Source organism: Clostridium sp. DFI.1.208, from assembly GCF_024463855.1.
In the GTDB taxonomy this organism is placed as follows: Bacteria; Bacillota_I; Bacilli_A; order Erysipelotrichales; family Erysipelotrichaceae; genus Clostridium_AQ.
Map to the genome: position 1 here is coordinate 1 of NZ_JANGCA010000026.1, position 57,671 is coordinate 57,671.

Annotated in this window: 53 protein-coding genes, 2 CRISPR repeat arrays and 1 riboswitch (1 of these 56 running past the window's edge); of the genes, 32 read left to right on the plus strand and 21 right to left on the minus strand. The window is 41.6% G+C overall.

Going from position 1 to position 57,671, the window contains the following annotated elements:
- From NE665_RS13835 to NE665_RS13845, 3 genes are all read left to right on the plus strand, one after another.
- Positions 1–89, plus strand: an 89-nt coding sequence (locus NE665_RS13835) for a DUF4368 domain-containing protein (RefSeq protein WP_256302557.1), incomplete at its 5' end; no start/stop codon positions are given.
- Between the two features lie 52 nt (positions 90–141).
- Positions 142–792 carry an XRE family transcriptional regulator gene (locus NE665_RS13840; RefSeq protein WP_178760076.1) on the plus strand — a complete coding sequence of 217 codons (651 nt, stop codon included), beginning with the start codon at positions 142–144 and terminating at the stop codon, positions 790–792.
- A 316-nt stretch (positions 793–1,108) separates the two neighbouring features.
- A complete protein-coding gene (locus tag NE665_RS13845) occupies positions 1,109–2,473 on the plus strand; it encodes an MATE family efflux transporter (RefSeq protein WP_117444035.1) in 1,365 nt (454 codons plus the stop codon).
- A 198-nt stretch (positions 2,474–2,671) separates the two neighbouring features.
- Here NE665_RS13845 and NE665_RS13850 read toward each other — a convergent pair whose 3' ends face one another.
- Entirely contained in the window at positions 2,672–4,570 is a 1,899-nt protein-coding gene (locus NE665_RS13850; protein WP_233104794.1) for a PRD domain-containing protein, read from the minus strand.
- A 231-nt stretch (positions 4,571–4,801) separates the two neighbouring features.
- On the opposite strand from NE665_RS13850, the gene NE665_RS13855 reads away from it, so the two are divergent.
- From NE665_RS13855 to NE665_RS13880, 6 genes are all read left to right on the plus strand, one after another.
- On the plus strand, positions 4,802–5,221 hold the full coding sequence (locus tag NE665_RS13855; RefSeq protein ID WP_117444026.1) for a PTS sugar transporter subunit IIA: 420 nt from the start codon (positions 4,802–4,804) through the stop codon (positions 5,219–5,221).
- A 5-nt stretch (positions 5,222–5,226) separates the two neighbouring features.
- Positions 5,227–5,721, plus strand: coding sequence for a PTS sugar transporter subunit IIB (locus NE665_RS13860; protein ID WP_117444034.1), 495 nt, complete (start codon positions 5,227–5,229; stop codon positions 5,719–5,721).
- Between the two features lie 108 nt (positions 5,722–5,829).
- Positions 5,830–6,603, plus strand: coding sequence for a PTS sugar transporter subunit IIC (locus tag NE665_RS13865; RefSeq protein ID WP_117444025.1), 774 nt, complete (start codon positions 5,830–5,832; stop codon positions 6,601–6,603).
- A 1-nt stretch (position 6,604) separates the two neighbouring features.
- Positions 6,605–7,450 carry a PTS system mannose/fructose/sorbose family transporter subunit IID gene (locus tag NE665_RS13870; protein ID WP_008816388.1) on the plus strand — a complete coding sequence of 282 codons (846 nt, stop codon included), beginning with the start codon at positions 6,605–6,607 and terminating at the stop codon, positions 7,448–7,450.
- A 12-nt stretch (positions 7,451–7,462) separates the two neighbouring features.
- Positions 7,463–8,281: a sorbitol-6-phosphate dehydrogenase subunit gene (locus NE665_RS13875; RefSeq protein ID WP_117444024.1), complete on the plus strand. Its 819-nt coding sequence runs from the start codon at positions 7,463–7,465 to the stop codon at positions 8,279–8,281.
- Positions 8,282–8,480: 199 nt separating this feature from the next.
- A complete protein-coding gene (locus NE665_RS13880) occupies positions 8,481–9,569 on the plus strand; it encodes a mannitol dehydrogenase (protein WP_117444023.1) in 1,089 nt (362 codons plus the stop codon).
- 205 nt (positions 9,570–9,774) lie between these two features.
- Here NE665_RS13880 and NE665_RS13885 read toward each other — a convergent pair whose 3' ends face one another.
- Positions 9,775–10,668, minus strand: coding sequence for a PD-(D/E)XK nuclease family transposase (locus NE665_RS13885; protein ID WP_117444022.1), 894 nt, complete (start codon positions 10,666–10,668; stop codon positions 9,775–9,777).
- Positions 10,669–11,024: 356 nt separating this feature from the next.
- A riboswitch (FMN riboswitch) is annotated at positions 11,025–11,146 on the plus strand.
- 70 nt (positions 11,147–11,216) lie between these two features.
- Here NE665_RS13885 and NE665_RS13890 point away from each other — a divergent pair.
- The 8 genes from NE665_RS13890 to NE665_RS13925 all read left to right on the plus strand — a co-directional run bounded on the left by NE665_RS13890 (position 11,217) and on the right by NE665_RS13925 (position 19,226).
- Complete coding sequence (locus NE665_RS13890) at positions 11,217–11,825, plus strand: ECF transporter S component (protein WP_117444021.1); 609 nt, start codon at positions 11,217–11,219, stop codon at positions 11,823–11,825.
- Positions 11,826–11,838: 13 nt separating this feature from the next.
- Positions 11,839–12,294 (plus strand): pyridoxamine 5'-phosphate oxidase family protein, encoded by a 456-nt coding sequence (locus NE665_RS13895; RefSeq protein WP_117444020.1) that lies wholly within the window; start codon positions 11,839–11,841, stop codon positions 12,292–12,294.
- 187 nt (positions 12,295–12,481) lie between these two features.
- Positions 12,482–13,372, plus strand: a complete 891-nt coding sequence (gene hslO / locus NE665_RS13900; protein WP_117444019.1) for an Hsp33 family molecular chaperone HslO — start codon at positions 12,482–12,484, stop codon at positions 13,370–13,372.
- A complete protein-coding gene (gene dusB, locus NE665_RS13905) occupies positions 13,362–14,378 on the plus strand; it encodes a tRNA dihydrouridine synthase DusB (protein ID WP_117444018.1) in 1,017 nt (338 codons plus the stop codon). Before hslO ends, dusB begins: the two co-directional genes overlap by 11 nt.
- 355 nt (positions 14,379–14,733) lie before the next feature.
- Positions 14,734–16,428, plus strand: a complete 1,695-nt coding sequence (locus tag NE665_RS13910; RefSeq protein ID WP_117444017.1) for a M3 family oligoendopeptidase — start codon at positions 14,734–14,736, stop codon at positions 16,426–16,428.
- Between the two features lie 478 nt (positions 16,429–16,906).
- Complete coding sequence (lysS, locus tag NE665_RS13915) at positions 16,907–18,391, plus strand: lysine--tRNA ligase (protein WP_117444033.1); 1,485 nt, start codon at positions 16,907–16,909, stop codon at positions 18,389–18,391.
- A gap of 71 nt (positions 18,392–18,462) precedes the next feature.
- On the plus strand, positions 18,463–18,798 hold the full coding sequence (locus NE665_RS13920; RefSeq protein ID WP_233104792.1) for a SatD family protein: 336 nt from the start codon (positions 18,463–18,465) through the stop codon (positions 18,796–18,798).
- Positions 18,795–19,226, plus strand: coding sequence for a hypothetical protein (locus tag NE665_RS13925; RefSeq protein ID WP_233104791.1), 432 nt, complete (start codon positions 18,795–18,797; stop codon positions 19,224–19,226). The genes NE665_RS13920 and NE665_RS13925 overlap by 4 nt, the downstream gene beginning before the upstream one ends.
- Positions 19,227–19,960: 734 nt before the next feature.
- Positions 19,961–20,599: a CRISPR direct-repeat array (repeat unit 33 nt; unit sequence ATTTAGATACGCTAGCCTCAGACGAGGCTAGAC).
- Between the two features lie 255 nt (positions 20,600–20,854).
- On the opposite strand, the gene NE665_RS13930 is transcribed toward NE665_RS13925, so the two are convergent.
- The 6 genes from NE665_RS13930 to NE665_RS13955 all read right to left on the minus strand — a co-directional run bounded on the left by NE665_RS13930 (position 20,855) and on the right by NE665_RS13955 (position 25,088).
- Positions 20,855–21,328 (minus strand): GNAT family N-acetyltransferase, encoded by a 474-nt coding sequence (locus NE665_RS13930; RefSeq protein WP_021422709.1) that lies wholly within the window; start codon positions 21,326–21,328, stop codon positions 20,855–20,857.
- A gap of 228 nt (positions 21,329–21,556) precedes the next feature.
- On the minus strand, positions 21,557–22,141 hold the full coding sequence (locus NE665_RS13935) for a hypothetical protein (protein ID WP_071143779.1): 585 nt from the start codon (positions 22,139–22,141) through the stop codon (positions 21,557–21,559).
- Between the two features lie 42 nt (positions 22,142–22,183).
- Positions 22,184–22,696, minus strand: a complete 513-nt coding sequence (locus NE665_RS13940; RefSeq protein WP_071143778.1) for a hypothetical protein — start codon at positions 22,694–22,696, stop codon at positions 22,184–22,186.
- A 25-nt stretch (positions 22,697–22,721) separates the two neighbouring features.
- Positions 22,722–23,465: a hypothetical protein gene (locus NE665_RS13945; protein WP_071143777.1), complete on the minus strand. Its 744-nt coding sequence runs from the start codon at positions 23,463–23,465 to the stop codon at positions 22,722–22,724.
- An 83-nt stretch (positions 23,466–23,548) separates the two neighbouring features.
- The gene (locus tag NE665_RS13950) at positions 23,549–24,160 is read right to left on the minus strand and encodes a hypothetical protein (RefSeq protein ID WP_173722015.1); all 612 of its coding nucleotides are present in this window, start codon (positions 24,158–24,160) and stop codon (positions 23,549–23,551) included.
- Between the two features lie 256 nt (positions 24,161–24,416).
- The gene (locus NE665_RS13955) at positions 24,417–25,088 is read right to left on the minus strand and encodes a helix-turn-helix transcriptional regulator (protein ID WP_021422697.1); all 672 of its coding nucleotides are present in this window, start codon (positions 25,086–25,088) and stop codon (positions 24,417–24,419) included.
- Between the two features lie 485 nt (positions 25,089–25,573).
- Between NE665_RS13955 and NE665_RS13960 the strand changes: the two genes are divergently transcribed.
- The 3 genes from NE665_RS13960 (at position 25,574) to NE665_RS13970 (ending at position 28,110) form a co-directional block, all read left to right on the plus strand.
- Positions 25,574–26,635, plus strand: coding sequence for a replication initiation factor domain-containing protein (locus NE665_RS13960; protein ID WP_301950722.1), 1,062 nt, complete (start codon positions 25,574–25,576; stop codon positions 26,633–26,635).
- Positions 26,635–26,838: an excisionase gene (locus tag NE665_RS13965; RefSeq protein ID WP_002607397.1), complete on the plus strand. Its 204-nt coding sequence runs from the start codon at positions 26,635–26,637 to the stop codon at positions 26,836–26,838. The genes NE665_RS13960 and NE665_RS13965 overlap by 1 nt, the downstream gene beginning before the upstream one ends.
- Positions 26,839–26,916: 78 nt before the next feature.
- The gene (locus tag NE665_RS13970; protein ID WP_009243728.1) at positions 26,917–28,110 is read left to right on the plus strand and encodes a site-specific integrase; all 1,194 of its coding nucleotides are present in this window, start codon (positions 26,917–26,919) and stop codon (positions 28,108–28,110) included.
- Positions 28,111–28,298: 188 nt separating this feature from the next.
- Positions 28,299–28,669: direct repeats of the CRISPR family, unit length 33 nt; unit sequence ATTTAGATACGCTAGCCTCAGACGAGGCTAGAC.
- Between the two features lie 165 nt (positions 28,670–28,834).
- Here the strand turns inward: NE665_RS13970 and cas2 are convergent.
- The 7 genes from cas2 to cas3 form a co-directional block, all read right to left on the minus strand.
- Positions 28,835–29,128 (minus strand): CRISPR-associated endonuclease Cas2, encoded by a 294-nt coding sequence (gene cas2 / locus NE665_RS13975; protein ID WP_002606249.1) that lies wholly within the window; start codon positions 29,126–29,128, stop codon positions 28,835–28,837.
- Between the two features lie 6 nt (positions 29,129–29,134).
- Positions 29,135–30,166: a type I-C CRISPR-associated endonuclease Cas1c gene (cas1c, locus tag NE665_RS13980; RefSeq protein WP_117444016.1), complete on the minus strand. Its 1,032-nt coding sequence runs from the start codon at positions 30,164–30,166 to the stop codon at positions 29,135–29,137.
- Positions 30,163–30,828: a CRISPR-associated protein Cas4 gene (gene cas4 / locus NE665_RS13985; protein ID WP_233104764.1), complete on the minus strand. Its 666-nt coding sequence runs from the start codon at positions 30,826–30,828 to the stop codon at positions 30,163–30,165. The genes cas1c and cas4 overlap by 4 nt, the downstream gene beginning before the upstream one ends.
- Complete coding sequence (gene cas7c, locus NE665_RS13990) at positions 30,818–31,663, minus strand: type I-C CRISPR-associated protein Cas7/Csd2 (RefSeq protein WP_065530108.1); 846 nt, start codon at positions 31,661–31,663, stop codon at positions 30,818–30,820. The genes cas4 and cas7c overlap by 11 nt, the downstream gene beginning before the upstream one ends.
- Entirely contained in the window at positions 31,660–33,540 is a 1,881-nt protein-coding gene (cas8c, locus tag NE665_RS13995; RefSeq protein WP_117444014.1) for a type I-C CRISPR-associated protein Cas8c/Csd1, read from the minus strand. Before cas8c ends, cas7c begins: the two co-directional genes overlap by 4 nt.
- Positions 33,524–34,264 (minus strand): type I-C CRISPR-associated protein Cas5c, encoded by a 741-nt coding sequence (gene cas5c, locus NE665_RS14000; RefSeq protein WP_117444013.1) that lies wholly within the window; start codon positions 34,262–34,264, stop codon positions 33,524–33,526. Before cas5c ends, cas8c begins: the two co-directional genes overlap by 17 nt.
- A gap of 762 nt (positions 34,265–35,026) precedes the next feature.
- A complete protein-coding gene (gene cas3 / locus NE665_RS14005) occupies positions 35,027–37,393 on the minus strand; it encodes a CRISPR-associated helicase Cas3' (RefSeq protein ID WP_117444012.1) in 2,367 nt (788 codons plus the stop codon).
- 136 nt (positions 37,394–37,529) lie between these two features.
- Between cas3 and NE665_RS14010 the strand changes: the two genes are divergently transcribed.
- Entirely contained in the window at positions 37,530–39,410 is a 1,881-nt protein-coding gene (locus NE665_RS14010) for a DUF2075 domain-containing protein (protein ID WP_117444011.1), read from the plus strand.
- A 37-nt stretch (positions 39,411–39,447) separates the two neighbouring features.
- Here NE665_RS14010 and NE665_RS14015 read toward each other — a convergent pair whose 3' ends face one another.
- Positions 39,448–40,464: a P1 family peptidase gene (locus tag NE665_RS14015; RefSeq protein WP_117444010.1), complete on the minus strand. Its 1,017-nt coding sequence runs from the start codon at positions 40,462–40,464 to the stop codon at positions 39,448–39,450.
- Positions 40,465–40,630: 166 nt separating this feature from the next.
- Between NE665_RS14015 and NE665_RS14020 the strand changes: the two genes are divergently transcribed.
- The 8 genes from NE665_RS14020 (at position 40,631) to alsE (ending at position 49,876) form a co-directional block, all read left to right on the plus strand.
- Positions 40,631–42,025: an MATE family efflux transporter gene (locus NE665_RS14020; RefSeq protein ID WP_117444009.1), complete on the plus strand. Its 1,395-nt coding sequence runs from the start codon at positions 40,631–40,633 to the stop codon at positions 42,023–42,025.
- 773 nt (positions 42,026–42,798) lie between these two features.
- Positions 42,799–44,232, plus strand: coding sequence for a DEAD/DEAH box helicase (locus NE665_RS14025; protein WP_117444008.1), 1,434 nt, complete (start codon positions 42,799–42,801; stop codon positions 44,230–44,232).
- Positions 44,233–44,330: 98 nt separating this feature from the next.
- Positions 44,331–44,843 (plus strand): ferritin, encoded by a 513-nt coding sequence (locus tag NE665_RS14030; RefSeq protein WP_117444007.1) that lies wholly within the window; start codon positions 44,331–44,333, stop codon positions 44,841–44,843.
- A gap of 205 nt (positions 44,844–45,048) precedes the next feature.
- On the plus strand, positions 45,049–45,681 hold the full coding sequence (locus NE665_RS14035; protein ID WP_117444006.1) for a MerR family transcriptional regulator: 633 nt from the start codon (positions 45,049–45,051) through the stop codon (positions 45,679–45,681).
- Positions 45,659–46,327, plus strand: coding sequence for an ABC transporter ATP-binding protein (locus tag NE665_RS14040; RefSeq protein ID WP_117444005.1), 669 nt, complete (start codon positions 45,659–45,661; stop codon positions 46,325–46,327). Before NE665_RS14035 ends, NE665_RS14040 begins: the two co-directional genes overlap by 23 nt.
- Positions 46,324–47,346: a hypothetical protein gene (locus NE665_RS14045; protein ID WP_117444004.1), complete on the plus strand. Its 1,023-nt coding sequence runs from the start codon at positions 46,324–46,326 to the stop codon at positions 47,344–47,346. The genes NE665_RS14040 and NE665_RS14045 overlap by 4 nt, the downstream gene beginning before the upstream one ends.
- Positions 47,347–48,104: 758 nt before the next feature.
- Positions 48,105–49,097 carry a LacI family DNA-binding transcriptional regulator gene (locus NE665_RS14050; protein WP_117444003.1) on the plus strand — a complete coding sequence of 331 codons (993 nt, stop codon included), beginning with the start codon at positions 48,105–48,107 and terminating at the stop codon, positions 49,095–49,097.
- A gap of 65 nt (positions 49,098–49,162) precedes the next feature.
- Positions 49,163–49,876, plus strand: a complete 714-nt coding sequence (alsE, locus tag NE665_RS14055; protein WP_117444002.1) for a D-allulose 6-phosphate 3-epimerase — start codon at positions 49,163–49,165, stop codon at positions 49,874–49,876.
- A 286-nt stretch (positions 49,877–50,162) separates the two neighbouring features.
- Here alsE and NE665_RS14060 read toward each other — a convergent pair whose 3' ends face one another.
- From NE665_RS14060 to NE665_RS14075, 4 genes are all read right to left on the minus strand, one after another.
- Positions 50,163–50,840, minus strand: coding sequence for a DUF2461 domain-containing protein (locus NE665_RS14060; protein WP_117444001.1), 678 nt, complete (start codon positions 50,838–50,840; stop codon positions 50,163–50,165).
- Between the two features lies 1 nt (position 50,841).
- A complete protein-coding gene (locus NE665_RS14065) occupies positions 50,842–51,696 on the minus strand; it encodes an RNA polymerase sigma factor (protein WP_117444000.1) in 855 nt (284 codons plus the stop codon).
- Positions 51,697–52,089: 393 nt separating this feature from the next.
- Positions 52,090–52,776 (minus strand): YitT family protein, encoded by a 687-nt coding sequence (locus NE665_RS14070; protein ID WP_117444032.1) that lies wholly within the window; start codon positions 52,774–52,776, stop codon positions 52,090–52,092.
- Positions 52,745–53,461 carry a pentose-5-phosphate 3-epimerase gene (locus NE665_RS14075; protein ID WP_117443999.1) on the minus strand — a complete coding sequence of 239 codons (717 nt, stop codon included), beginning with the start codon at positions 53,459–53,461 and terminating at the stop codon, positions 52,745–52,747. The genes NE665_RS14070 and NE665_RS14075 overlap by 32 nt, the downstream gene beginning before the upstream one ends.
- A 228-nt stretch (positions 53,462–53,689) precedes the next feature.
- On the opposite strand from NE665_RS14075, the gene NE665_RS14080 reads away from it, so the two are divergent.
- Positions 53,690–54,181 carry a PTS glucose transporter subunit IIA gene (locus NE665_RS14080; RefSeq protein ID WP_117443998.1) on the plus strand — a complete coding sequence of 164 codons (492 nt, stop codon included), beginning with the start codon at positions 53,690–53,692 and terminating at the stop codon, positions 54,179–54,181.
- A 246-nt stretch (positions 54,182–54,427) separates the two neighbouring features.
- Here NE665_RS14080 and NE665_RS14085 read toward each other — a convergent pair whose 3' ends face one another.
- Positions 54,428–55,963, minus strand: coding sequence for a transcription antiterminator (locus NE665_RS14085; protein WP_117443997.1), 1,536 nt, complete (start codon positions 55,961–55,963; stop codon positions 54,428–54,430).
- A 112-nt stretch (positions 55,964–56,075) separates the two neighbouring features.
- Between NE665_RS14085 and NE665_RS14090 the strand changes: the two genes are divergently transcribed.
- Both NE665_RS14090 and NE665_RS14095 read left to right on the plus strand, forming a co-directional pair.
- Positions 56,076–57,437, plus strand: coding sequence for a Sapep family Mn(2+)-dependent dipeptidase (locus NE665_RS14090; protein ID WP_117443996.1), 1,362 nt, complete (start codon positions 56,076–56,078; stop codon positions 57,435–57,437).
- Positions 57,438–57,540: 103 nt separating this feature from the next.
- A protein-coding gene (locus tag NE665_RS14095) for a PTS transporter subunit EIIC (RefSeq protein ID WP_117443995.1) crosses the window boundary here: on the plus strand, positions 57,541–57,671 show its start. It continues 1,483 nt past the right edge of the window; the window shows 131 of its 1,614 coding nt (coding positions 1–131); its start codon is at positions 57,541–57,543; its stop codon lies off the right edge, out of view.

Here is a 57,671-nt window from a genome sequence, read left to right on the forward strand (position 1 = left end):
TCCTTATTCACGAAGCAACAACGAATGAGGAGAACGAAAGAATACAGGAAATAGAGATATACTACCGATTTATTGGAAAAGTAGACTGATAAAGAGGGTTCATATCTTTAACTAAGGGAAACTGGTACTGCCAATCCGGATATGGAGAATCTGAAAACACTCTCCAGAAGCTTGCAGGTCAGCATTGATGAGCTGCTGGGAAATAAAATCCCTCTGGAGAAAGAGGTTATTAAGGAAAAGGAAGTTATCTATGTGCATAACCGCTATACGTATGAAAAGCGGTATCGCTCCAGGCTGACAATCTGTGGGATTCCACTCGTGGACATCAATGTTGGAAGAGGACGCACGGAGGAAGGCTACTGGCGTGTTGCCAGGGGAATTATTGCGATAGGAAATGTTTCCGTTGGTGTGATTTCCATTGGTCTATTAAGCGTGGGAGTATGCAGTCTGGGTCTGCTCACGCTAGGGCTGTTGTTCGCCATCGGTCCGCTCGCATTATCCTACTTTGCCATTGGCTGTCTGGCGATTGGCTACATCAGCATCGGTGCGATTGCTATTGGTGTATACAGTATCGGTGCGATATCCATCGGGTTTAAATTTGCTATGGGCGCTCTTGCATATGGTGAAATTGCGATGGGAACAAATCCGGTTGGGGATATCGTATACCATCTGCGCTCCTCCAATACCTGCTTTCTGGAGTCGCAGGAATATCTGCAGTTTCAGGAATACCTATCCAGAGAATCACTGCCGAAAATCATTGAATTTTTTGTACAGGTGATACCATTGTGCTGAAACAGGGAAACAGTGCTGCTCATACAGGGGAAAATGAGTTTTCTTAATTTATCATATAACAGTAAAAAAAATGGATATAGGTAAACAGATGTATGCGAAGGAATAGGAAGCTCGCGTATACTCATAATTGATGTTGTGAAGCAGCATTTTCATAAACCACAATCTTGTAAAAGAAATAAATACGATGCCGGATCATGTAGGGTTCTGTCATTTTTTAATAATCCTCTTAAATGATTTAAAAGTCATCAGTATATTTTTCTATTCCTGTATTCCTATTGTGAAAAATATGATAAAATTAAGCCTTGTAGGTGATAATATGAAAAATATGACACAGGGCAATGTCACAAAGCTGATTATGGCATTTGCAATACCTGTTTTACTCGGTAATGTATTTCAGCAATTCTATACCATGGCGGACACCATGATGGTTGGTCAGATTCTGGGGGTAAATTCCCTTGCGGCTATCGGTGCGAGTGCATCGCTTTCCAATCTGGTTATTGGACTTTGTACCGGTGTTTCCATGGGCGTTTCCATCATGATTGCACAATATTACGGAGCGCGTGATGAAGAAGGTATGAAAAAAGCCACAGCAGGCTGTATCAAGCTTTGCATGATCAGTGTTGTGGTAATCTTTGCTGTCGCAATCCTGTTGAAAAAGCCGCTGCTGTATCTGTTACAGACACCCTCCTCCATTCTGGGGATGGCGGATTCCTATCTGACCATAATTATCGTGGGACTGTTTGTGACCATGGCGTACAATATGATGGCGAGTATGATGCGTTCCATCGGAGACAGTCGGACACCGCTGTATTTTCTAATCATTGCATCCATTCTGAACGTGGCTCTGGATTACATCTTCATTGCGATCATTCAGCTGGGTGTGGCTGGGGCAGCATATGCTACCGTTATTGCACAGTTGGTTAGCGTTATCCTGTGCTTTCTTTATATGCGTAAAAAATATCCGATGTTCATCGTAAAAAAAGAGGACTTCCATGTCGAGCGTGAAATCTTGCGAAAGCAGTTATCCATGGGGATTTCCATGGGCTTGATGAATTCCATCGTTTCTCTTGGCTCTGTCATTTTGCAAAGTGCAGTAAATAGTCTGGGAGAAGTAACGATCGCAGCGCATACCGCAGCCCGCAAGGTAGTGGAAATGTTTATGCAGCCGCTGATCAGCATTGCGATTGCCGATACGACCTTTGTCTCTCAGAATCTCGGGGCACAGCGCTTCTCCAGAATCCGCGCCGGTATGAAATCCAGTGTGTGGATCAGCTTTTTGTGGGTGTGCATTGTGGTTCTCTTATCCTTTACCTGCATTGACTTCTTCATCGGCTTCCTTGTCAATGCAAAGCAGACGGAAGTTATATCTCTGGCGGCTTATTATACCCGCATCAGCAGTGTCTTCTATTTCATCCTGGCTGTCTTGTTTATCTATCGAAACGGATTGCAGGGACTGGGCAACGGCAGGGGACCGATTATTTCCAGCTGTATCGAAATGGCGGTGAAAATAGCGGCAACCTTTGCCTTGATTCCGTTTACCGGCTATACCGGTGTATGCCTTGCGGAACCGATTGCATGGTCGCTCATGGGACCGTGCCTGATGGTGTTCTTCTATCGAGATCTCAAAAGGAAGGAACAGCAGCTGGAAATGCAACCGATGGAAGCATATCAAAAGAATTGAATTACAATAACCGAAACAATGACATTTACACAGGAGTGCAGATGTCATTTTTACATATGCAGCACCAAGGCTGTACGTGCATAAAAACAGGTATCCCTGTAAGCAGGAGCGAATCTATAACTTAAAGCTTGTCTTTTTTTACAAAACAGAAGCATGTGAACGAAGTAGCTATAGGAAAAAAGAATTCCAACCAGCAGGCTAGTCGAAATCCTTTTCCAGTGATGTTTTCAATATTTCCGTAAAATGCAGAAAGCTGGGCTTTTTGAAAAAATTCTGCAATAGCTCCTCATTGCGCACAAAGGTACTCATATAATACCAGAACTGGAACGCCTTCGGATTGTTCTTTTCGATGGATACCAGCATAACGATCCGAACATTGTGATTTTTATCCCATGCGATCGGCTTCTTCAATACCCCCAGCGATACAAAGGTTTCATCCGAAAACGGTGTGAGCGGATGCGGTACGGCGATACAGTTGCCAAAGTAAGAGCTGGTTATCTGCTCCCTTGCCTTAATGACCTCCAGAAATTCATCGTCAAGGCTATATTTTTCAATGGCATTGCGACAGATAATATCCAGAATCTCTTCTTTATCCTTTACTTCTCCATAGAAATAGCAATCCTCGCTGAATTTTTCAAGAATGGAATCCGTGTCTGTATAGCCGTTGATCGCCAGATTGATTTTCTCGAAATCCTTCTCATCCGGGAAGATACTGATCAGCGTGATACCACCCTTATATTTCTCACTGTCTCTGTCGGTGGAGAAAATAGCGTCATAATCCTCGGTATCAAAATCGTCAGCATCTCCTGTGATAAAGGTAATCTCTGCAATCTGATTGGGAAACCAAGTCAAAATCTTATGACGCAGCAGAACTGTTTCTGACTTGCGAAGCGATGTGATAATCAATATTTTCTTAGCAGAATTTCCCAGATGAATATTTTCCAGCCCATAATTGAAATACAGGGACAGATAGGAAATTTCATCCGCAGAAACACTCAGGTGAAACCGTTCCTTAATCAGCAGCGTGAAATATAAGGCAATATCATAAGCAAGCGGAAAGGACTGCTTAATCTCCGGTGCCATCATGTTATTCAGCTGTGTGCCGGATTTGATACGATAGATCAGCGGTACGAGATGTAGTGCCAGAAACAGCTTCAGGCTTTCCGCAGGCTCAAAGTTGACACAGAACTTGTTGCGGATATACAGAAAGGAATCGTTGATAAAATCATTAACCTCTTTCTGTAGACGATCATTTCTGGAATAATCAAGCTTTCCTAAAATGGTCTGTGTTAACAGATTGATCTCATTTAACATGTATTGCTTCTTAATACGGTATCTGGTAAGAAAGCGTGTCAGGATTTCCGTAGAAATCTGATATTCTGTGGAATCCGGCATATCCTGTTCCATATGCTGTTCAATGAAATGCCCTTTTCTGACTCTGCGCAATGTGAGTGCAATATGCGCGGTAATATTCTGAATGGTCTGTTCATTGATTTGATAATGGTACTTGAAAAACACATCCGCCACTACATTGTAAATATCCGACACATCCTCGGATAATGCGAAATGATCGGCGGATTCATCATTGATTTCATTTTTCGCGATGCACATCCGCTTGTCGATTTCTCTTCCTTCGATTTTATAGCCCAGATTTGTTTTATGAATCAGTGTCAGATCATACTGCGTCAGAAGCTTTTTGATTTCGTTCAGTGCGTGATACAGTGTGGATTCACTGATATAAAAGGTCTCTGTCAGTGTATATTTCGATACATAGCCTGTCGCATCCATCAGCATTTTCATAACGGAATGGACACGGTTTTTTGTATTACAGGAAAGCTGCAGCGTTTTCTTGCGCAGAATCTCCATGTCCTTTTCAAATGCCGTATCATCCAGTACACATAATCTGGTTCCCTTTCCTGCAAGTGTATCCAGTACAAATGAGGAATAGGAATCGCAAAAATCACGGACGAGCTTCAGCTCGTTTTTTACTGTCCGTACACTGATATCAAACATAGCAGCGAGTTCATTGGATGAAACATACGTTCCCCTGTTGTCCACATAAAAAGATAAGATCGAGTATTGTCTCTTTGTCAGCATTTTATCACCTGCAATCATTACCCCCTCTGTTTCATTTTCTAGTATAACCCAATCTATTTCAAAAATATTTTAATCTTATTGCACGAGCATCCGTGCAGAAGCGAAAAAGCAATCCTTCAGAAAAGCTGCACGATTGCTGGTGCAATAAAAGAAAAAATAAAGGGATCACAGAATGGTAAAGTAAGGGTGTAGTTCAAAGGCCGTTGAACCGTAGGTAAAGGAAGTGAAGAAGTGATAGAGCCGATAACGTATGTGATACTGAATCATGGTAGATTTGGAGAGGAGCTGATCAAAAGCGCAGAGCTGATTGCAGGGAAAACAGAGCATGTTCATGCTGTTTCACTATTGTCCGGAATGTCAATAGAGGAATATTACGAGGAGGTCAGAGACTATCTTACAGGCGTTCAAGGAGAAATCCTTGTATTGGCAGACCTGTATGGAGGAACCCCCTCCAATGTAGGGATGATGCTGCAGCGGGAGTTTTCACTCCATGTACTATGCGGTGTCAATCTGCCGATGCTGATAGAGCTGATCTTGAAGCGCAACAATGACGAATGTACGATTCAGGAGCTGATGGAGGCTGGTCTTGAGGCGGCGAAAGCATCTATTATACAGCCGGAACCGATAGCATTCGATGAAGAAAGGGGATGAGCAGCATGTCAGAAATTAAGCTCATACGTATTGATTTTCGACTGATGCATGGTCAGGTTGTCACCAACTGGATCAAGCAGGTATCCGCAGATTCCATCCTGATAGTGGATGATAAGCTGGCGGCAGACAAGTTTTTGGCACAGGTATTCCTGATGGCAGCGCCTCCGGGCGTAAAGGTGGCAATACGTCCGATAGAAAAAGCGGTAGCTGCATTCAAAAAGGATGTATTTAAGGATAAGAAGCTGCTGATTTTGTTTAAGTCTGTGGAAAATGCAAAGAAGGCCTTCGATCTGGGATTTCCGATGAAGGCACTGCAGGTGGGCGGTCTTGGCAATGGGACAAACAAGGTCATGATTTCAAATGAGCTGTCGTTAAGTGAACAGGAAGCGGATATGCTGGAGGCTATGCAGAATGAGGGTGTAGAGGTTACGCTGCAGGTAACGCCGAAGGATCCGGCATTCACACTACACGACGCTTTAAAGGAAGTACGCGGGAAATAATGCTGCCATGCGGTGAAAAACGATTGTTAAAAACTGCATGGTACAGCAATGAGGGAGTATTAAAAGCATATTTCAGGAATTATAAAATGAAATGAAAAGGAGATATTTATGAACATAGGATTAGCCCTGGTATTTGGTGTACTCTACTGGCTGGCAACCAATAAACTCTGGTATGGTACACTGCATCTCGTCCGTCAGCCACTGGTTCTGGCGGTTCCGATTGGACTTATTATGGGAAACCTGGGGGATGCGATGAAAATCGGCGCATCTCTACAGATGATTTATTTAGGCGCAATAGCTCCGGGCGGTACACTGCCTGCGGATGAAGCGCTGGCATCCTGCATTACGATTCCGGTGGCACTGGCAGCCGGATTAGCGCCGGATATTGCTGTAACCATTGCTGTTCCGGTAGGACTTCTGGGAGTCCTGCTGGATAATCTGAAGCGTACCTATCATTCCTACTTTGTCCACCTTGCGGACAAGGCAGCTGAAAAAGGGGATATGAAAGCGATGGGCAGAGCGGAATTCTGGTATCCGTTCTTCTGTTCCATTCCACTGCGTGTTCTTCCGACAACGCTGGCACTGCTGTTTGGAACCGATGCCGTATCCGCGTTCCTGAATGCGATTCCTGCATGGGCAATGAACGGTCTGAGTGTTGCGGGCGGTCTGCTTCCGGCCCTTGGCTTTGCGGTAACCATCATGGTCATTGGGAAAAAGGAGCTTATCCCATACTTTATTCTTGGCTTTGCAATGTATGCCTACACAGGTATGAATACGATAGGAATTGCGGTAATTGCAATTTGTATTGCAATTCTTCAATCACAGTTTACCAACAGTACCGGCAGTACAGTCGTTGTAGATGATGATGAAGGAGATTTCTGATATGAGCGAACTTAATCTGAAGAAAAATGAAGTAATCAAGGGCTGGGCAAAATATTATCTTACAGCCGAGGTGAATTCCGGCTTTGAGCGTTTGACGGCTCCGGCATTCTCCTATGGTATGAGTGCAATTCTTGCGAAGCTGTATAAGGAGGATGAAGAGGAATACAAGAAAGCATTACAGCGTCATTTGATGTTCTATAACTCCGAGGCAACCTGGGGCTCCGTTATCTTCGGTATGACCTGCGCTTTGGAGGAGGAGCGCGCAATCATGCTGCAGGAAGGGGCAGGCAGTGAAGAGCTGGAGGCCTCCGCAGATATGATCAGCAACCTGAAGGTCGGTCTGATGGGACCACTGGCAGGAATTGGAGATACCATCAATCACGGTATGCTTCGTCCGCTGCTGTTATCCATGTTTATTCCACTGGCCGCAGAGGGGAACTGGCTGGCAGGCGTCGGTCCACTGCTGATCTGGGGTGTTGCCATAACTTTCCTTGCGTATACACTTGTCACAAAGGGCTATACACTGGGAAGAAAATCTGTGGTATCCATTCTGAAATCCGGTAAGCTGAATCAGTTCATTAAGACAGCCAGTGTGCTTGGTCTGTTTATGATGGGAGCATTGTCTTCCACCTATGTAAAGCTTGTTACACCAATATCATGGGCGAATGCAGTTGGTGAAAAACAGCTGCTGCAGGATGTTTTGAATAAGATTTTCCCGAATATTCTGCCGCTGCTCGTCGTATTTGGCATTTATTTCTATATTAAGAAAAGCGGGCCGAAGTATGTACGCATTCTGGTATCCATCCTGGTGCTGTCTGTGGTACTTTCCTTCTTCGGTATCGTTTAAGGAGGAGCATGTATGGAACAAAAGCAATGGATTGATTTGAATAACAAGGTCGTGATTGTGACCGGTGGTGCGATGGGAATCGGGGAAGCTATGGTAAAGGATCTGCTTGCCTGCAATGCCAGAGTCGCAATCTTCGATCTGGCAAAGCCAAAGGATTTCTGTGAGGATGAGCGTAAGATGTATGTGCATCTGGATATCCGTAATAAAAAGGAGGTCGAGGCTGGTGTTGATGCCGTAGTACAGAAATTCGGGACAGTGGATGCTCTGGTAAACGATGCCGGTGTAACCAGACCGCGGATTCTTGTCGATTACTATGGCAGTGAACCGCAGTATGAGCTGAGCGAAGAGGATTTTGATTTTATGGTCGGTGTCAATCAGAAGGGAACGTTTCTGGTGTCGCAGGCGGTGACACGCGTATTGTATGGAAAAAAGGAGGGAGTTATCATCAACCTCTCTTCCTGTGCAGGATTGATGGGCTCCCGAGGACATAGCTGCTATTCTGCCACAAAGGCTGCGATTCATGCCTTTACAATTTCCTGGGCAAAGGAGCTGGGACCGTATAATATTCGTGTTGTCGGTGTGGCACCAGATATTCTGGATCGTACCCCTGCCAATAATGATGAAAAATATAGAGCGCAGGCATATGGTCGCGGCTGGGATGTCAATACCAAGCCGGAGGAGTTCTTCAAAAATTACAAATCCTCTATACCATTAGGAAGACCGGGACATCTGTATGAGGTAGCGGATCTGATCTGTTATCTGATTTCCGATCATGCCAGCTATATCACCGGCGTCACCATTCCGGTATCCGGAGGAAAAAGCAAGGGATAGATAACACGAGGGTTATATCGTAACCACTTGCATAAGAATACAGCGGTCTGCAGGGCAGGCCGCTTTCCATAAGGTGCGTGCTATGCCCAAAAGCATGCAGCTACTGCACAGGAATGCAAAAATGCAAGGCTATGCGTGTCATAGTGATGCTTATTGCCTTGCGATATGGTCCCATAGAGAAATGGGAGACTGGAGGAACATGAAAGAAGCAGTACTTATTGGCGCAGGACAGACAGGGCGCGGCTTTATCGCACCCATCCTGCAGGCAAATGCATATCATATTACGTTTATTGATAAAAATAAAGAGCTTATAGACCAGCTGAATGCGGAAAAATCTTATACCGTTCACTACTTTGGTGATACGAAGAAGCCGATTCAAATTACCGGCTATGATGCCTATACGACGGCAGAGGAGGAAGCCGTGGAGAAGCTGGCACACTCAGATTTGATCACGACAAGTGTATTCGCAGGGAATATAAAGGAGCTGGTGGGGCTATTGCGTGCTGCGGCTGAACAGTGCGATGAAAAGCAGCTGCGGATCATATGCTGTGAAAACGGTGTCCACGTAAAACAGCCGCTTGTGGATGCGAATATATCCAATAGTATTTCTGAGGGTGTTATTTTTTGTACCACACTGCAGCCAGAGGAAAAAAGTCTGGCACTGATTAGCGAGGATGTCGCAGAGCTACCGGTGGATGGCAGTGTAAAGGGGATGCTTTTAGACCTTCAGGGAATGCCGCTAGAAGCAGATTTTCCATCCCTGATTCAAAGAAAAATTTATACGTATAATTTCATGAGCGCGATCGTTGCATATCTGGGGGATTTTCTACAATATGAGGTTTATGGAGAAGCCGCAAATGATACACAGATTATGGAGCTGATGGATCGAGCAGTACCAGTTGTCAGTACGATCATCGCAAAGGAGTATGCGGTGGAACAGGATGTGCAGCTTGCCTTTACCATGCGTGCCGTGCATAAATTCCGTAACAGGGATATCTATGATACGGTGTATCGCAATGCGCGGCAGGCACAACGTAAGCTGAAAAAAGAGGAACGGCTGTATGAACCGCTCCGACTTGCTGAAAAATATGGACAGAAATGCGGGTATATCGTACTTACGGCAGCTGCGGCTATGCGGTATGCTGTGGTTAAGGAAGGCAACGATTTGGATACTCTTATGAAGCTGTATGAGAATTTTCACGCTGCGGATAAGCTGAGGGAGGTATATGCCATGCTAAAGGAAAGCATATCCCTACAGGAGTTAATCAAATTCTGTGCTGAATTCTAGGTGTATGATTTCCTTCCCTATGAGCATTGTACGTATGAACAGCAGAGCACTCTATACCTGTTAAAAATATGCAGCATCCATTCATGTAATGTATTAACAATATTTTCGATACCTGTGATAAGGCTGCGGCAGAAAGAATAGATTAAAAAACTGTTTTATAGAGGCATATGCTTATAAAACAGTTTTTTTATTTGGATTGTATGTATTACTTCATTGACATAACCTGATCCTTCAGCTCCTGAAAAGAATTACAGACCAGGATCAAGCTGGATACGGCTTCGATTTGTTCATTGCTCAAAGATTGCAGCCAGGCTGAACAATCCTCATGATATTTACTTTCCAGCTGTTTGATTAACAGCAATTCTTCTCCTTTCTTTTTTCCTTCTTCAAAGCTGTCCTCCAAGCCATAGCGGTAACGTGCCTCTCCCATCTGAATGGCCATTGCGGTTGACCACAGCTCATCGTCCTTTTGCATTTCCTCGTACTTATCCACGAATACCTTCACCAGCCTTTCCTTTGACTTCAGTATATCATTTTTTTCATTGTTTTCAAACAGGTACACCAGCTGTTCAAAGTCATTCAGTCTTTGCAGCTCCTTCTCCTTTACAATGTCATTGATTGCCGGCATATGAATATAGGTGCGAAGGATAAGCGGATAGTAGCTTTCATTCTCTCCCTGCTCATTGCGCATCTGGTAGTGATTGATCAGATTTCGGTTGTTCCATGCATACTCATCAATGAAAATAATCTGGTATACCGGCTTTAAATCCTTGTACTTCTTTCCACTATTCAGCTGATTATTCAATGCTCTGGCTCCATAAAATTCAAAGCGCATCATTTCCGCTATTCCCTTATAGGTCGTCTGCATCTCGATATTGAAATGACGATTCATTTCATCCTTCACATGGACATCCAGAATGATACGCTTCTTTCCAATGATGCCCGGATCCAGATTCGGATTCAGGACGGTACTTTCCTTAACCCTGATTCCGGTAGCACGCTGAATAATGGTGTTGCGGGCGTACACGGAGCCTTCGTCCTCACGGGAAAGGGTGTACTTAAAAAATAGATCATTGCTGTAATTCAGTTGATTTGACATCTTCATGTCCTCCATTCTGTAAGGGTTCCTTACACCCCTTTATACGTATGAAATCTGTGAAACTCCTAAATTATCCACACTTTATTGATTTTTCTTGTACTTTTTGTATGCCAAAAGGGAAATGAAATATATACAAAGCTTTACCCACCTGTATGTGGCTTTCCATATTTTTATAGCATGCCGAAGAGAGCTTGCTGTTTCTTCCTATCGGTATCCGGGGACAAGCCCTTTTTCACATGGCGATGAGCATCTACTGAAAAAATTACATTTCTGTTTCATATTTACACATCCTGTTTCATGAGTTATAATAAAAATACAGATTGTGTTGACGCATGACCTGCATTCAAAATTGAATAACAAGTCTTTGTGGCAGGGTGAAATTCCCTACCGATGGTGATAGTCCATGACCCGCGTAATGAGCGGCTGAGCCAGCGAAATTCTGGCACCGACGGTAAAGTCCGGATGAGAAAAGACATTTTCTGTAAACATACACCTGAAGACGAGTTTTTTCGTAGTCAGGTGTTTTTTTGAAATGGAGGAGATGTGAATTGAAAAACAACATGAGTGCAAAGCGGCTTGCCCTGATTGGCATGCTTGGCGCACTGGGAGCGATACTGATGATGTTTCGCTTTCCCATTCCGTTTATGCCGCCCTTTCTAAGCTTTGATCTGGCTGCGATACCGGAGCTGATTGGAGCCTTCGCTCTGGGACCGGTGGCAGGCGTTCTAATTGTCTTTATCCGTGTTATGGTACAGATGGTGATTTCCGGCTCCAATTCCATGTTTACCGGAGAGCTGCAGAGCTTTTTGCTGGGAGTTGCCCTTGTATTACCCGCCGCCCTGCTTTATCGTCATAAGAAGACACGAAAGGAAGCACTGCTGGGAATGGCGGCAGGAACTTTGGCTAGTACGTTACTTGCTGTATTAACCAATCTGTTTTTGATTATTCCATTCTATGTTGCCCTGTATAACATGAATATGGATCAGATTATCCAGTCCTGTTCCAAGGTCAATCCGATGATGAATTCTGTCACTACCATGGTGATTCTGGGCATTGTTCCGTTTAATCTGATAAAATACGGGATCAGCTGCCTGATAACCTTTGCCGTATATAAGAAAATCAGTCCGATGATTCACCGATTCGCAAATAGTCAGTAAGGAGGAAATGAAGATGACATTTGAAGAAGGAGTAGCATTGCTGTTTCACAAGCTGGGGGATTCCAAGATTATGGCCCTTGGCTCCAGCGTCAATGATTACGTCATGGTACGTAATGTAAGCTGTCTGTTCTATGATGGAAAAATCTATTTTAAGACAGATAAGAATTTCCGCAAGACACAGCAGCTGTACCAGAACCCGCAGGTGGCACTCTGCACAGGCGGCGTTCAGGTAGAGGGAATCGCCGTAAACAAGGGGCTTGTCGTGGATGAGCCGGGAAGAAGGTTTGAAGCCTTGTATAAGAAATATCTGTGGCAGAGCTATAATGCATACAGCCACGAGGATACAGAGATTCTGATAGAGGTAACACCGCGGTTTGTGGAAATCTGGGATGAGGATGAGAATCGCAATGCGTTTCAGACCTTCCTTGACTTTGATAAAAAGACAGTGGAAATCAAGCCGTACGATTAACGTATGCGAAAGACGGGTACAGGATGACAAAATGCTGTGCCTTTTTCTATATATCAGATACATTCACCCTCTTTTTCCTTGCCTGCAGCATTCTACGTACACAACAGTATAACGAAGTCGATTTTCTTCTCATTCTGCAGGTTTTTGTGGTATACTACATTTGCCTGTAGGGCAGGGAGTGATATCAATGATGAAAGATTATTTAGTAAAGGCGCTTGCATGCAATGAGCATGTGAGAATCTATATATGCTCTTCTACGCATATGGTGGAGGAAGCAAGAAAACGTTTTGATTTATGGCCGACAAGTGCGGCTGCCTTAGGACGCGTATTGACTGTGGGCTCCATGATGGGAAGCATGCTGAAAACAGCACAGGAACAGATTACGATTCGCATCAACGGCGGAGGTCCCATTGGCACTATTCTGGTGGACGCCTACAGTGACGGTCATGTGCGCGGCTTTGTGAGTGACCCGCATATCATGCTGCAATACAATGATACCGGAAAACTGGCGGTCGGAGCTGCTGTGGGGAAAGACGGTTATCTGGAAGTTGTGAAGGATATGAACATGAAGGAAAACTGGAGCGGTACCGTTGCGTTGCAGAGCGGTGAAATCGGTGATGATTTTGCATACTACTTTACCGCAAGCGAACAGACACCGTCCGCAGTCAGTGTCGGTGTGCTCGTTAATACCGACAATTCCATCCTTTCTGCAGGTGGCATGATTATCCAGATGCTTCCGGACGCAGAGGAAGCGGATATCGTTAAGGTGGAACAGATTGTGGCAAATCTAAAGCATATGTCCACCATGATTCAGGAATACGCCAGTCTGGAGGATATTCTGCGTGATCTGTTTGACGATGTCAGAATCCTGACAGGACAGGATATTGAATTCCGCTGTAAATGTGATCGTGCAACCATGAAGCGTGTTCTGACAACCCTTCCAAAGGAAGAACGCCAGCAGATGATCGAAGAGGATCACGGCTGTGAAATCACCTGTAATTTCTGTGGAGAGAAATATCAATTCAGCGAGGAAGAGCTCCTGGAGCTGGAAAGGTTTATCGAGACACATGCCAAATAACAGCTGGAAAATCAGAGATATCATGATACCGAATCAAGTGGTAATCGCACCGATGGCCGGGATATCCAATCCTGCCTTTCGCGTAATCTGCAAGGAATTCGGTGCCGGACTTATTTATACGGAGATGGTTTCGGATAAGGCGCTGTATTATGATAATGAAAAAACCGTAGGAATGACGGATGTTGAGGAACAGGAGCATCCCCTGGCCATGCAGATATTCGGACATGATATAGAGACAATGGTGTATGCCGCAAAATTTCTGGATGAAAAAACCGATTGTGATATCATTGATATCAATATGGGATGTCCTGTCACAAAAATTGTGAAATCCTTTGCGGGAAGCGCCCTGATGAAGGATGTCGATCATGCTGTGGAAATGAGCAGGGCTGTTGTACAGAGTGTAAAGAAGCCGGTTACCGTAAAAATGCGAATCGGCTGGGATATGGATCAGATTACATGTCTTGAGCTTGCCCGTGGTCTGGAGTCTGTCGGAGTGCAGGCACTTGCTGTGCATGGACGAACCAGAAAACAGATGTATGAAGGCTGCGCAGACTGGTCCTATATTAAAAAGGTGAAGGAAGCTGTATCCATTCCTGTAATGGGAAACGGTGATGTGCGAAGCGGTGAGGATGCAGTGCGCATGCTGAAGGAAACCGGCAGTGATGCTGTCATGATCGGCCGCGGTGTTTTGGGCGATCCCTGGCTGATTAAGGATATTGTTCATTATCTGGATTGTGGTAAGCATATGCCGGAGGTAACGCTGGAGGAAAAATTCGCAATGGCCAGACTGCACGCAAAACGCCTGTGTAATCTAAAGGGTGAATTCGTCGGTATTCGTGAAATGCGCGGGCACGCTGCCTGGTATGTGAAGGGGCTGCCAAAGAGCCATCAGCTCAAGGATCAGCTGACCAAAATTGAAACCTACGAGGAAATGCAAAACATTTTATCCGCATATGAAGCAGAGTATGCGAGAATGCGAGAACAGTATAAACAGGGAAACCGTTGAACTGGTGATAGTTCATTATGTTACAGGGATAGTGCCTGTAACGAATGAACAGCCGTTTCAAACGGTTTTTTCTTTTTACATAGTGGTATAGAAGAATCATATCTTTTATCCATATACCTTAACTACTGACAATATTATATTTAGAAAGCATATGTGAACAATGTTCCAGCATGTATTCCTGTATTTCTGTTGAAAACTGCCGTGGATTCCCCTGTTCAACACTCCCTTTATTTGTACGAAGGGATCAGGATATGTGTGCACATATCCAATAAACAAAAGGAAAGAGACATATTTTCACATTGTTTGGATATCTTTTACATGAAATTTCTCGTATAATGATTCATGAGGTGATAGCATGAAATTTAAGGATTATAAGTATGAGCGTTACAGCTATGAGGCTTATGCAGAGGCGATGCAGCAGGCAGGCACGAGGCTGAAGGAAGCAAAGGATTACCAAAGCTTTAAGAAAGCATTTGATGAGGGGAAACGGGCATTTGAGCATCTGGATACGATGTATAATATCTGCTATGTCCGCTATACAATCAATACGGCAGATCCCTTTTATCAGGCAGAAAACGATTACTGGGATGAGGCAATGCCGAAGATGAAGTCCCTGACAACGGCGTTTGACAGAGAGGTACTGGCTTCTCCATTTGCCAAGGAGTTGAAAAAGGATGTTCCGGAAACCTATTTTTTGCTTGCGGAGTTTGCACAGAAGAGCTTTTGTGATGAAATCATTGAAGAGCTGCAGGAGGAAAACCGCTTGCAGAGCAGTTATCAGAAACTGATTGCCAGTGCACAGATTCCCTTCGATGGTGATATCTATACCTTATCAGAGCTTGGTGTAAAAATGGAGTGCGCTGATCGGGACATTCGGAAACGAGCTACCCAGGCATACTGGGGATGGATGCAGTCACAGCAGGACGAGATTGATGATTTATATGACCGCATGGTTAAGGTACGCGATCGCATGGCGAAAAAGCTGGGCTATAAGAATTATGTAGAGCTGGCATATATGCTGCAGTGCCGCTTTGATTACAAGAAGGAGGATGTGGCAAATTACCGCCGGCAGGTTCTGGAGGATGTCGTACCGTTATGCAATGCATTATATGAACGGCAGCGGGAACGTTTAGGCTATGACAGACTGCATGTATATGATGAAAAATATGAATTTGCGAGCGGCAATCCGACACCGAAATACGATACACAGGAAATGATTGCACGGGCTAATACAATGTATCATGAGCTGGATGCACGCTGTGGAGCATTCTTTGATTTCATGGTGGAGCATGATTTGCTGGATCTTGACAGTAAAAAGGGGAAGGCAGGCGGAGGCTATTGTACCGTGTTTGCTGAGGATCACTCTCCGTTTATTTTCAGTAATTTCAATAAGACAAGCCATGATGCGGAGGTTCTCACTCATGAGGCAGGACATGCCTTTCAGGTGTTTACCTCCATGGGAATCCGACCGGTGGAGTGTATCTGGCCAACCTATGAGAGCTGTGAAATTCATTCTATGAGTATGGAATTCTTTACCTGGCCATGGATGGAAACCTTCTTTGAGGAGGATGCGGATAAGTATCGTTTTCTGCATCTGGGGGGTGCTGCTAAGTTCATTCCTTACGGCGTTCTGGTGGATCATTTCCAGCACGAGGTGTATGAGCATCCGGAAATGACACCGGTGGAAAGACGGCAGACCTGGAGAAGATTGGAGAAGCAGTATCTGCCGCATAAGGATTACACAGACTGTGAATTTCTGGAGAATGGCGGATGGTGGTTCCGTCAGAGTCATATCTTTATGACACCATTCTATTATATTGATTATACACTGGCGCAGGTGTGTGCATTACAGTTCTGGTATCGCCTGTATCAGAAGGATGAAACCGCATTTGAGGATTATTATCGTATCTGCCAGATAGGTGGAACAAAGACATTTACGCAAATCGTGGCGGCAGCGAATCTGAAGGTGCCATTTGCGGATGGGTGTTTAAAGGATGTCATGAAGGCCGTGCGCAGCTATCTGGATCAGGTGGATGACAAAGCGCTTTGATGATGGTAACAGGGAAGCTGCATATTCTTGAAATATCGTGTCCATGAGCGATAGCTGAAGGGCTAGTATGAAGTGCTGTAGCATTTGAAAGGCCATGGTATTCATAAACCTTTTACGGTAGGGAAGGAATCAAGGAAAGCCTTGTTTTATCAGTAATTTTAAGGAGTTTTCGATTGACAAAGGCAGGGTTTGTCTATATAATCATAATCGTAAATATGGCTGTGATAAGAGAGTACTGTTTGTGAAAGCTTTCAGAGAGTATGCACGTTTGGTGAGAGTGCAGCAGTGGAACCTGCAGGAAATAAAGACTTGGAGCTATCCAATCAGGACGTTTCCTTCACGTTACGAAGAGACTTGAAACACAGTCACTAAGGCTGCGCGGGGAAACCTGCCGGCGAATTAGGGTGGTACCACGATGAAGCTCTCGTCCCTATATTGGAAGAGAGCTTTTTATATGGAAATAGCAAAGGAGCAGATTATGGAAAAGTTAACTGAACAGGAAGTTATCCGTCGACAGAAAATGGAAGATCTGCGTGCCATGGGCATTGAGCCGTTTGGGCATGCATATCAGAGAACACACAAATCCGGAGAAATCCGTGCAGCGTATGAAGACTGTACGAAGGAAGAGCTGGAAGAAAAAGATTTGACAGTGAAAATTGCAGGACGTATCATGACGAAGAGACGGCAGGGAAAGGCCGGCTTCATGCATATTCAGGATATCGACGGACAGATTCAGATTTATGTTCGTAAGGATGTCATTGGTGAAGAGGCCTATGAGGTGTTCAAGAAGTCAGATCTTGGGGATATTGTTGGAATCGAAGGAAAGGTCATGAAGACAAATCATGGAGAGCTTTCTGTAAAGGCTGAGGTGTATACGCATCTGACGAAGGCACTGCGCCCACTGCCTGAGAAGTATCATGGCTTACAGGACGTGGAAGAGCGTTTCCGTCGCCGTTATGTGGATTTGATCACGAATGAAAACAGCAAGCGTATCGCATTGACAAGACCTAGAATCATCCGTGCTATTCAGAATTATCTGGATAATGAAGGCTTGGTGGAGGTGGAGACACCAGTGCTGCAGCCGATTCTGGGCGGAGCAAGTGCAAGACCGTTCGTGACGCATCACAATACACTGGATATGCCGTTTTATCTGCGTATCGCAACAGAGCTGCCTTTGAAGAGACTGATTGTCGGTGGTCTTGAGGGTGTATATGAGATTGGTAGATTATTCCGTAACGAGGGAATGGATGCTACACACAATCCGGAGTTTACAACGGTGGAGGCCTATGTGGCATATTCTGATCTGAACGGGATGATGGATCTGGTGGAAGGTTTGTTGAATCATGTTGCGGAGAAGGTATGCGGAACGACAGAAATCGAATGGCAGGATAAGACGATTTCTTTGAAGGCGCCGTTTAAGAGATTACATATGGTGGATGGTATCAAGGAGGCATGCGGTGTTGATTTCTGGCAGGAGATGAGCTTTGCGGATGCATGTGCAATTGCGAAGGAGCATGATATCGAGGTTGAGAAGAAGCATAACAGTGTAGGGCATATCATCAATCTGTTTTTTGAGAAGTATGTTGAGGAAACGCTGATTCAGCCTACGTATGTATATGGGCATCCGGTGGAAATCAGTCCGCTTGCGAAGAAGAATGCACAGGATCCTAGATTTGCGGATCGCTATGAGCTGTTTATTGACGGGCATGAGTATGCGAATGCGTTTTCGGAGCTGAATGATCCGATTGATCAAAGAGAGCGCTTTGAGAATCAGCTGAAGCTGCGTGATCTGGGGGATGATGAGGCAAATGAGATGGATACGGATTATGTGGAGGCATTGGAGTATGGTCTGCCGCCAACTGGTGGTGTTGGATTGGGAATTGACAGACTGGTGATGCTGTTGACAAATTCGCAGACAATACGGGAAGTGTTGTTATTCCCGCATATGCGTCTTAACAAATAAAAAGTAACGCAACCTATTTGGGTTGCGTTATTTGTCTGTTTACCAAATACTTGAATTATGAGGTGAAGACATTGTCAAATAAAAAATATTATTCTATTATGATCGACATAGTTGATGCTAGGAAATATAAAAATCGTAATGAAATACAAGAATTTATGAAATGTATTATTATGTACTTGAATAAAATATTTTATAAATCTTTAAAGAAACCATTAATGTTTAGTGCAGGGGATGAAATTCAAGGCTTGTTTTATGAATCATTGGCCGCGTATTTATGTGTTCGATTTTGCATGATGATTTATTATCCAGTTAAAATTAGGGCAGGAATTGGATATGGAGAATTAGCATTTGATAATGAAAATTGGAAATATACTCGTCACAACTTCTTCAAAGGCAACAATCGTTGAATGCACAAAATGTTAAATTAATTGCTGAATTATTATATCCGATTTTCGATGAAAACATTATGGTTTCGTACATTGAATTTAAAGACCAATTAAATTTTATATTAGAGATGAAAGCTAATATAGTACCTATGCAATCTTTGAGTTATGCAAGAATCGGAAGTTTTCCCAAGGGAGAATTAAAAAACAACATAGTTATATCAAATGATATTGATCAAGTATATTTTATGCCATTACGCGAACTTTTAGAGGATAGTAATATGTTAGTGGAAAATACAGGGAAGAAGGGAATGTCTACAATGATTTCAGGAATATTAGGAACTACACGTCAAAATATTGATAAACATATTCGCTTAGGAAAGATAGATGAAAATAGAAAAATTGATTTTTCTGTTGCTTGTTGGCTGATTGAGGAACTTGATAATGTATAATATGTTATTATTTATTATTTTCCATATCTCATCTGTTAATTGATGTTTGCTCTGTTAAACTGAAAAATAAATACAAAGAAAAAGAGCGAATATGGCTTTAATATCAATTTTAGCGATATTAATATTAGTGAAACCAACTGGCGTACTAATTTCATTGGCCTTTAAAGTTATCTTCAAAGAAGAGAAATGTAATAACGAGTTAAAAATTGGTACATATATAGGATATTTAGAGAGAATTATATTTTTTTTATTATGTATCTTTAATTTCTATTTCTACCATAGGTTTTATTATTGCTGCAAAAACTTTAGTTAGATATAAGGATATCAATAATAATAAAAATCATTTTCAAGAAAAGTACTTAATAGGAACATTCTTAACTACAATTGGAGCTTTATGCTGCTTTGCGCTCATTAAGTTTTTAAGTACTTAAAAAGGAAGATGCATATCAATATATTCTTTTTCTGTACATATCTATATGTAACCTTCATGTACTGCATCACTGTGTGCGTTATAGAATAAAATATCCAGATTTAAATGGCTAAAAATTTTGCAGTAACGCTGATTCACTTGCAAAAATAGTAATTGATGGAACTTTATCTACGAATGGCTCACTTCCATCATTTCCTAGTTGAATTACTCGTAATCAAATACAATTACATACAGGTACAGTACATCTCATAGATAGGCATATATATTAAAGCATTAGAAGGAGTGCTGTGCTTTTTTTGTCTAAGCTTAAAATGTCTAGCCTCAGAGGAGGCTAGACAAAGTCGTAATGGAACGAGTACATGGCATAACAATTTAGATACGCTAGCCTCAGACGAGGCTAGACTGTACTTTTGATGTAAGAGAGAGGTTAAAGTCATATTTAGATACGCTAGCCTCAGACGAGGCTAGACTCACTGCATCTATATATGATTCCATTGGCAAATTCGATTTAGATACGCTAGCCTCAGACGAGGCTAGACCTCTTAACATTGTGTTTACATACTCAATACATATATTTAGATACGCTAGCCTCAGACGAGGCTAGACCAAATATGTTGCGACAATAAACGTCGAATCACTGATTTAGATACGCTAGCCTCAGACGAGGCTAGACATTAGCAATCACACACCTACGACGCTTATAAGGCATATTTAGATACGCTAGCCTCAGACGAGGCTAGACATGTTTGCAAAGAAGGTTATACAGAAGAAAGAAATTTAGATACGCTAGCCTCAGACGAGGCTAGACTTGGAAATGGGAACAGCAGCAGTGACACATATCTATTTAGATACGCTAGCCTCAGACGAGGCTAGACATTATTTTGACAATCAATCGAAAAAAAGAATCAGTATTTAGATACGCTAGCCTCAGACGAGGCTAGACATATAATGTAATTAAATTAATTTTTATATCTAATTTTGGATTATTCGCATAACCACTATACTTTCAAGCATTTTGGAGTATAGAAAACCATTCATTTTACCACTAATTTACCACGATTGAATGAGCCTTGATATGACTATAAAATAACACCCAAAAGACATCATTACACCTAAATGGTGTCTTTTTAAAAAGCAGTCAATCATAAGACTAACTGCTTTGTATGTAGGGATATGAAATTGTAAACTAGATTGTCTGTTATAGATTTATAGTCATAATATATTCTTCGCTGTTTTCATCAACAACAAGAAAACCTGCTTTCTTATACATTTTTACTGCATAATTATTTTTCTGAACAGATAAGGAAATTTTTGAATAACCAAAAGATTTTTCCACTAACAATAATTGTTGCAATAATGAAGTCCCAATCCCTTGTCCTCTATACTTTTGAAAAACAGACATAGCAAGGGACGGTGTATCATTGTCAATGTGTCCGTAATCGTTCATTATTCGTACCCAAATAGCACCTATGACATTTCCTTGAACTTCCGCAACTAAAGCCCTATCATCTTTTCGCTTTCCAAATTCAAAAACATATTCTTGTAATTCTGGACAGTTAATTATTGATTTAGGTGGTGGCTCAACACCGTCTGGAATATAAATTGCTTCATACAAAAAGTCATTGAGTAAATCATATTCTGCTTTTTTAATTTCCCTTATGATATAATCCATAACTTGACTCCTAATCTATTTTATCTTTTTTCATACCCCGATTATACCATTCACATATAAGCACTACAACAAAATTTTATGCTTCAATAATCTTGTTAAAAAGTTCTAAGAGTATATCATTTCATCACTCCAATCTATAATTTTGGTAAGAAAAAAGCAGTCAATCCTAAGACTAACTGCTTTATATGTGATATAAGGTTATCAGACAATTTACCAACAAAGTATATACTATCGACTCAATAACATAGGCAAAAATTTTAATAATAAATCAATTCCATACGTAAATATGAATAACCCTAATATTATCGAAACTATTGTTCCTATTTTAATTTTTTTAGCCAGAATAAATACTGCTGGGTGCTTTGGGTCAATATATATGCTATATACATTTCCTCGTGTCATACTCCTATTTAATCGTTTATGAGATATATTTTGTGCTGTTTGCTCACGATAATAAGTTCCGTTATATGTATATTCAAATATTGGAGATTGTGTAGAAATGCCATTGCCACCATAATATGTATTGTAGCCACAATACACGCCGTCCACTTTTTCTCTACAACGCAATAACGAATATAAATCATTTACCCCAACCAAAATAAATACCAAACCAAATATAATTGCTCCCAATGGATAAACCAAAATCTCACCATATGGCAAAGTTAAAGATAAGATAGAAACGATTCCACAGCCAATGAAACAAATAAACATAATCAAACAGATAAGTGGCATGACTTTATAGCGTTTCTTTTTCATAATTACAAAACATACTATACCAAATACTATTGTTAAAAAATAAATAAGAATTGTCATTCCTAATCGCTCCTTTGATTTTACCAAACCACTTAGTCAATATTATTTTTCTAACTGTTCTTGCACAAATTTAATGCTATTTTGAATATATTCTTTGTCTTTTTCTGTTGCAACTTCTTCTAATTGTTTAAACAAAGCAATACATTCATTTCGTTTACCTAATACATTAAATGCAGTTGCAATATTGAGATACCATGTCATTTCATCTTTCATATCTTTAGGTTTCGTATCTATTGCAAGAAGTTTTTCTAAAAAGAGTTCTCCATTTTTATTTTCGTGATATTCTCTTACAATATCATTGTTCATTTTTCTAAACTGACGTCCTCTCCGCATTAAAACAAAGAATACAGTAAAGAAATAAACAATAGTAATAACAGCAATACCACCAACAATAATGCCTAAAAAGCCAATTGTTGATTTTACATAGGGAATTACTATGTTCACATAAATCAATAGTAGTACCGCCCAAAATAGAAAGGCTAATCGGATAAGCCATTTATCTCTTTTTTCATATATTGCTCTTTTATTTTTTAGATTTTCGGGTTCGTAAATCATTTTATTTCACTCCTTTATTGCCACATCAATCAGAATTTGTTTCATTGTTCTGATTTTGTTTCTTCCATTCCTTATAATCTTTTTGCGTTTTTTGTTGTCTTTTAACATCTGCCATTTTTTCTAAAATTACTTCTACGTCTGGTTGACTGTGCTGTTCTGGTAGAGAATAGAAAATAAGGTTATCATCGCTTGTATATACTGAAATATTAAAAACCAAATCACTTTCTACAATTTCTTGCATGATATAGGAAAGTTCTTCTGCATATTCTTTATCAGTTTTTCCCTCATTAAGATATATACTTGTTTCTATTTCATATTCCCTTTTTTTCAGATATTCTTCTACACTTTCCTTACCATTCCATTCTGTCGTGGTTGTATGCCCTTGAACTTCAATTTGATAACCTCTTATAAAAGGCTTATCTTGAAATAAAGGAGTTGCAAGTTCTTTTATTTCATCAGAATAGTAATAAACATGGTAACTATCCTCAAAAAGTCCAGTATTTCGTGTATATATAGTAGCAGTTTGAGAAGAATTTTCTTTACTGGAAACTTCTGCCATAATCCAGTTTAATCCTATTTTTTCTTCTTTGTACTTCTTCACTTCTGTAATAATAAATTCTTCATTGTATTTGTCCTTTAATTTGGATAAGATATATTTTTGTGCTTCTTCACTAGAGTTAAAATCATGCGAATAACTGCTACAACCATTTAATAGTCCTAGACAAAGCACGCTTGCTATAACACCTAATAAAAATTTTTTATATCGCATAATCGCCACCTCTATGTGATTTGATGATTTAATACAGTTCTACAAACTGGAATTTACTGCACTACAAACTGGATTTTATCCATCTATGAAAGTTGATTTATACAGTATTCTCTGATTGCATTATTTATAGATACATCACCATTCTTAAAAATACCTTCACCTTTGTCTTTCAAATAATCTAAAGCACCTTGATATTTATGCTCGTGAATCAATGATAATGCTTTTCTTAATTCAACATGGTATATAGAATTTTCTAAATTATTGTAAAAATCACAGATTGAAGATGATTGAGCAGTTTTATAAAAATGTTCTAAATAATTATCTATGATTTCTTCTAATTCACTGATTGTCCATTCTTTTAATTCTGTTTCATTTTTAAACAATTCAGCACCGCTAACTGTAAATGCACCAATAGTTCTCAAACTTAATGGTTCTTTTTTATTGGTTTCCATTTTCAATAAATCCCATAACAAATCATCTAACCACAATGGTTTGATTGTTTCTATAGCAGTACAATAACACTTATCATCTGACTTTACTTTCACACCAATAAGCAAATCAAAGAATAATTCCTTTGTACTATACCAAATCATAAAATCTTTTTTCTTAAACTTATATTTTTTAATTTTATCTTTAAGCATTTTAGGCAAAACTTTTGTTAGTTCTTTATATTTTTGTCGTTCTTCTTTTGTCATTTGAAACACATCCTTACAACTTCTAATTTGTCGCTTTCTTCATATCCATATTATAACAGTTCCATATATCCACCACAATAAAAATCAGCATACCCTTTAAATATTTTCTGCATTGAAAATGCACACTTTTCCTTTCTTCCTCTTGATTACCAATCACAGAAAAGAAAAAGCCCTGTCAAGAGCCTTGCCACCATTGGTGGTGCTTTGCACTCTTTACTGGGCTTTTTGTTTGCTGTATCTTCCATGCAAGAGGAAATTAAAAACCTCTGTTCCATTTCGCCTTTAGATAATCTTCATAATCTCCCTCATTAAAGTCTACTTGTGGAGAAGTATTAGGAATGTTTTTTCTGTTGTCAATATCTGCAAGTTGACGGAATATCCAATCATCATAAGGGTTGTGATATTTGTATTCTTTTGGTTGTTCTCTGTATCGGTCTAACCCTCGCATTTCCTTGTGTACTTTCATCATACGTTCTATTTTTTGACGCTGTATTAACTGTTTGATTTCCATAAGTTCTTCAATTTCTACAACCTCATTAGAAAGATAATTGCTGATGTATCTAATCAATATGGTTTCCATGTAGAATTTGTATTCGTTTTCATTATCAAAGAATTCATTTTCAGACAGATAATCTAAGGAAACATTGAAGTCCTGTTCCCGTTTGATAATATCCATAATATATGGCTCGGTATGGTCGATATACTTCCATTCTCCCGACAATAATTCATTGGGCGTTACACCCAGCACGTCCATTATCTTTTCCAGCGTATCAAAGGTAGGATAATTCACACCACGTTCAATCTTGGAAAGGCTCTGCATATTGATACCGATTTTGTCCGCAAGTTCCTGTTGTTTCATTCCTCTGTGTTTTCTTATGGTCTGTATGTTTTCTCCTAAGAAACTGATTTTCTTTTCATAATGCTCCATAACTTAGTATAACCGCTCCTTTCGTTGCTTCTCTTGGTATTTATAAGCATATCATACTTAATATATATCCAAAAGTCAACAAAAACTTCTTGACAAGTAATTCTAATGGCGTTATTATCGTATCAGATGGAGTGATTAAGCACGCTAGGGTCAATCACACGCTTGAGTAAGCATAGAGAAGATATATTTTCATTTTGATAGCATGAATAAGCATGGACTGTCAGACCGAAAATAGTGGTTTCCAAAAGGGGCTGGCTGGACGGGGCACGTCCCCCAGACGTGTTCGGACAGACAGTTCCTTTTGGAAAGGGAACGCCTTTAGGCGTTCGTAAAGGGCGTATATGTAACACCGCCCTGCGCATACATGTCATAGTACCTAGAAACTGTGATAAATAAAGGAAAAAACACAATTTTTACCCCGCAAAAAACGGGACATACGAAAGGAGTAATGCACTATAACTACACACAAAAATTTATCCGTTAAGATTGATTACATCAGCATTGTATTTGAAACGGCAACTGCTGAAGATGTCATCATGCACATTTTAGGTTTACCGACTGACATTTTCAATGTCTATCCGGCAAGCATTAAATACAAAACCTATCAAGCACGCTGGCAGATTGGAGATATTTATGTATCGGGCGACGCAAGAAAAACAGAGGATAACCCACAAGGGTTAGGCTGTTATCTTGTTATGACCGGCAGAGGGTGTGATGATATTTTCCGTATTCTCGACAGTAGGAATTGTACTTTTGGGGATATGTTCAAACATTGTGAGCGAAGATACGGACAGGATAACTTCCACTTCACAAGGCTTGATATTGCCATTGATGATAAAAACGAAAAGCCATTTTTTACCATAGAGCAGATAAAGAAGAAATGCGAAAAAGAGGAATTTATCTCGAATAGTGAGGGCTACCACTTTGACGAAAGCAAGTTTGATGATTTCGACACCGCAAAGACTGTTTATATCGGTGCTGGTAAATCGGGATTGTCCTACCGCTTTTATGATAAGGATAAGGAAGTCTGTTCAAAACATAATAAGACGCTTGAGGAAGTCGGCAGTTGGAAACGGACAGAAATGCAACTGCGTGATGATAAGGCTCATGCTTTTGCCATGACATTCAAGGAAAGACCGCTGGAACTTGGAGAACTGGCTTTCGGTCTATTGGCAAACAACCTACGCTTTGTCGTACCAAACAGAAACGAAAGTAATAAGAGCAGATGGAAAACTTGTCGGTTTTGGGAACGCTTTTTAGGGGCTGTGGAAGTCTTAAAACTGCAAGTACCAAAACAGCAAAATTCCCTTGAAGAAACACAGCAATGGCTCACAGAGGGTGGCGTGATTTCCGCTGTCAAAAGTTTTTACTTCTTGGAAGAACATGACGCATTAGGCGGACTGGAAAAAGTGGGAACTATGCTTGATAAGGCAAGATACAGCAATTCCCTTTCCAGTAAATTAACCGCCCATTTACAGAGGATAGACCGCACCGACCTTATCCCCTATATCCAGTATGACACGAAACATGGGAAAGGGGGTATCTGATGAATAACAACGATATTCCCGTATGGGAAAAATACACCCTTACCATTGAAGAAGCGTCAAAGTATTTCCGTATCGGAGAAAACAAGTTAAGACGCTTAGCAGAGGAAAACAAGGACGCTGGCTGGCTCATTATGAATGGCAACCGCATACAGATTAAACGCCGACAGTTTGAACAGGTTATCGACAAATTGGACGCAATCTAATGCAAATGAGCCTTGTATGTGTTATGATGAACACAAGTCATATCAAGGCTCTTTCCAACAAGGAAAGGAGCAGACACCATGAAAGAAAAAAGACGGGATAACAAAGGTCGTATCCTGCATACTGGAGAGAGCCAACGAACAGACGGGAAATACTTATATAAATATGTAGACGCATTTGGAAACACAAAATATGTGTATGCTTGGAGATTGACACCCACAGACCCGACACCAAAGGGAAAACGGGAAAAACCCTCACTTCGTGAACTGGAACAGCAGATAAGACGGGATATTGAGGACGGTATCGACAGCACAGGCAAGAAAATGACGCTTTGCCAACTCTATGCCAAACAGAACGCACAGAGGGCAAATGTGAAGAAAAGCACAATAAAACAACGGGAACAACTCATGCGGTTATTGAAAGAGGATAAGTTAGGTGCTAGGAGCATTGATACGATAAAACCCTCTGACGCTAAAGAATGGGCGTTACGCATGAAAGACAAAGGCTTTTCCTACAATACCATTAACAACCATAAACGCTCGTTAAAAGCGTCATTCTATATCGCCATACAAGACGATTGCGTAAGGAAAAATCCCTTTGATTTCAAGTTAAGTGAAGTCCTAGAAAATGATACCAAAGAGAAAGTTGCATTGACAGAGGAACAGGAACAAGCCTTACTCTCATTCATCAAGACGGACAATGTGTATCACAAGTATTATGATGATGTGCTGATACTGTTAAAAACAGGACTTCGTATCTCGGAACTGTGCGGACTGACAGTAGCCGATATTGATTTCAAGAATGAAGTTGTGATTATCGACCACCAGTTACTAAAGAGCAAGGAACAAGGCTATTATATTGAAACGCCTAAGACGAAAAGCGGAATAAGGCAAGTACCATTAAGCAGAGAAACGATACAGGCATTTCAACGGGTTATGAAGAAACGCCCAAAGGCAGAACCATTTGTGATAGACGGACGGGGCAATTTCCTATTTGTCAATCATAAGGACAAGCCAAAAGTTGCGATTGATTACAACGCCTTATTTGTCCGTATGGTAAAGAAATACAACAAGCACCACAAGGACAATCCCTTGCCACATATCACACCGCATACGCTACGCCATACGTTCTGCACAAGGCTGGCAAGCAAGAACATGAACCCAAAAGATTTACAGTATATCATGGGGCATTCAAACATTAGTATCACAATGAATTGGTACGCTCATGCGTCCATAGATACCGCAAAATCAGAGGTTCAGCGTCTAATTGCATAGAAGTATTTACCACGATTTTAACCACGCTTGATAGCGAAAATATAAGAAGATAGACCTAGATATGTGAGGTTTACCACAAAAGCAAAATGCCCGTAGAGCCGATAAAATAAGGCTTTGCGGACATTTAAGAAGATATAAAAAGATAGTCAAAAAGACATATATAATTTAAATTAAATTTTGTCACACCTATTTAGATACGCTAGCCTCAGACGAGGCTAGACAACTGAAGATCAGCTTTTCACTAAATCACTCCTACATTTAGATACGCTAGCCTCAGACGAGGCTAGACGTTTGTATATATCTGTGCATCCGGATACTCATCATATTTAGATACGCTAGCCTCAGACGAGGCTAGACTCGGTCGTGGTGTAAATAGTTTGACCACGATTCCTATTTAGATACGCTAGCCTCAGACGAGGCTAGACAACTTGTAAATACACTCATGGACAACATCTCAGAATTTAGATACGCTAGCCTCAGACGAGGCTAGACGCTCTTATCCTGTACCGATTGCCATCACCATCATATTTAGATACGCTAGCCTCAGACGAGGCTAGACAGTGAAAATTATTGCATTTTAAGACGTTTGTAACAAAATCATTTCTTTTCATAACTATTATTGGTTATGGAAATGAAAAAGCTGTTACAAAATGCGATAAAACGCAATTTTAAGGCGCGAACCTCCCAGGGATCTCATGTGAGCTTACGGTTCGCGCAAAATAATTCATATAAACAATACGTCTTCTTCAACATTGAAGCTGGGCTTAACTCCTATATGTTCTACTTTATTTTTGTAATTGTTACCTAAATAGTAAAATCTTAAACTATCATGTTCTTTATCAATTAATCCAGTAAGCTTGTGTTTAACCTCTCTGCATTTCGCTTGATCCATAACACATTCAAAAACTGAATTTTGAACTCTTTGACCATAATTCACACATACTTTAGCAACGTTCCTTAATCTTTTTTTACCTGCGCTGTTTTGGGTGTTGACATCATAAGTTATTATAACAAGCATTTCTCATCACTTCCATAAAAACGGTGGATATTCAGGTAAATCGCCACGAATTGTTCTAGCAAGTAACAGCGCCTGAACGTAAGGAACCAAACCCCACTCTATCTTTTGATCAAGGAATGGGTGCTTTATCGTTTCCTGTTTTTTCTTTTGCCATGAAGACAGAACCGCTTTTCTAGTCGTATCATCCATATAAACAGCGCCACTATCGGTTTTTGTAAATCCATCAGCATTTACTATATTCATATTTATTAGTGATAAAACAAAACGATCAGCCAGAATTGAGCGTAATTCTTCCATTAAATCTAATGCTAAAGAGGTGCGTCCAGGAAGATCAGTATGTAAAAATCCAACATAAGGATCTAAGCCAACAGATTCAAGCGCTGATGTGACATCCTTTGCTAAAAGTGTATACGTGAAGGAAAGAAGAGCATTAACATTATCTAGCGGAGGTCGTTTATTTCTACCATGAAAATAGAAATCATTTTTCTGTTGGAGAATTAAATCATCAAATACATGGAAGTAACAATTTGCTGCATTGCCTTCGATTCCTCTTAAAGTGTCTGCAGAATCCGCTTTTCTAGCTTCTTTTGCAGATAATCTGATCGTTTCAGCTGCTGTTTCGATTTTTTCAACATCTATTCTCATACCATAATCTCGTTTGGCACGAAGTAATATATTTCTGGAATTGATTAGCTTTGCTGTTATCATGTTTTTTGCATATGCTAGACGTTTTTCGCTTGATTCAGATATTCTGAATTGTTCTTTCCGCAACAGGACGTTTCCACGTTCCTCTCCAACAACTCTAGCAAGAAATCTTCCATGCATTGTCATAAATGTTAATGATATTCCCATATCTGCACATTTCCCCATAAGTGCAGGACTTACGCCTGTAAAACCAAATCCAACAATCCCTTCCATGTTATGTAAGGGAAACCTCGACACAGATTTATCTTCTTTTGTGGCGATAATGTTTTCACCATCCAACGATAAATAGGTCCTAGGTGTTGTTATATACAGTGTGTTCAAAAGTTTTTTCATATACCTTTATCTCCTAAATATTTATCAAAGTATTCGTCAACAGAAGGATTTTGATTCAGTTTAGGAAGACAGATATCTTTTAAAGAACATGCATTGCATTTTTTAGATATTTTTACTTTAGGAGTATATTGCTTTAAATACAGTTTATGCATTTCTTCACAAAATGCTTTAACTGTACTGCGCATGTCAGAAAAAAATAAAACTTCAGTTCTTCGTCTTGTTTCTCCATAAAATAGATAACCCTTTTCAATCTTACACAAAAGCATTTCTTCCAAACACATTGCCTGTGCACATAATTGCAAGTCATCAGCTTGATATTGTTTAGGTTCTCCTCTTTTATATTCAATAGGGAAAGGAAGATAGCGTTTAGAATCTTTTGAAATAGAAATACCTTCTTCTGATGGATGAAATTCTACAATATCACAAATACCACTAATACCCATAGTCCTTGAAAATACAGAAAGTCCTCTACGTATGAGTATTCCATTTCTTGTTTCAGAGAATGCACCATTATGTGCATTCTCATGAAAAATCTGACCGTCTATCGTACGGTAATTCTCTGCCCACTGTTGTTCAATATGTATGAGTGCCCATTGACGGCGGCAAAATGCAAAATGCTGAATACCTGAAAGCATTAAAAATTCGTCTTCATTATATTCCATCATAAATTTCTGGTTCTAGACCTTCTAATGGAGATAACGTGATTGTGAAATCTTCAAAGCAATTTGGCGTATCCACATCATTTTTTACCTCAACCTTTAAAGAATTGTGTACTTTTGCTGAACTGTATTGTCCTGCTAAACAATTATGCTTCCACCAATATACCTTACAAACTTCCATGCTTCCTTCCGGTCTTGCACTGGAGGCATCGTTCATGAACAGGGAACATAAAGCTTCTTTGATTTTCTCAGCATCCTCTTCACTGAAACCTGTTTTTTCTGCCAGCTGGTGATTGATGCTTCCTTTACATACATATAAACCAAAATCAACACGGTGCTTCATTCCCATAGTGTCAGAGGAACGTTTTTCAGATGGCTCACTATTTACGCTCTTTGTTATCTGCATATCGGTTGTTACAACTGGATTGATACTTTCTGCAGTTCTTATAGAAACAGGACCTCTTACACCTACAGAAACATTATTCGTTTTAAATGCGAAGACCTGCCCAAATGCTCTGACATCGGTCCATTGTTTACAGGCAGCTGCAGCATAAGCTTCACGATCCTTTAAAACCGCTTTTAATTCCTTATTATTAGAAGCACGTTCACTTAAGCTTTTGAATCCATCGCTGCTTCTTTCATCAGATTGGACGAAGATATTTTCTCCCATATCCTGCAGACGGTTTCTGATTTTCCGTTTAATACATACGTCAGATACTTCTCCAAATCCTTTAAAATCGATTCTAGGCTGATTCCCTGAAAGTGGATCACCATTCGGATTTGCTTTATTTACTGTGAAAATAACTGCGAAATCGACTTTGTTTGTAAATGCTGTCATGATTTAGACTCCTCCTTTTGTTTGTTTTTTTCTTTTCTTTCAGTATTGATTCGTTTGATTTCATTTCTCTGACAATCAAAACCAATAACAAAATAAGCGTTTAAATTTTGAATGTGTTCTATAGATTCCATATCCATTACTGCGTGTAACTCTTCCATTAAGTCCTGTTTCATTGAAAGAAGATAATCACATTTTTTTCCTAGTTTCTCAACATAAGGTCTGATTTTCTTATCTAGCGTAGTAAGCGTTACAAATGGATGTTCTTGAAATGGTGCGTATAAACGCATTGCATTTGTTGGACGATCTTCCTTTTGAATGTTTAAAGCATATTGTTCAATTGCATCATATATTGCAAGAATTCTTCCTAATAAATAGGGGATATTTGATTTAGCTAATTTTTTGTTTTCCATAATATTCACACTCCAATTCACTCCTTCTCTATCGTAACAGTATTTTTTGAATACTGCACACAGTATACCTATACATTTATTCCAGTTATACTTCGTATTCGTTGACATGGTCTTTATCTGATTGTTAAGTCGAATGATAAAATCATCCGGAATAGGTTTCCCTTCAGAAATACATGGCAGTAAGCGTCCCATCTGCAGTGTCATCAACTGATCATCCACTTCAAAGAATGCACCACGTAATGTCCCATATGCACAAGAAATGATTTCTCTGGGAATTGGGGTCATTACATCGCTCATATAATCAGCTTTTGAGTATTGAGGCCAGCTACAATATGTAAACCAGTTCTGTAGATGTTTGTAGTATGTAGAAGCATCTATTTCCTGATAGTAGGTTATTGAAAATCTACCAATCGTAGCAGCATCCATTGCCATGATGACGATGTTATCATTATGATCGCTGATATTCTGCCTATAACCGTCAATTGCTTTATTTACACGTTGTGCGTAATCTTCTTCTGTATCTACTTTGTCCGGTAAAGCAGGAAATAAGCTTTCGTCTAATGCGAATGCCGTCATAATGTTATCACAGTGTGCATTCCATACCAAAATCGTTTGTCCATTTTGCTTATATGCCTGTTTTTGTATCAACCATCGCAAAGCATTATGAATTTTCTGAGATGTTTCATATCCAATGGAAATCGCTTCTTTTTTAGAAACAAACCTGCCGCGATATGTAAAACCGTTTGCATCATTAGTAGAAATTAACTTAGCTTTATCTTTTCCTTGACGAAGTTTCGCAGGATGTTTTTCTGTGCAATACATCATTTTACCTGTTATATAGCAGAGATCCTCGTCGGTATGTAGACTGGTATAGAATTTGTGGTAGGTATCGAATAGCATTTTGTCACACCATGGTTCAACAATTCGTTTTTGTATACCTCTGATTTTAAAGCGGACAAAAGCTTCTGTTTGAACAACTGTTTTCTGGATTTTATATTTCTTATCCAATTGTTCTCCATCTAATTTTAAGATATCGCAAGAGATCAAGTCAGAGATGAGTGTACCTTGTTCAAGATATTGATAGATTGGTATAATGCTAGAGTGGGTGTAAGAAGAATCTATCCATTGTTTTAGAAGACTTTGGTGTGCAAGAACATGCGGATCGTTTCGTTTACCAGTATACTCTGCATAATCTTTTGAGATATAAATTAGCTTATCGTGTAAAGGATGAGGCGTAATACCGCTTGATCTACTCGCTGAATCCTCAGTCACAGGAATGACAGTGACGGCATCATCATTAGGAATTTCTATTGCATGGATAAATTTTCCGTTTTCATCCAAAACAACTTCAATCTGTGCTTTTGTAGTTAGATGGCTAAGCGGTAATAACATCCCTGTTTCACTTTCCTTGCCCACTTCACTCTGACATATATCATAGGTTTCTAGTAATTTACTCGCCCAACTCATGCAATTCACCTCCTTCCTCATGTTCAACACTCTTAAAATTGATATCTTTTTCAAATCTCTTGATATCGCCGGTTCCTACAATACGCCTGATTGCACATTGTTCAGGGCGGATGAATGTAATAATACCTTTTTTCATGACTGGTGTCCAAAAAGTCGCAATCAGTTTGCCTTTTTCTTCTTCATGCAACCATTCGTCTGGGTAGATGAATCCATGAACCATAGTACTGAAAGGCACTATGGTATGGTCATCATAAAAACCTTTTCCTTCACCAAATTCACATGGTTCTACATACGCCTGACATTCACGCGTACCAAGAAATACATCCCTTCGTCCACCACGATTAACCATGCGCTTTGCGATTAACCAATGTTTATTCTCATTACGATCTTTTTCTAATTCTTCATGGTGTAGATTCCATTCAAAGTGTGCTTTTACCTGATATTCAACATCTGTTAAATAGGTGTAGTAGGAGAGAGTATTACCTCCGTGGTAATTGATTGGTCGAATACCTTGTGTTGTGAATTGAATCTCATTCATAATGCGAACTTCATCAATAAACCAGCTGATTGTCGGCTTAAAGTAAATACTTTTAACAACTCCCTTTAAAGCTTCATATGTTGGAATTTGATAAGAAAACTTCTCGCCAGATACACGATTGAGAGGATCTGAAAAAAGAGCATATTTACTTTTTACGCAAAATGTGATTTCGTTTTTCTTTTTCATTTTTTCACCTTCTTTCTAATAAATTTATTTTATAATACAATATGATGTTTTAAATACGTCATATTGTATTTAAAATCGAAATTGATTTGAAGAGTGCGTAGATGAGTGCGATGACTAAGCAATATATAATTCTTAAGGTTATATTCATAAAACCTTTATGCAGCAGCACATAGCCATCATCTTTTTCTTCATCTCTTCTTTCAGTAAGCTTTTCCATGAATTAAAGTTCACACCTCCTAACATGTGATAATAAGCAGAATTGAATAATGTGGCCATGTAAGCCCTATCATCAATTACAAGGTAAGCCTATCATATAATTTTTGTTTTTACAAGCTTTATTTAAAAAATAAATTAAAAGGTGACCCAAAACAATATTTTCAATTATACACAAACGAAGTTAAAAAATGAATTTATAATAGAGTAAAAAAGTTTATGGAATTTTCTATATTAAGTTGAAATATATAACAGAAACTTGAAAATTAGTATAATCAAGATACAATTAAATAAACGAAGATTATTTAATGTTGGTAATACGAATGTACTTCTATACCCTTATTTAATGCACTCTTATTGAATCTGTGTTTAAGATATATGTGAATGATTTTAATCCCATAACTTTTTTACTCTATTCGAACTTATTTCTATTTTGACTTAGTCTTGAATTTACCTTATAATATGGTAGTCAGTTAAGGACTGTGGATCTAAATGTTTGTGTATATTGGTAAATATATGTTTTAGGAAAGGCTAAATGCCTTTTTCTTTTTACACAAACATATCCTCCAACTCCTTCCTAACCTCCAACCCTGTATCCTTCTTATAAAATCCATTCCTCAAAACCAGCATGCCGTTAAACTCAAGCTGATAAATCATATCTTCCTTCTCCAGTTCCTTATACTTGTGTTCATAAACATTTACCATAAAGCGCTGTGTCTTATCAAGTAGTGCATACTTTTCTGCATTGCTAATGGAACTATTCAGCTGATCAATTAGTTTCTTGCCATCTCCGTATGGTACCAAAACACCAATACTCTGAGAATCAATCATTTCAAATGCCATTCCCGCACTCTTTAATGCGTGACCCAGACAAGGATGAGAGAGATTGTCAGAATCTTTTATATTTCTTGCTCGCGATAATAGCTCAAATAAGGAAACTTTACGATTATCAATCTTTGTTGAATATTCTGTATCCTGTCTGCGATTAAATAAATAAGAATCATAATACTGTCGTATAAAGGATAGCGTTAAAAGCTCATCTACACGATTTCCTTCCTTTGAAGCATGTAGCTGTGACAGGAGGATATTTGTCTCATCCTGTCCTTTTTTTACATCCTTAAGTTTTTCGATATGCTCTTCATTGGAATTGATGAGATAGACAGTCCCTAACTCTGGATTTTTACCGTTTCTATTGCATCTGCCGGCAGCTTGAAGAATACTATCAAGTCCGCATAGGGAACGTATGACAACATCACAATCTATATCGACTCCTGCTTCGATCAGATTAGTCGCTATACACAACACAGTATCTTTTTGTTCCATATGCTCTTTTAAATCCTCCAATGTACGATGGCGATGCTCCGGACACATGCTCGTGGATAAATGATATAGATAAAGCCTGTCTATCTCATGATGCTGCTCACAGGCGCGATATAAGTTTCGTGCATCTGCTTTTGTATTGACAATCACCAGCATACTGGTGCCCGGCTCCAGCTTTTGATATATAAAATTCGATAAATCAGCAATTGAATAGCCGCCCCTGCGACAGGCATCTTCTATATGGACACGCTTAAATTGTTCCTGCATTTCCTTTGTCTGTTTTACAATTTCAGATTCTGAAGCCAACTTGATAGGATAGGTGGTAGTTTCCAATAATGGCTGTGTTGCCGTACATAATACCACCGTAGTATTACAATTATAAGCAAGAAAGTTCATCATTTCATTAAACATCGATATTGTTTGAACTGGTATTTTCTGAGCTTCATCTATAATGAGTACAGAGTCGGCTAACTGATGAAACCTGCGTACATCCGTTGTTCGATCTTTAAACATCACATCGAACAGACGAACTGCTGTCGTCAAAATTACGGGCTTATTCCAGGAGGAACTGTAGTAATCATAATCTGTATATTGAGATGGGATAATATTGGAATGATGCTCCAAAACAAAATCTTCATTGAAAAATTGCTTCATCACTTCCGCATTTTGTTCCAATATGGTCTTAAAGGGTGCAACATAAATGATATGCTTCTTATGGTATTTTTTCGCATGATGTAGAGCATAACGAAGTGATGCTAGTGTTTTACCTGAGCCAGTTGGACAGGACAAACGATAAATACCAGGAGAATGGCTGCTAAATGCTTTACACTGATTAGAGATACTAGTGCGTAATTCATTGATTGTACTGATAGAGGAATTTGCAGTTATCTCAGCTAAATGACTCTCAAGCTTATCTGTTGCTGCTTGCCATATAGTATCTTCTGTATAAACGATTGTTTGTGTGTGTTCCATGAAATTGCGAGTATCTTCACGATCTCCATGAATTAGTAAAGACATAAGAAGTCGTTGTAAAGCTCCAATATAAAAATAATAATCCTTCGCATCTTGAGCCGTTTTTTGCTTCATGAAATTTGCAAGATAGATCGAAAGTTCCTTATGCGCTGCACGGAAAAGATATTCCAATTCCTCTGTGGAAATAAAGTCATTCATAAAGGCGGTAATGTGTTCCATATCCAATGCTTTTTCCGGATAACACCGGCTGCGCAAGGCATTATCACCATGCACATTTATGAAATCACATAACCCATGATGAGAAACAATTGCATTTGCTAACATGAGTTTTACCAGACACTCACTCATATCACTGTAAGATCTGCACACCTCAAGCAGAATCTGCGCGCCGGCTGAAGAATGATTCACCTTAGGAAGGAATATATTTTCCAATGCTGCTTTGGTTATGTATTTCTGAAATTCCTTGGAAGCCTTCCCGCAGTCATGCAAAAAAGCAGCCAGCTTCATGCAATTTGTAAGACCTCTTGCTGCTGCGTATTCTTCAATCGCCGCAAAGGTATTGATACTATGCTCCTGTAATGACTGCATTTCCTGATTGCTATTTATATGTGCCAATATGTTCATACTCCCACCCCTGTCTATGTAATCATAGCGCTTACATGAAGGCATGTCAATGTCAATGTTTCTTTGAATAAATGGATATTTAAGGTATAATGTAAGAGAATGTTAAAATAGCCTGTAATTTTGGAGGTAATTACATATGTTAATATACGAAGGGACAAAATATGATTTCAGAATGGACATGGACCTTGATAAAATACCTCATCTCTTAGAGGAAAAGCTTTATGAGCATATGCATATCCATACGAGTAAAAAAGAAGTAACCTCGTGGAAAAATTCACTTCAATATATGTATAAGGTATTAAATGATCCGAATATACCCGATACCTGCGGTGTAGCTATTGAATACAATATTCCCAAAACGAACAAGCGTGTGGATTTTATTATGTCCGGATATAATCATGATGGGAAAGCAAGTGCTATTATCATCGAGCTAAAGCAGTGGGAGCGTGTGGAAACGGTATTCGACCGCGAGGATTTGATAAATACCGAGGTGATGACAGCACTGGGAAAAGGAGTGCATCGCGTTGTACATCCCTGTTATCAGGCCTGGTCTTATGTACAGCATATGAATGATTATATTGAAGAAGTAGGAAAAAAAGACATACAGCTGTACCCCTGTGCATATCTGCATAATTATGACTTAAGGAAAGAGCAAAATATCATAAATCCAATTTATAATGCATGTATTGAAAAATCACCATTATTCACACAGGGAGAGATTCCAAGACTGCGGGAGTTTATCAAAAAGCATTTGAAACAAGGGGATCATAAGGAAGTGCTGTTTCTTATAGAGAATGGCAGAATTCGGCCTTCTAAAAGTCTTCAGGACTGCATTTCTTCAATGCTGGATGGAAATCAGGAATTTACAATGCTGGATACACAGAAAGTGGTCTTTGAAGAAATCCTTTATATGGCCAAATTGTGTCAAAAGGATAAAAGGAAACGGGTAATGATTGCAAAAGGCGGCTCAGGAACAGGGAAGTCTGTGATTGCTGTAAATGCGATGGTGAATCTGTTGAAGGAAGACATGTTTGGACAATATATAACAAAGAATGCGGCTCCGCGCAATGTTTATATGGACAGACTTGCTGGTAAAATGAAGAAAAACAAAATCAAATCGCTGTTCGCTGCCCCGGATAAATTTTATCAGCAGCAGCCGGATGATTATGATTTTTTGATTGTGGATGAAGCGCACAGATTAAGAGAAAAATCAGGTATGTTTCAAAAAGGTGAAAACCAGATACAGGAGCTGATAAGATCATCGCTCTTTACTGTTTTCTTTATCGATCCCTATCAGCGTGTTCATTTTCGTGATTTTGGAAGTATCTCCGAGTTTCAAAAACAGGCACAGCTACAAAATGCGGAGGTGATACAATATGAATTGCATTCACAATTTCGCTGTAACGGATCGGATGGATACCTTGCTTGGGTAAGAAATATGCTGCAGCTGGAAGAAACAGCAAATTTCAATTTCAAGGATATCAACTTTGATTTTCGTGTCATTGATGATCCAAATGAATTAAGAGCTATGATTTGTGAAAAAAACGATGGATCAGGGAAAGCCAGAATATTGGCGGGATATTGCTGGGAATGGGAAAAAGCCGGTAGAAATGATCCGAATCACAATGATATTGAGATTGGTGATTTTAAAATGAGCTGGAATCTGGATGCTAGTGATCCATATGCAATCAGTGAAGGGTCCATTCATCAAGTAGGGTGCATTCATACAACACAGGGGCTTGAATTTGATTATGTAGGAGTTATCATAGGAGAAGATCTCCGTTATGAAAACAATGAGCTTGTGACTGACTATAAGCAGAGAGCGAAAACGGATTCTTCTGTAAAGGGACTGAAAAAGCTGTATCGTGAGAATCCGGAGAAGGCAAAACATATGGAGCGACAGATTATACTGAATACGTATTACACGTTAATGACTAGAGGAATGAAGGGGTGCTATATCTATTGCTGTGATTCAAATCTGCAAAAGTACATCAAAATGTCAATAGCTGATGCATAGTAAAAAAGGGTGAAGCAATTTCAAGCATCACCCTTTCTCATACTTTATAATGGTTCCTATTGGCCTGATTCTTTTTCAGTTCTGTTACCGTTTCCTTCAAGCTATACCTGCAATGACCATCTCTGCCGACTACCGTTTCTGCAGCGTCCAGAGAGCTTTGTATCGCTTCCTCGCAGGCTTCGATGGCAGCACGGAAAACCTTGTCAATCTGCTGCTCATGAAGAATAGTTTGCGATATAAATGAGTCAGCAGATGCATGAGGAATTTTATTTGCTGTGGAAAAGGCAATCGCAATATCGCCACTGCCATTTCCCAGATAGGAGCCAAGGTGCGCGAGTGCCACCGGCATACGTTTGCATACGCGTTTCAACTGTCTGTCGGACATTGGTATATCTGTTGCCAGAATTATTATGATACTGCCCTGCTCCACCTGTTCCTTCGCAGTATCACAAAAGGATACATCTTTCATGATATAATCATTCTTTAATCCGAAATTGGACAAGACAAGAAGCCCCACCGTATATTCTTCTCCATTTAGTTCCAGCACTCTTGACGCGGAACCGATACCGCCCTTCATTTCAAAGCAACTCATACCGCGGCCTGCTCCCACAGCACCCAGTGCAAAATCCTTTCTCGCATCTGCAATCGCCTCATATACATTTGACTCCTGAATGCTACATGCCCGTATATCATTCAGATACCCGTCATTGCATTCCCCAATCACTACATTCACAGTGCCGCTCGTCGTACCGATTTCCGGATGATCCTGCAGCATATAGCGCACCAATGCCTGCTGAACAGTCCCCACACTCAGCGTATTTGTCAATGCGATCGGACTTTCCAATACACCAAGCTCCTCCAGCTGTATCAACCCGCTGGTCTTTCCAAATCCATTGATCACGTGGCATGAAGCTGTCAGCTTCTCACGAAAAATATCACCCTTTGTCGGTAGGATCACCGTAACACCGGTCTGCACGTTACCAGCTGCTATTGTTGTATGTCCGACACGGACTCCTTTTACATCCGTTATTTTATTTCTATTACCCTTTTTCATTTCATCACCTCGCAGTATAAGGATATCACATGCAGCATTCTGTTTAACATCTTATTTATAAAAAGAATGATACATACTGTCTTTTGATATCTTCATCCCTTCCATATCTATAGGCGAAGGGTAGAAAATATGCTATGATATAACAATACAGAAAGGGGAGATACCGATGCAGGAAAAGGGTATATTACAGGGAAATCTGACAAAGGCATTGCTGCGCATGGCTGTACCGCTGTTTGTGCTGAATCTGGTAAACTCCCTCTACAATATCATTGACACCTTTTGGGTTGGACAGCTTGGTGAGCTGCAGGTCGGTGCTGTTTCGCTTGTCGGCCCTATTATGTGGTGTGCACAAAGCGTTGCCATGGGGCTGAGTGCAGCTGCGATTGCTTTACTTTCCACACGGCTTGGGGCAAATCAAAAGGGGGACGCCTGCCGTTTCGCAACAGCTCTATTATATTTTGCGATAGGCTTTGCCATTGTGCTGAGTATGGGAACACTGCTTCTGCTGCATCCGATTCTTAGCTGGCTGGATACTCCGAAGGAAATCTATGATGCCAGTTATCAATATCTGTTTGGGATTTCCTTTGACTATATCGGTCTTCTTATGCTGAACCTCTATATGGCAATGCGCCAGAGTGCGGGGGACAGCCAGTCCGGCGTAAAGCTGAATATGTGTGCTTCCCTGTTGAATGCAGTCCTGGATCCGATTTTCATTTTTGTTTTTCACTTTGGTATCCTTGGTGCTGCGATCGCCACGGTTGTATCCAAGCTGGTCATGGTACCGGTTGCATGGCGGCGTCTGCATGATAAAGCCTTTCCGGTACATATCGATTTTCGGGCATATCCGTTTCGTCCTGCGGATGGAAAAATCATACTGAAGCTCTGCATTCCTGCCGCAAGCGGTCAGTTTCTTGAAAACCTGGGCTTTGTCATCATGAATAAATATATTGTCTACTATGGTGCTGTTGCCATATCGGCATACGGTGTCGGTGCAAAAATGGTGACGCTTGCCTATATACCTGTCATGTCAATCGGTGCGGTACTGGCAACCTTTGTCGGTCAGAATCTGGGGGCCGGCAATACAGAGCGTGCCCGCAAAGCATTTCATACAGCGATGAAGCTGTCAACACTGTTCTCCTGTGCTCTGACCATCATCGGAATGCTCGTAATCACACCGTTTATACACTTGTTTGTACCAAATGCTTCTACACAGCTTATGGAGCTAACACAGGAATATGCGTTCTTCGCCTTGCTGTGCGGTGTTTTCATGGGATGGTATATCAACTTGAATGATGGTGTGTTCAATGGCTCCGGTCATACGAATTATACCTTTATCTTATCCATGATGCGTCTTTGGGCATTCCGCATTCCGATGATTCTGCTGTTTCATCGCTTTACAAGCCTTGGCATTACAGGAATATGGCTGGCGATGCTGCTTAGCAATATCTTTGAATGCATACTGGCACAAGCCATTTATCTCAGACATCACTGGGAGCACACCGCAATCCTTACAGAAACGGAAAGCATACAGCCATCAGAAGAGACTGTAAAAGAAATATAAAGGGCACCCATACAACTGCAGGGTGCCTGATCTATCATACACAGCGCGATACTGCTGTGGGAAGTTATCGGATAAAGTTTTCTTCACGATATCCCAGAAACAGGATACATGCGATAGCTTCTGCAATTTCTATGAACTTTTTCATGGTAGCGTCCCTCCTGTCTTACACCTATAGTATACCGGATGGGCCTTGCTTCGTCGTGTGAATTTACTTACACTTTGCTTACAATCCTGTTAGCTGATTGACAGGCTGATAGATTTTCTGGTTCTGTATAGGATGCATACAGACAAAACCATATTCTGATTTTATTGATTAGAGGACACCGATGCCAACGCGGTGTTTTACATCCTATACAAGAGTCTGTGCATTTCATTCAGAATTAGAAAAATAACATGAGAATCGCTGCGCTTCCCCTTTTCCATAGCTGCAGCGGTTGTTATTTCATTTGTGGTGATGGCAGAAAATAGGAAAGCAATAAAAAAGCGCCTTTTGGCGCCTCTTGCAATGAAAAAGGAAAGATGTCAAATCAGATGTTCAGGCATGATATCCAAAGAATGCCAAACAGAGCGCAGTGCCAATCCAGCTCAACAGTTTTTTCATCTCCATCTCCTCCTTCTTTCTATCTGCATTATATCGTATGCACACAGGTTTGTCGTGTGTTTCTGCTTACAGCAAGATTACAGTTTTGTAATATTTCCTGTATCCTGTCTTTGCGTTTCCATACGTTATCCCGTATAATAGGTAGGAAAGCTGAAACATATAGGTGATAAACATGAAATTTGAAGATTATAAGCTGGATGCCTCCATCTGTGAGGCGCTGCATACATTGGGCTATCAAAGTCCGCTGCCGGTACAGGAGGCTGTCATACCGCTCATGCTGGAAAAAAAGGATATTCTGGTGAAATCCAGAACAGGAAGTGGAAAGACCGCATCCTTTGCGATACCTGTTATACAGGATTTGATTTGGGAGGAACGCTCGCCTCAGGCTCTGGTACTGAGTCCGACCAGAGAGCTTGCCCTGCAGATCAAGGGAGAATTTGATAACATCGGTGCCTATAAGCGCATTAAGACGGCAGCTGTATTCGGAAAGCAGCCCTTCCGTTTTCAGGCACAGGATTTAAAGCAGCGGACACACGTTGTCGCAGGAACACCGGGAAGAGTGCTCGACCATCTGGAGCAGGGAACTCTGCGCACCGACAGGATTCGCTATATCATTATCGATGAAGCGGATGAAATGCTGAATATGGGGTTCATTGAAACCGTACAAAAGATATTCTTCCATCTTCCGAAAACCGCGTCTGTCTGCATGTTCTCCGCAACACTGCCACAGGAAATACAGGAGCTTGCCCATGACTTCCTGAAGCAGCCGGCATCTGTGGAAATCGAGTCGCAGACCTCCGTCAGTGAGCAGATGCATCATTATGCATACCGTATGAAGGAACACGAGAAGCCGCAGGCACTGCTGAAGCTGTTATGCAAGGAGCTTCCCGAATCCTGTATCATCTTCGCAAAGACACAGGAGCATGTCCGCGAAATATGCCGTATGCTGTATGATAAGGGAATCAGTGTTGATCAGCTGCACGGCGGTATGCTGCAGGAGGATCGACTGGAAAACATGAAGGATTTCCGTCTGGGAAAGCTGCGTATACTAACCGCAACAGATGTTGCCGCAAGAGGTATTGATATACAGGATGTTACGCATATAATCAATTACGATATGCCAAATAAAAAAGAAACCTACATACATCGTATCGGCCGCTCTGCACGTCTGGATCGCAGCGGAACCGCGATAACCTTTGTTTCACAATATGATGATTTCCGCCTTCAGGAGCTGGAGGAATATCTGGGCAATGCACTGGAATTTCATGACTGCAATGAGCTTGCAGCTGTGATTGCGGACGCTGAGACATTGAGAAAGCTGGGCACTCCGAAATCTCAAAAAGAGGAAAAAGGGAAGGAGCTGCGCAAGGATACGATGAAGCTGTATCTTGGCGGAGGGAAGACCAAGAAAATTCGTCCCGGTGATATCGTTGGGGCCATCTGTGAGATAGAGGGCGTCTGTGGCGATGATATCGGTGTTATTCAGGTACAGGATCATCAGTCTTATGTGGATATCCTGCATGGTAAGGGATTGCAGGTGCTGCATGCACTGCGTCAGAAAACCATCAAGGGGAAAAAGCTGAAGGTAGAGCGCGCGAAGGAGTAGTCATACAGCCGTCACAATTTGTAAAAAATGTAAAAAGGTACTTCCGAATTCAAACCACACAGCGTATACTTGTACTATAAGACACAGGAGGTATGATTATGCTTGATAAAAAAGTATCAGAATTGCTGAATGATCAGATCAATAAGGAGCTGTACTCTGCATATCTGTATCTGGATTTCTCTCTCTATTATCAGGAGCAGGGGCTGGATGGCTTTGCGAACTGGTACAGGATTCAGACGCAGGAGGAACGCGACCATGCGATGCTGCTTCTGCAGTATATGCAGAATAATGGAGAACACATCACACTGGAACAGGTGAACAAACCGGATAAAGTATGTACTGCCTTAAAGGATCCGCTGGAATTTGCATTGGAGCATGAACGCTATGTAACCAGCCTGATCAATACCATCTATGACGCAGCACATCAGGTGAAGGACTATCGCACGATGCAATTTCTCGACTGGTTCGTAAAGGAACAGGGTGAGGAAGAAAAGAATGCGGAGGATATGGTGAAGAAATTTGAATTATTCGGTACAGATCCAAAGAGTCTGTACATGCTGGATAATGAAATGGCTGGCCGTGTGTACAGTGCGCCTTCCTTAGTATTATAAGAGAAATACATCATCGTCTGTAAGAGAATATACTCTTTTACAGGCGGTTTTTTTATATTCGGCTTATACCGCTTCACCTGCTGGTGATAAGGCTGTTTTCCCGCAATCCCGCATCCGGTATTAAATTTGCATAAATTACGCATAAGCTATTGACCGTTCCCCTGGGGACTGCTGTACAATAAGCTCAAACATGAGGTGATATGGTATGAGAATTCAGGAGATTGCGGATATAACCGGATTAAGCAAGAAAGCAATCAATCTGTATGAAAAAAAAGGAATGTTACAGGTTTTTCGGGATGACAGCGGCTACCGCTGTTATACACAGGAGCATGTCCGTATTTTAATGCAGATAAAAATATTGCGAAGAATGGATGTCTCCCTTGCGGATATCAGTCACTTGCTGCAGGAGAAAAACCTGCAGCTGCTGGATACGCAAAAGGAACAGCTGGAGAAAAAGCTTGCGCAGTGTGAGCTGCAAAATTTTTATATGCAACGGATTGCGGAGCTGCTGGAGGAGAACGACACAGAGCTGCTTCAGTCTGTGGATCAGGAGATGGAGGAAGCATGGGAAGACGTTCAGGAACCGCAACCCAATAAGCGCAGTGTTTCTTCCTTCATTGTTGTGGAGGTCATGCTTGCGACATTTCTGCTTGATAATGAAAATATGCTCTATGTCGTGATTGGTGTAGTGCTGCTTGTTCATGTATTTTATGTTATTGGAAAGGCTTCTCCCTACCTGGAAAGTCCTCTGGATTATTTGCTTTATATAGGAGGACGGAAGGTGCGCAGCCTATTTGATGAAAGGAGAAAGCATGATGAAACAGATTGTTCTGAATAAGGTTTGTTTTTCCTATGATACAGAATGGATTTTAGAGGATTTGGACCTTACGATTCAGCAGGGAGACGGATGTATTCTGCTGACCGGGAAAAACGGAGCAGGGAAGAGTACCCTGTTAAACGTATTATGTGGGTTTCTGCCACCGGAGTATGGCAGCCTTGTACGGGATGGCATGACGATTGGTTATCTGCCATTTGTTCATCCTTTGTATCGCCATCTGACTGTTTTGGAAAATTTACGGTATTTCTACCGCAGCTTTCATGGTAAGGATCTGGATTTACAGGATGCGGCTGTACAGGAGGTTTTGCAGGCACTGTCCATTGATTATCTAAAACAACGCATGGACCAGTGCAGCTCGGGTCAGCAGCAGAAGGCGGGCATTGCCTGTATACTGCTTAGCAATGCGGATGTGATTATCATGGATGAGCCGTTTGTTGCCATAGATGCGAAAAGCAGTGAATGCTTGTGTGAGCTGATTCGCAGGAAGTGTCAGGATACGGTATTTCTGATTACCAGCCATACCTCAGCCGGCATGCTACCTGTTGTGGATCGACTGCTGGCACTGGATGGACGTCATTTGGTTCTGGATACGAAAGACCATAGGAAAATCATGCAGTATTTTCAGCCGGAGGAGGAAGCTGTATGATTCGCTATGAGCTTCTCCGAATTCTGCGCAGTCGAAAATGGCAGTACCTGATTCCTGCCGCTTTGCTTGCCTATATCTATATCGGCGGCATAAGCAGCATTACGACAACAGGCGACAGCATGTTTGCACCGTCGCAGGATCAGCGGATACAGGCAGCGGCATGCATGGCAGCCTTTCTGTTTCTCAGCATTTTTTATCAAATCGCATGGGAGGAAGAGCCGCCGCTTTCCTGGCAGACACTTCTGGCTTTTCCACTTACCTGCCGTAAAGGCTATCTCTGTAAGCTGTTCGTGCTATTGCTGTTTCAGCTCCCTGCCGCTGCTATTGGGATTGGGGTATATGCAGTCATACAGAAAACGATCACATCATCTTTTCTCAGCTTTCTGCTCTGTATACAGCTGCTGTATCTGACAGGCTTTCTTTACGGCTGCTATAAATCATCACAGGGCTATCTGGCAGCGATGGGAACCATTACGATCGTCAATGCTACAAAGCGGCTTGTTCCAATCTTTCTCGTTTTCTGTATTTTGAATGGGAAAGAGTGGAGTGCGGCATTTGCCAGTCTGTGGCCGATACTACTGCTGTTTTGTCTGAGTGTGATCATCGGATTATGGATCCTCCTTCCAGTATGCATGAGACGTAAGCTGCATCGGGAAATGATTCTGAGTAAGCTGTTTCCCAATCTGAAATTCACACCGGGACAGCTGATGCTGATGCAATACCAGAGGGGGGCAGATCACCTGCTGCAATTCATCTTTCACAGATGTGATACACACAGCAGTACCTATTGGAAAACGTGCGCGGTTATCGAGGTAAGTATAAAGCTGCACGCTTTATCTTTTGCCTTGCTTCTCTTTTTTCTGCTGTGGTTTATTATAAAGCTGAGCTTTCTGGTTCTGATTGCTGCAGTACTTTGTCTGCTTCATATCCTGTACTGTTTTCGCCTGGAAAGCAGGACGATGCATGCAGTCAGGATACAGGATACGGCACTTGTACAGGGAAAGAAAGCAAGACACTAGACGGAATCGTACAAATCGTCGAATCTGGTATTACGTAAGCTCTGTATACAGTCTTTCCTTGGCACGATGAACCCCACACAAACGCAATGACAGTTTATTTCTGATGTTTCGTTTTTATCTACGATACGGCTGTAATCACAGTACAAAGGAATCAAAAGAATCAGCTTCATCATTTTCGTGATGTCCTGATTCTTTTTCCTGCTCACGATTAAATTACTGGCGTATTAGAAATATACATCCGCTTTCCCGTTTATACTGTTTTATGTGCAGACCTCTACTGATGAAATTTAAAGGTAAACACAAGAAAAGAAATACTGTAGAGAAATCGCAAACTGAAAACTCAGGCAGGGAAGCTGTTTTTTCAACAATTTTTACTTCGATTTTGTTCAACTAAGACACTGCGATATAAACACCAGACAGCGGAAGGTACAGAAGCATAGCTTCACATACCTGTATTTCATATTTATAGGGTATCTAAGTTAATATCTGAAAGAGACAGCACAACGATAAGTGGTACTAGCCTGTTTTGCCATAGCTGAACTTCCTCTTACGATAGGGCAGCTTTTTGATTTCCTCTAAGCTGTAGCGATGAATAGGTTCCTCATATGAAGGGTATTGTTATCTATGTTAGGTCGGTGCATTGCACTGCGATAAAGCCGCTTTGTCTTCTTCCTGCTATTTCTGTATTGACAACCTTTGTAATTTTGGCTATGATATACATGAAGTTAGTTAAACGTTTACGTAAAGGAGGTATCGATTTGGAACAGCATAAGTATAATATCATTGATATCGCACGTCTGGCGCAGGTATCGACCGCCACAGTATCGCGCGTACTGCATGAAAAGGGTGGATATTCCAAGGAAACGGAAACACGTGTACGCAGGGTTATTGCGGAATATGGCTTTCAGCTTAATAAAAATGCACAGGGGCTGCGGACGCAGAGAAGCAGAAATATCGGTGTTATCGTACCGGATATCACCAATGAATTTTTTGCGAGGATCATCCGTTATCTGGAGCTGTTCTTCCTCCGGCATCAGTATTCCGTTTTGATATGTGATTCCCATGAGGATATCGAAATCGAGCAGCTGCATATCCGTAATCTTAAGGAGCAACAGGTTGAGGGCATTATTTATATCTCGGGGAAAAATGCAAACCCGATACAGGAATCCGCGTTTTCCATACCGATTGTCTATATTGATCGTAAGCCGGAGGATGTGCACATCTTTGTACATTCGGATAATCGGCAGGGCGGATATCTTGCTGCCAGAGAATTGATAGAAAAACAGTGCCGCAGAATTTTGTTTTTAAGAGATCAGAAGAAGGCATCGACAATTCGGCAGAGAAGAAGCGGTTATCTGGAAGCTTTGGAGGAAGCGGGAATACCGTTTCAGGAATCCTGGGAAATCATGACGAAAAGCGATTATACAAGTGTATTCGATACGGTCACGCAGCTGATTCAGAAGGATGGCTGCTTCTTTGACGGTGTGTTTGCAACCAACGACAATATGGCACTGGCTTGTCTGCACGCATTGCATGCACAGCAGATCCATGTGCCTAAACAGGTGAAAATCGTTGGCTTTGACAATGTTTCTATTTCGCAGTTCTGTCATCCGGCACTGACGACGATTACGCAAAATACAGAGCGGATGGCAGAAGCGGCAGGAGATGCGCTGCTGAAGCGGATTCATCATGAGCTGGAAAAGCAAGAATTTATCATACCGGTTTCTCTTTGTGTAAGAGAATCAACCTGAGCTCACGTAGGTGAGCTTTCAAAAGAGTACATACGTAAACGTTTACGTAAAAGGAGGATATGTTTATGGAGCCTATGTTTAGTCCGTCTCTCATGTGCATGGATTTATTGAAAATCAGAGAGCAGATACAAATCTTAAATATGCATGCCGATTTTTATCACATTGATATTATGGACGGTCATTTTGTTAGAAATATTACATTATCTCCGGATTTTGTCAAAGCAGTAGCCCGCGTCAGCAGTATACCACTGGATTGTCATTTAATGGTGACCCATCCAGATGACTATATCACTATGCTTGCACAGGCAGGTGCTGCCTTTATTTCACCGCATGCAGAAACCATCAACACGGATGCCTTTCGCATCCTACATAAAATTCATGCGCTTGGGTGCAAAGCCGGTATTGTACTGAATCCGGCAACGCCTTTGTCCTATATTCAGCATTACCTGCATTTGATTGATAAAATCACCATTATGAGTGTTGATCCGGGCTTTGCCGGACAGGCTTTTATTCGTGAAATGCTGGATAAGATAAAAGAAGCGAGAGCACTTAAGCTACAGCATGGCTATCGTTATCTCATTGAAGTGGATGGCTCCTGCAATGCAGCAACCTTTCAGGAGCTGCGCGAGGCAGGGGTTGAGGTGTTCATCGTGGGCAATTCCGGTCTGTTCCAGCTGGATGAGAATTTACATACGGCATGGGAAAAAATGCTGGCACAGTTTCAGGGGATTGCGGCTTCCGGAATGCATCCGGCTTTGACGAAGCAGCGACCTAACTAATTCATTGGAAAATCTCTGACTGTTGTAAGCCTGCGCGCAATCATGAAAAAGCAGAGGCTTCCATCATGCGTTGATGATGGATGCTTCTGCTTCTGTAGATTGTTTTAAAGGCACTTTTATAGCCTCGTTGATCATGTGTGTGCTAGCACTGCGTAAACTGTAAGGCCCGGTGATGACCTGTGCATACCATCAGGAGGCAGTCCTCTTATATAGATTTTAAAAAGCATCATCTAATAGGAAGCGTACGCCTTTGTAAAAGCTTCATTTATATTTGCAGATCTGCATGCTATCGCTGTGGAAACTGAAAATCCTGCAATGCTGTATTCATAAAATCATGAAACGGCTTCATTGCCTGAAACAGGGGGCAGGCTAGTGTGAGAAATTTCTTGCGGTCCTCCACCTCATCATCCATGAGTGGATATTCCAGACACCAGCTTTTATGGCAAAGATAGGAAGCCATGGGGTGGTCAGGATCATACCCCTTTGGAACGCGCTTCAGCTTCGTGCCTGTGATGGTAAAGCGCTCCTGAAATGCAGGCGCGTCAATAATGGCGGCAAATTCTTCCGGTTTTGCGGCAATCGCATCCCGCATCATAGCTGTAGCGTCCTTAAATATATCCGCAAACAGGCCTCCTCCCAGAAAGCTTTGATCATCCGGCATCAGATGAACATAATATCCGACCGGGATGGGAAGCTTACCCTTTGCGGAGATATGAGCACGGAAGGCTGGCAGATACGGTGTTTTATCCTTACTGAATCGGGTATCCCGCACCTGTTTGAACGTCAGCTCTTTCGGCGCAAAGCCGGTAATGGAGGAATCGAAGCATGCTATGCGCTCCATCAGCTCCTGTAAAAGCTCCTCAAACTCCGCTTCCGCTGCCTTTCGCAGCTCTTTATGACTCTGAAACCACTCCCGGTTATTGTTTTTTTGAAGCTGTCGCAAATATTTCATCATGATACTCATATCAGGCAACCTCCTTTGCGTTCTGAACCTTTTTCATAAGCTCTGATTCCACCAGCTCCTTTAACAGATGCTTGGCATCCACTGTACAGCGAAAGGCAGGCAGCTGATCGAAGCTGTCCATAATCTCCTCCAGCTCTTCCATATGATCACAGAATTCATTCAGGATACGCTTATCCAATGTTTTCAGTCTGCTGTATTCCAGATTCTGTGGTTGAAGACGCTGTGTCATCACTGCATAGGGAATCCGTTTATCACACTGGCAGAATCCATTGGATACTGCACCGCAATAGGTGCTCAAAAAGGAAGCCATGCGCTTTCTTGCCCGTGATAGCCGCTGCCGGTATGCTTCCGGGGTCATATCCAGAATTTCTGCAGCGCTTTTACTGTCGATATGAAACATTGTCCCGAGAATATAAATGCAGCGATCCTGCGGCTTCAGACATTGCAGCATGACATTGGTACAGGAGAGCTTCAGCTCTCTTGCGGCCTCCTCCTTCGTACAGCCTGTCAGGGCTTCCTCTTCATCCGGCACATAGCTTGCCCGCAGATCATTCGCATAGAAATCAAAATCCAGGGGGTGAGCTGCGAACATGGTGCTTTTTACATCCATCAGATAGTTCACTGCAATGCGATATACCCAGGTTTGAAATTTACTTTCCCTGCGAAAGGTGGAAATACTGGTCATAACCTTAATGAGGATTTCCTGAGCGGCATCCTGTGCATCCACTATGGTTCCCAGCATACGCAGTGACAGATTGAATACCATATCCTGTATTTCTGCCAGAACCTCCTCTAAGGCAAGGCGGTCTCCCTGAACTGCCTGCTCGATTCGTTTGTTTAATTCTTCCTGCTGCATGATATCAGCCTCCTTCACTCTTCATATAATTAGACGGCGGTATGTACGATTTGTGACAGAATTTCTTACCTTTAGTGTAAAAGTATTCCAGAGGATGTCAAGCTTTTCATCTCGTCCTTCCAATCAGCAGCAGACAAAGGAAACATATCACAGATGAGGAGCATTAACAAAGTGCAAGAAGCCGACGCCATAGACAAGGCGCTTATCCGCTTTCAGATATAATAATAAGAAGGGCAATTTTCCAATGATTCTTTCTGCATTTTCTATTGCTAATTCAGCTCATATTCGATAAGCATTCAGATGAAGAAGCGAATGGCAGGAAGGAAGTAATTTCAGGGATTTTGATAAACGAAAAAGAAAAAGCCGTATACAAACGGCTCGTTCCTGTGCAATTTATGCGCTCAGCTTATGCTTTGTCACAAAGCTGATTGTCTGAATGATGACCATCAGGGATATAAAGCTGAATACGGAAATCAATGCATTCTGTGTGATTACACCGGAGGCGATTACAACAGAGCCATCCAGAAAGAACAGAATCACACTGACCTTTAGGAATTTAAAGACGTATTGAATTAAAAGCGCTATGACATCCGTGCCTCCGGTTGCACAGGCGTGGTTTAAGGCAATGCCAATGGCAGCACCGACCAGCAGCCCTCCAAGAACTCCCGCAACCGCCAATTCCAGAAGCGGATGAATATCCAGAAGGAACTGTGTTGTATGAAGGGAGGGAATCAGTTTCATAAACAGCGGTGTTGCCAGAGTGATGTATAACGTTTTGATACCGAAGCTTTTCCCCAGTACGATGGTGGATAAGATCAGCAGCGGTATGGAAATACAAAGGGACATCGTGGAAACCGGAATACCAAATACGGTGGAGCAAACCAGAGAAAGCCCGGTGATTCCACCCGGTGCAAGTCCGGTTGAGGTGAAGAAGAAATTAACCGCAACAGCGGTAATAGCAGCAGCAAACGTGATCCATCCATAATCCTTGACAAGTGTCAGGATGGAGCTTTCTTTAAAAGAACTCTCAGCGGGAGAGTTCTTTGTATTATTCAAGACCGTATGTTTCTGCTGCTGCATCGATTGCGGCTCTGCATTTCTTCACACCAGCTGCTGCTCCATCTGGATCCTTGAAAATTGCACTGGACAGAACGATGACATCCGGATTGCATGCAATCAGCTTGTCCATATTATCGGCACGAAGACCGCCGTCTACTGCCAGCTCACATTTTGGATTCTTTTCATCAATCATCTTGCGTGCACGCTGTACAAGATCAATGGCACTTTTTCTCCATCCCCAGTTGTCTTTTCCATCGGTTTCATCCACACCGTGCGTTACGATGTGCAAACGATCGATATCGTAAATGCTTTCCTCGACAAAGCATAGCGGTGTATAGCATCCCAGTGTCAGACCAACCTTGATGTTGCGTTCACGACACCAGTTGATGATATATGCCAGCTGCGCCCCGATAAAGTGCTCCGCAGGTATAATCAGCATATTAGCTCCTGCTTCGTCAATCTGTTCAATGAACATTCTGTCCATACTAACGGTATAAATGTGGCATTCGATCGGCTTATCTGTTTCCGGGCGTATACCTGCAATAATCTGATGACCACCCATCAGCTTCATGTTTTGTAAATCGTGCATGTCAGCTGCATCGGAATGGATATAGTCAACTCCGGCATCACTGACTTCCTTTACCAAATCGGCAATTCTGCCATAATTAACGTGTGCAAGGCCAGCTGCAATTTTGATATGTTTCATAAGTAAGTTCCTCCTTCTTTTCGCACCCTTATTGTACGCTACTTCGCTAAACTTCCGCAATCGCAGGATGTGGAAACGCCATCCGTATCAATAAGGCAATTTATAAACATTGCTGTAAGAAATTACCACATAGAAAAGGCTACGAAAATAACAGTGAAATGATTGTAATGCACACAGGAAACAGGTAAGATATACTTGTAATAAATATTTCATCAGGAGGTATGACATATGTTCGGCTTTAGAAAAAAAGAAAAAAGCAGGGAAGAGCTCCTTGCTGTTGTGGATGGAACACTGATTCCGATTGAGGATGTAAAGGATCCTGTATTTTCTCAGAAGATGATGGGAGACGGCTTTGCCATTGCATCTACAGGCGATACCATTTATGCATGTGCAGATGCAGATATAACCATGCTGTTCCCCAGCAATCATGCGGTTGGTCTGACGTTGAAAAACGGTATGGAAATTCTGATTCATGTCGGAATTGATACGGTAAATGAAAACGGAAACGGCTTTACCTGTCTGTGCGAGCAGGGCAAGGCTGTGGAGAAGGGCGAGCCGTTATTGAAAATGGATCGTGATTATCTGTTATCAAAGGGATATGATCTGAGTGTTATTGTTATCTTTACAAATAAGGACAGCTATGCGGAATTCCGCAGAGAGGAGCCAGTCGAGGTCAAGGGCGGAGAAAGTGTAGCCGTAACCTACACCCTGCCACAATAACTTGGCGGTCAAACGGCTGGTTCACTTCAGGGGATATAAAAAGGGAAGTATGATTTTATTGTATATCAATAGAATCACAGCTTCCCGATTTTCATTTGCACAAAATAGGCTGTTCCTTACTGTTAGCCCTTGTGCTGTTTTGCATGCAGCGACAGGGCTTATCGCTTGATTGGATATGCACCTGCAAGCAGCGAATATCTGTTCTATGCCTTACTATACAGGATTCCAGCAAGCAAGGGATATAATTTATTCCTGTGCTACCGATTTAAAATTATAGGGATCGTTTTTCACCTTGTAATATTCCCGGATCACATCCTTTAAGCGAAGGATATCGTAATCATGCAACAGAGAATTGACCTGTAGTATGGTAATGTCTGTATGCAGATTGAGCTCCAGCGTGCTGATGATCAAATCGACATTGCTGATATCACACTCATAGATGGAAAAGAACGTTTCCTGGGAAATAATGTCGATTTCCGGTATCTGTGCACTGAGCTTTCTGCGCAGCAGGTTTCCGGCTCCCACACCACCGTGAGCTACCAGTATGGTTCTCAGCGGCTGCTTCATATTTTCCAACGAGGCTGCCAGGTGCAATGCGAGAAAGCCAACCTCATCATCGCTCACCTTACAGTGGAAATGCTCTTCGATGACGGAAACACTGTTTCTGGCTACCTGAAAGGTACGCTCATAAAGAGAATGTATTTCCTGCATCAGCGGATTTTCATTGGGAATACCATGACGAAAACGGATAATGGCAGGACACAGATGGTCGTATACAGACTGGCGCAGCTCTTCATCCCTGTCAAAGGGCAGATGCAGCTGTTCACTCCATGAGGTAAGCAGGGCATCACTCAGCATGCGTGCCTCCTGCTGTTCCTGTTCACTCAGATCGCGGCTGTTTTGCAGGGCAAGAAAATAAACCTGAAGATAGCGTATTTCCACATCCGGAATCTGCAGTCGGTAATGATTTGCCAGTCGGTCGCATAGCTCGCGTGCTTCCTTATAAAATGGCTCCTTTCGCAAATCCTCTATGAAGGAATCCGAAAGGTGCACAATGTGGCGGTCCTGAATGCGCAGATAGGTGACAAACATGCGCAGCAGAACAAGCACCATGGAGGGAAAGGTCAGAGAATTGATATACGGATTGCCGGAGCGTAGAATGCAGTCGGTAAAATCCTTAACCTCGTCATCGGTAACCTCCAAACCCGGGAACACATAGGAGCCGTCACAGCGGTAATCCTCACGTCGTATGATATCAATAAACATCTGGTAGCCGTTGTCCCGCAGCATCAGCTCCAGCAGGAAATTACGGATATTTTTTTCCTTGCCCTCCATGCTGATGCCGTTGTTGTTTTTCCGGTGTAATGCAATTTTAAAGGTTTCCAAATCTTTGGTTAAGGACAGAATATCCTTATGAATGGTGGCACGGGATACAAACAGCTGTTCACTCAGCTCATAAATGCGGCAGCTGTCAAAGGCACTCAGCTGCATACCGATAAAAATTTTACGAGCCTGAGGAGAATAATCCGCAAGCGTTTTGTTTTTCTCCCGCACACTTTCCAGTACATGCAGCTTATCCTTGACCTTACCGTCAATACGGATACCGACGCCGGTTTTTTTAATCAGCTTGAGGTTGTTTTCTTCAAGATACTGATCCACGATCTGAAGGTCGTTGCGAATCGTCTTGTTGGAAACAGCAAGCTCTTCAGAGATTTTATCAATCGTAATATAGGCGTCCTGCTTCAGCAGAACATCCACGATTTTCATGATTCGTTTATTCATAAGCGTGCACCCTCGCTTTCACTTGCAACTATACGTGTGAAACGCTGTTCTGTCAAGAATGACAGCGGGAATTTTATGTGGAATTTATAACCATTGAAGGAGGTACAATACAATGAAATCTAACAAGTATACAACAGAAAGTACCAAGCAGCTGCTGCAGGATTTGAAGCAGCTGGTGGAAATACCGTCCGTGCGTGATATGACCACGGCACGAGCATCCGCTCCCTTTGGCGAAGCAATTCGTCATGCAATGGATGTCTTCCTGCAGCTTGCACAGCGGGAGGGCTTTATCGTCCGTGATTTTGACGGCTATGCTGTAGATGCCCAGCTTGGTGAGGGAGATGATTATATCGGAGTGCTCGCTCATCTGGATGTGGTGGAAGCAGGGGAGCGTGCCTTCTGGCACAGCGATCCCTTTCAAATGCGGGAGGAAAACGGCATGCTGTATGGCCGTGGAGTCAACGATGATAAGGGACCGCTGCTGGCTGCGTTATATGCCATGATGCGGATCAAGCAGGAGGGGCGTACACTGTATCATCCGATTCGCCTTATCGCCGGAGGGGCTGAGGAAACAACATGGGAGTGTATGGAGCATTATTTCAAACACAACCCGCAACCGATTTGCGGCTTTTCTCCGGATGGCAACTTTCCTATCGTAAATGGAGAAAAGGGAATTTTGCAGGTACGCTTTTTGCTGGATGCAGATGCGGATATCCGTCTGCATTGCAAGGAGCGTCTGCATATCGTCTGCGATGATTTGCAGGTAATCGTTCCCAAGGACAGAGATATCAGCTTTATAGAGCGTACCAATCTGATTGAGGTTATGCCGGATGGCATAAAAATCACCTATCGTGGTGTGCGTGCACTTTCCCGCAATCCGCAGCGCGGCGATAATGCCATCTTCAAATTTGTTAAGGATTTCCACGGACACCTTGATAAAACAAGCTCTCTGTATTCGATGGTGAATATGGTGTATGAGCTTTTTCTGGATGATTTCTATGGTAAGAAAAGCGGGCTGTATCATGAGGATGCCGCGATGGGCTGCAGTTCCGTCTGTCTGATGTCCCTGAATACACAGGCGGAAAAACTGGAGCTGTGTGTGGATGTGCGTTATGTACGGACGAGGGATGAGCAAAAGCTTCTCCATGTATTACGTCAGATGGCACTGCATTACGGCTGTGATCTCGAGGTGCTTCGCCATAAGCGTCTGCTGTATGTTGAACCGGACAGCACACTGATTCAGAGTCTGAAAAAGGCATATTACAAGGTTATGAAGGAAGAGGCTGAAGTGTTCACCAAGGGAGGAGCCTCCTATGCCCGCGTTCTGGATCATGGAGTGGCCTTTGGTGCGACCTTCCCAAAGGAGGACCCCCGCCCGCATATGCCGAATGAATGTATGCCTGTGGAATCGCTGTTAAAGGCAAGTGAAATCTACTACGAAGCACTTGTGGAACTGGCATGTACAAAAGGGTGATGAAAAATTACCACAATAATAATGAATTACCGTGACTCATTGCATTCTTTTTCAAATTGGCGGACATGCTAAAATGAAAGCGTAAACAAAGGAGGAACAAGCTATGAAAAACATTCAGGCAAAACTTCAGACATTTGCCGGGGCAATGATGGTTCCAATCATCCTGCTTGTACTCGTTGGTTTCTTCGTAGGTATCGGTAGTGCATTTACAAACTACATTCTGCCAGAAGGAAA

Bases quoted from the DNA above. Each gene is read 5' to 3' on its own strand.
- NE665_RS13885 (WP_117444022.1), bottom strand. From the start codon at position 10,668: ATGTCAAATCAACTGAATTACAGCAATGATCTATTTTTTAAGTACACC.
- lysS (WP_117444033.1), top strand. From the start codon at position 16,907: ATGGAAAAGTTAACTGAACAGGAAGTTATCCGTCGACAGAAAATGGAA.
- NE665_RS14065 (WP_117444000.1), bottom strand. From the start codon at position 51,696: ATGCAGCAGGAAGAATTAAACAAACGAATCGAGCAGGCAGTTCAGGGA.
- NE665_RS13880 (WP_117444023.1), top strand. From the start codon at position 8,481: ATGAAAGAAGCAGTACTTATTGGCGCAGGACAGACAGGGCGCGGCTTT.
- NE665_RS14080 (WP_117443998.1), top strand. From the start codon at position 53,690: ATGTTCGGCTTTAGAAAAAAAGAAAAAAGCAGGGAAGAGCTCCTTGCT.
- cas8c (WP_117444014.1), bottom strand. From the start codon at position 33,540: ATGAGTTGGGCGAGTAAATTACTAGAAACCTATGATATATGTCAGAGT.
- NE665_RS13910 (WP_117444017.1), top strand. From the start codon at position 14,734: ATGAAATTTAAGGATTATAAGTATGAGCGTTACAGCTATGAGGCTTAT.
- NE665_RS14040 (WP_117444005.1), top strand. From the start codon at position 45,659: ATGAAACAGATTGTTCTGAATAAGGTTTGTTTTTCCTATGATACAGAA.
- NE665_RS13945 (WP_071143777.1), bottom strand. From the start codon at position 23,465: ATGCGATATAAAAAATTTTTATTAGGTGTTATAGCAAGCGTGCTTTGT.
- NE665_RS13860 (WP_117444034.1), top strand. From the start codon at position 5,227: ATGTCAGAAATTAAGCTCATACGTATTGATTTTCGACTGATGCATGGT.
- NE665_RS13875 (WP_117444024.1), top strand. From the start codon at position 7,463: ATGGAACAAAAGCAATGGATTGATTTGAATAACAAGGTCGTGATTGTG.
- NE665_RS13955 (WP_021422697.1), bottom strand. From the start codon at position 25,088: ATGGAGCATTATGAAAAGAAAATCAGTTTCTTAGGAGAAAACATACAG.
- cas2 (WP_002606249.1), bottom strand. From the start codon at position 29,128: ATGCTTGTTATAATAACTTATGATGTCAACACCCAAAACAGCGCAGGT.
- NE665_RS13940 (WP_071143778.1), bottom strand. From the start codon at position 22,696: ATGATTTACGAACCCGAAAATCTAAAAAATAAAAGAGCAATATATGAA.
- dusB (WP_117444018.1), top strand. From the start codon at position 13,362: ATGCCAAATAACAGCTGGAAAATCAGAGATATCATGATACCGAATCAA.
- cas1c (WP_117444016.1), bottom strand. From the start codon at position 30,166: ATGAAAAAACTTTTGAACACACTGTATATAACAACACCTAGGACCTAT.
- NE665_RS13865 (WP_117444025.1), top strand. From the start codon at position 5,830: ATGAACATAGGATTAGCCCTGGTATTTGGTGTACTCTACTGGCTGGCA.
- NE665_RS13965 (WP_002607397.1), top strand. From the start codon at position 26,635: ATGAATAACAACGATATTCCCGTATGGGAAAAATACACCCTTACCATT.
- cas5c (WP_117444013.1), bottom strand. From the start codon at position 34,264: ATGAAAAAGAAAAACGAAATCACATTTTGCGTAAAAAGTAAATATGCT.
- NE665_RS13845 (WP_117444035.1), top strand. From the start codon at position 1,109: ATGAAAAATATGACACAGGGCAATGTCACAAAGCTGATTATGGCATTT.
- cas4 (WP_233104764.1), bottom strand. From the start codon at position 30,828: ATGGAATATAATGAAGACGAATTTTTAATGCTTTCAGGTATTCAGCAT.
- cas3 (WP_117444012.1), bottom strand. From the start codon at position 37,393: ATGAACATATTGGCACATATAAATAGCAATCAGGAAATGCAGTCATTA.
- NE665_RS13935 (WP_071143779.1), bottom strand. From the start codon at position 22,141: ATGACAATTCTTATTTATTTTTTAACAATAGTATTTGGTATAGTATGT.
- NE665_RS14035 (WP_117444006.1), top strand. From the start codon at position 45,049: ATGAGAATTCAGGAGATTGCGGATATAACCGGATTAAGCAAGAAAGCA.
- NE665_RS14085 (WP_117443997.1), bottom strand. From the start codon at position 55,963: ATGAATAAACGAATCATGAAAATCGTGGATGTTCTGCTGAAGCAGGAC.
- NE665_RS13970 (WP_009243728.1), top strand. From the start codon at position 26,917: ATGAAAGAAAAAAGACGGGATAACAAAGGTCGTATCCTGCATACTGGA.
- NE665_RS14030 (WP_117444007.1), top strand. From the start codon at position 44,331: ATGCTTGATAAAAAAGTATCAGAATTGCTGAATGATCAGATCAATAAG.
- NE665_RS13895 (WP_117444020.1), top strand. From the start codon at position 11,839: ATGACATTTGAAGAAGGAGTAGCATTGCTGTTTCACAAGCTGGGGGAT.
- NE665_RS14075 (WP_117443999.1), bottom strand. From the start codon at position 53,461: ATGAAACATATCAAAATTGCAGCTGGCCTTGCACACGTTAATTATGGC.
- alsE (WP_117444002.1), top strand. From the start codon at position 49,163: ATGGAGCCTATGTTTAGTCCGTCTCTCATGTGCATGGATTTATTGAAA.
- NE665_RS14070 (WP_117444032.1), bottom strand. From the start codon at position 52,776: ATGCAGCAGCAGAAACATACGGTCTTGAATAATACAAAGAACTCTCCC.
- NE665_RS14015 (WP_117444010.1), bottom strand. From the start codon at position 40,464: ATGAAAAAGGGTAATAGAAATAAAATAACGGATGTAAAAGGAGTCCGT.
- NE665_RS14010 (WP_117444011.1), top strand. From the start codon at position 37,530: ATGTTAATATACGAAGGGACAAAATATGATTTCAGAATGGACATGGAC.
- NE665_RS14045 (WP_117444004.1), top strand. From the start codon at position 46,324: ATGATTCGCTATGAGCTTCTCCGAATTCTGCGCAGTCGAAAATGGCAG.
- NE665_RS13850 (WP_233104794.1), bottom strand. From the start codon at position 4,570: ATGCTGACAAAGAGACAATACTCGATCTTATCTTTTTATGTGGACAAC.
- hslO (WP_117444019.1), top strand. From the start codon at position 12,482: ATGATGAAAGATTATTTAGTAAAGGCGCTTGCATGCAATGAGCATGTG.
- cas7c (WP_065530108.1), bottom strand. From the start codon at position 31,663: ATGACAGCATTTACAAACAAAGTCGATTTCGCAGTTATTTTCACAGTA.
- NE665_RS14020 (WP_117444009.1), top strand. From the start codon at position 40,631: ATGCAGGAAAAGGGTATATTACAGGGAAATCTGACAAAGGCATTGCTG.
- NE665_RS14060 (WP_117444001.1), bottom strand. From the start codon at position 50,840: ATGAGTATCATGATGAAATATTTGCGACAGCTTCAAAAAAACAATAAC.
- NE665_RS14025 (WP_117444008.1), top strand. From the start codon at position 42,799: ATGAAATTTGAAGATTATAAGCTGGATGCCTCCATCTGTGAGGCGCTG.
- NE665_RS13870 (WP_008816388.1), top strand. From the start codon at position 6,605: ATGAGCGAACTTAATCTGAAGAAAAATGAAGTAATCAAGGGCTGGGCA.
- NE665_RS13950 (WP_173722015.1), bottom strand. From the start codon at position 24,160: ATGACAAAAGAAGAACGACAAAAATATAAAGAACTAACAAAAGTTTTG.
- NE665_RS13840 (WP_178760076.1), top strand. From the start codon at position 142: ATGGAGAATCTGAAAACACTCTCCAGAAGCTTGCAGGTCAGCATTGAT.
- NE665_RS13930 (WP_021422709.1), bottom strand. From the start codon at position 21,328: ATGGATTATATCATAAGGGAAATTAAAAAAGCAGAATATGATTTACTC.
- NE665_RS14090 (WP_117443996.1), top strand. From the start codon at position 56,076: ATGAAATCTAACAAGTATACAACAGAAAGTACCAAGCAGCTGCTGCAG.